At 37.3% G+C, this 57,671-nt stretch carries 58 protein-coding genes (1 of these 58 only partly in view); 22 read left to right on the top strand and 36 right to left on the bottom strand.

Annotation, left to right across the window (positions count from 1 at the left end):
• The 3 genes in view from sigY to ACNSTQ_RS06075 are tightly spaced (each overlapping or abutting the next) and all read left to right on the top strand, a layout consistent with a single transcriptional unit that may run on beyond the window.
• Nucleotides 1-287 carry the 3' portion of an RNA polymerase sigma factor SigY gene (gene sigY / locus ACNSTQ_RS06085; RefSeq protein ID WP_418198958.1) on the top strand. It extends 244 nt beyond the left edge of the window, so only the last 287 of its 531 coding nucleotides appear in the window; its start codon lies beyond the left edge, outside the window; it ends in the stop codon at nt 285-287.
• The gene (locus tag ACNSTQ_RS06080; RefSeq protein ID WP_418198957.1) at nt 274-615 is read left to right on the top strand and encodes a YxlC family protein; all 342 of its coding nucleotides are present in this window, start codon (nt 274-276) and stop codon (nt 613-615) included. The genes sigY and ACNSTQ_RS06080 overlap by 14 nt, the downstream gene beginning before the upstream one ends.
• Complete coding sequence (locus ACNSTQ_RS06075) at nt 612-824, top strand: sigmaY antisigma factor component (RefSeq protein ID WP_418198956.1); 213 nt, start codon at nt 612-614, stop codon at nt 822-824. The genes ACNSTQ_RS06080 and ACNSTQ_RS06075 overlap by 4 nt, the downstream gene beginning before the upstream one ends.
• 22 nt (nt 825-846) lie before the next feature.
• Here ACNSTQ_RS06075 and ACNSTQ_RS06070 read toward each other — a convergent pair whose 3' ends face one another.
• Nucleotides 847-2,133 carry an acetyl-CoA hydrolase/transferase family protein gene (locus ACNSTQ_RS06070; RefSeq protein WP_418198955.1) on the bottom strand — a complete coding sequence of 429 codons (1,287 nt, stop codon included), beginning with the start codon at nt 2,131-2,133 and terminating at the stop codon, nt 847-849.
• A gap of 219 nt (nt 2,134-2,352) precedes the next feature.
• Here ACNSTQ_RS06070 and ACNSTQ_RS06065 point away from each other — a divergent pair, with 219 nt between their 5' ends.
• Nucleotides 2,353-3,351, top strand: a complete 999-nt coding sequence (locus ACNSTQ_RS06065; protein ID WP_418198954.1) for an LCP family protein — start codon at nt 2,353-2,355, stop codon at nt 3,349-3,351.
• 72 nt (nt 3,352-3,423) lie between these two features.
• Here ACNSTQ_RS06065 and fabF read toward each other — a convergent pair whose 3' ends face one another.
• Nucleotides 3,424-4,662: a beta-ketoacyl-ACP synthase II gene (gene fabF, locus ACNSTQ_RS06060; protein ID WP_418198953.1), complete on the bottom strand. Its 1,239-nt coding sequence runs from the start codon at nt 4,660-4,662 to the stop codon at nt 3,424-3,426.
• 58 nt (nt 4,663-4,720) lie between these two features.
• Nucleotides 4,721-5,665: a beta-ketoacyl-ACP synthase III gene (locus tag ACNSTQ_RS06055; protein WP_418198952.1), complete on the bottom strand. Its 945-nt coding sequence runs from the start codon at nt 5,663-5,665 to the stop codon at nt 4,721-4,723.
• A gap of 250 nt (nt 5,666-5,915) precedes the next feature.
• On the opposite strand from ACNSTQ_RS06055, the gene ACNSTQ_RS06050 reads away from it, so the two are divergent.
• On the top strand, nt 5,916-6,209 hold the full coding sequence (locus ACNSTQ_RS06050; RefSeq protein WP_418198951.1) for a hypothetical protein: 294 nt from the start codon (nt 5,916-5,918) through the stop codon (nt 6,207-6,209).
• 471 nt (nt 6,210-6,680) lie between these two features.
• Here the strand turns inward: ACNSTQ_RS06050 and ACNSTQ_RS06045 are convergent, their stop codons facing one another.
• The 16 genes from ACNSTQ_RS06045 to ctaG form a co-directional block, all read right to left on the bottom strand.
• On the bottom strand, nt 6,681-6,974 hold the full coding sequence (locus tag ACNSTQ_RS06045) for a penicillin-binding protein (protein ID WP_418198950.1): 294 nt from the start codon (nt 6,972-6,974) through the stop codon (nt 6,681-6,683).
• Nucleotides 6,975-7,060: 86 nt separating this feature from the next.
• Complete coding sequence (locus ACNSTQ_RS06040; protein WP_418198949.1) at nt 7,061-7,249, bottom strand: ComZ family protein; 189 nt, start codon at nt 7,247-7,249, stop codon at nt 7,061-7,063.
• Nucleotides 7,250-7,266: 17 nt separating this feature from the next.
• Entirely contained in the window at nt 7,267-8,223 is a 957-nt protein-coding gene (locus ACNSTQ_RS06035) for a BMP family ABC transporter substrate-binding protein (protein ID WP_418198948.1), read from the bottom strand.
• Nucleotides 8,224-8,297: 74 nt separating this feature from the next.
• Nucleotides 8,298-8,465 carry a hypothetical protein gene (locus ACNSTQ_RS06030; protein ID WP_418198947.1) on the bottom strand — a complete coding sequence of 56 codons (168 nt, stop codon included), beginning with the start codon at nt 8,463-8,465 and terminating at the stop codon, nt 8,298-8,300.
• A 95-nt stretch (nt 8,466-8,560) separates the two neighbouring features.
• Nucleotides 8,561-9,475 carry an NAD-dependent epimerase/dehydratase family protein gene (locus ACNSTQ_RS06025; protein WP_418198946.1) on the bottom strand — a complete coding sequence of 305 codons (915 nt, stop codon included), beginning with the start codon at nt 9,473-9,475 and terminating at the stop codon, nt 8,561-8,563.
• 207 nt (nt 9,476-9,682) lie between these two features.
• Nucleotides 9,683-10,438: an alpha/beta hydrolase gene (locus ACNSTQ_RS06020; protein ID WP_418198945.1), complete on the bottom strand. Its 756-nt coding sequence runs from the start codon at nt 10,436-10,438 to the stop codon at nt 9,683-9,685.
• Between the two features lie 382 nt (nt 10,439-10,820).
• A complete protein-coding gene (locus ACNSTQ_RS06015) occupies nt 10,821-11,000 on the bottom strand; it encodes a YjzC family protein (protein ID WP_418198944.1) in 180 nt (59 codons plus the stop codon).
• A 182-nt stretch (nt 11,001-11,182) separates the two neighbouring features.
• On the bottom strand, nt 11,183-12,142 hold the full coding sequence (gene argF, locus ACNSTQ_RS06010) for an ornithine carbamoyltransferase (protein ID WP_418198943.1): 960 nt from the start codon (nt 12,140-12,142) through the stop codon (nt 11,183-11,185).
• Nucleotides 12,143-12,154: 12 nt separating this feature from the next.
• Entirely contained in the window at nt 12,155-15,331 is a 3,177-nt protein-coding gene (locus ACNSTQ_RS06005) for a carbamoyl phosphate synthase large subunit (RefSeq protein ID WP_418198942.1), read from the bottom strand.
• Nucleotides 15,324-16,403, bottom strand: a complete 1,080-nt coding sequence (locus ACNSTQ_RS06000) for a carbamoyl phosphate synthase small subunit (protein WP_418198941.1) — start codon at nt 16,401-16,403, stop codon at nt 15,324-15,326. The genes ACNSTQ_RS06005 and ACNSTQ_RS06000 overlap by 8 nt, the downstream gene beginning before the upstream one ends.
• 107 nt (nt 16,404-16,510) lie before the next feature.
• Entirely contained in the window at nt 16,511-17,641 is a 1,131-nt protein-coding gene (locus ACNSTQ_RS05995; RefSeq protein WP_418198940.1) for an acetylornithine transaminase, read from the bottom strand.
• Entirely contained in the window at nt 17,638-18,417 is a 780-nt protein-coding gene (gene argB, locus ACNSTQ_RS05990) for an acetylglutamate kinase (RefSeq protein WP_418198939.1), read from the bottom strand. The genes ACNSTQ_RS05995 and argB overlap by 4 nt, the downstream gene beginning before the upstream one ends.
• Nucleotides 18,418-18,440: 23 nt before the next feature.
• On the bottom strand, nt 18,441-19,676 hold the full coding sequence (argJ, locus tag ACNSTQ_RS05985; RefSeq protein WP_418198938.1) for a bifunctional ornithine acetyltransferase/N-acetylglutamate synthase: 1,236 nt from the start codon (nt 19,674-19,676) through the stop codon (nt 18,441-18,443).
• Nucleotides 19,677-19,708: 32 nt separating this feature from the next.
• Nucleotides 19,709-20,746, bottom strand: a complete 1,038-nt coding sequence (gene argC, locus ACNSTQ_RS05980) for an N-acetyl-gamma-glutamyl-phosphate reductase (RefSeq protein ID WP_418198937.1) — start codon at nt 20,744-20,746, stop codon at nt 19,709-19,711.
• A gap of 295 nt (nt 20,747-21,041) precedes the next feature.
• Entirely contained in the window at nt 21,042-21,674 is a 633-nt protein-coding gene (locus ACNSTQ_RS05975; RefSeq protein WP_418198936.1) for an SCO family protein, read from the bottom strand.
• A 73-nt stretch (nt 21,675-21,747) separates the two neighbouring features.
• Complete coding sequence (gene ctaG, locus ACNSTQ_RS05970; RefSeq protein WP_418198935.1) at nt 21,748-22,677, bottom strand: cytochrome c oxidase assembly factor CtaG; 930 nt, start codon at nt 22,675-22,677, stop codon at nt 21,748-21,750.
• 182 nt (nt 22,678-22,859) lie between these two features.
• Here ctaG and ACNSTQ_RS05965 point away from each other — a divergent pair, with 182 nt between their 5' ends.
• From ACNSTQ_RS05965 to ACNSTQ_RS05945, 5 genes are all read left to right on the top strand, one after another.
• Nucleotides 22,860-23,678, top strand: coding sequence for a Cof-type HAD-IIB family hydrolase (locus ACNSTQ_RS05965; RefSeq protein ID WP_418198934.1), 819 nt, complete (start codon nt 22,860-22,862; stop codon nt 23,676-23,678).
• A 79-nt stretch (nt 23,679-23,757) separates the two neighbouring features.
• On the top strand, nt 23,758-23,901 hold the full coding sequence (locus ACNSTQ_RS05960; RefSeq protein ID WP_418198933.1) for a hypothetical protein: 144 nt from the start codon (nt 23,758-23,760) through the stop codon (nt 23,899-23,901).
• Nucleotides 23,894-24,115, top strand: a complete 222-nt coding sequence (locus ACNSTQ_RS05955) for a DUF3813 family protein (RefSeq protein ID WP_418198932.1) — start codon at nt 23,894-23,896, stop codon at nt 24,113-24,115. The genes ACNSTQ_RS05960 and ACNSTQ_RS05955 overlap by 8 nt, the downstream gene beginning before the upstream one ends.
• 390 nt (nt 24,116-24,505) lie before the next feature.
• Nucleotides 24,506-24,958 (top strand): GNAT family N-acetyltransferase, encoded by a 453-nt coding sequence (locus ACNSTQ_RS05950; RefSeq protein ID WP_418198931.1) that lies wholly within the window; start codon nt 24,506-24,508, stop codon nt 24,956-24,958.
• 119 nt (nt 24,959-25,077) lie between these two features.
• Entirely contained in the window at nt 25,078-25,683 is a 606-nt protein-coding gene (locus ACNSTQ_RS05945) for a hypothetical protein (protein ID WP_418198930.1), read from the top strand.
• Between the two features lie 257 nt (nt 25,684-25,940).
• Here the strand turns inward: ACNSTQ_RS05945 and ACNSTQ_RS05940 are convergent, their stop codons facing one another.
• Both ACNSTQ_RS05940 and ACNSTQ_RS05935 read right to left on the bottom strand, forming a co-directional pair.
• Nucleotides 25,941-29,012, bottom strand: a complete 3,072-nt coding sequence (locus tag ACNSTQ_RS05940; protein ID WP_418198929.1) for an efflux RND transporter permease subunit — start codon at nt 29,010-29,012, stop codon at nt 25,941-25,943.
• Between the two features lie 114 nt (nt 29,013-29,126).
• Nucleotides 29,127-29,687 carry a helix-turn-helix domain-containing protein gene (locus ACNSTQ_RS05935; protein WP_418198928.1) on the bottom strand — a complete coding sequence of 187 codons (561 nt, stop codon included), beginning with the start codon at nt 29,685-29,687 and terminating at the stop codon, nt 29,127-29,129.
• 151 nt (nt 29,688-29,838) lie between these two features.
• On the opposite strand from ACNSTQ_RS05935, the gene ACNSTQ_RS05930 reads away from it, so the two are divergent.
• Together ACNSTQ_RS05930 and ACNSTQ_RS05925 are read left to right on the top strand one after the other, a co-directional pair.
• A complete protein-coding gene (locus ACNSTQ_RS05930) occupies nt 29,839-30,564 on the top strand; it encodes an AzlC family ABC transporter permease (protein ID WP_418198927.1) in 726 nt (241 codons plus the stop codon).
• Nucleotides 30,554-30,859 (top strand): AzlD domain-containing protein, encoded by a 306-nt coding sequence (locus ACNSTQ_RS05925; RefSeq protein ID WP_418198926.1) that lies wholly within the window; start codon nt 30,554-30,556, stop codon nt 30,857-30,859. The genes ACNSTQ_RS05930 and ACNSTQ_RS05925 overlap by 11 nt, the downstream gene beginning before the upstream one ends.
• A 39-nt stretch (nt 30,860-30,898) precedes the next feature.
• Here ACNSTQ_RS05925 and ACNSTQ_RS05920 read toward each other — a convergent pair whose 3' ends face one another.
• Nucleotides 30,899-31,987: an NAD(P)H-dependent flavin oxidoreductase gene (locus ACNSTQ_RS05920; RefSeq protein WP_418198925.1), complete on the bottom strand. Its 1,089-nt coding sequence runs from the start codon at nt 31,985-31,987 to the stop codon at nt 30,899-30,901.
• 35 nt (nt 31,988-32,022) lie between these two features.
• Nucleotides 32,023-32,325, bottom strand: coding sequence for a hypothetical protein (locus ACNSTQ_RS05915; RefSeq protein ID WP_418198924.1), 303 nt, complete (start codon nt 32,323-32,325; stop codon nt 32,023-32,025).
• 164 nt (nt 32,326-32,489) lie between these two features.
• Between ACNSTQ_RS05915 and ACNSTQ_RS05910 the strand changes: the two genes are divergently transcribed.
• The 3 genes from ACNSTQ_RS05910 to ACNSTQ_RS05900 are packed head-to-tail and all read left to right on the top strand — an operon-like array spanning nt 32,490 to nt 36,902.
• Nucleotides 32,490-33,761, top strand: a complete 1,272-nt coding sequence (locus ACNSTQ_RS05910; protein WP_418198923.1) for a hypothetical protein — start codon at nt 32,490-32,492, stop codon at nt 33,759-33,761.
• The gene (locus ACNSTQ_RS05905) at nt 33,754-36,732 is read left to right on the top strand and encodes a DEAD/DEAH box helicase (protein WP_418198922.1); all 2,979 of its coding nucleotides are present in this window, start codon (nt 33,754-33,756) and stop codon (nt 36,730-36,732) included. Before ACNSTQ_RS05910 ends, ACNSTQ_RS05905 begins: the two co-directional genes overlap by 8 nt.
• A complete protein-coding gene (locus ACNSTQ_RS05900; protein ID WP_418198921.1) occupies nt 36,729-36,902 on the top strand; it encodes a hypothetical protein in 174 nt (57 codons plus the stop codon). The genes ACNSTQ_RS05905 and ACNSTQ_RS05900 overlap by 4 nt, the downstream gene beginning before the upstream one ends.
• 200 nt (nt 36,903-37,102) lie before the next feature.
• Here the strand turns inward: ACNSTQ_RS05900 and ACNSTQ_RS05895 are convergent, their stop codons facing one another.
• The 5 genes from ACNSTQ_RS05895 to ACNSTQ_RS05875 all read right to left on the bottom strand — a co-directional run bounded on the left by ACNSTQ_RS05895 (nt 37,103) and on the right by ACNSTQ_RS05875 (nt 41,657).
• Nucleotides 37,103-38,461 (bottom strand): hypothetical protein, encoded by a 1,359-nt coding sequence (locus ACNSTQ_RS05895; RefSeq protein WP_418198920.1) that lies wholly within the window; start codon nt 38,459-38,461, stop codon nt 37,103-37,105.
• 610 nt (nt 38,462-39,071) lie between these two features.
• Entirely contained in the window at nt 39,072-39,566 is a 495-nt protein-coding gene (locus tag ACNSTQ_RS05890; RefSeq protein ID WP_418198919.1) for a BsuPI-related putative proteinase inhibitor, read from the bottom strand.
• 14 nt (nt 39,567-39,580) lie between these two features.
• Entirely contained in the window at nt 39,581-40,402 is an 822-nt protein-coding gene (locus tag ACNSTQ_RS05885) for a YitT family protein (protein WP_418198918.1), read from the bottom strand.
• 86 nt (nt 40,403-40,488) lie between these two features.
• A complete protein-coding gene (locus ACNSTQ_RS05880; protein ID WP_418198917.1) occupies nt 40,489-41,280 on the bottom strand; it encodes a serine aminopeptidase domain-containing protein in 792 nt (263 codons plus the stop codon).
• A gap of 101 nt (nt 41,281-41,381) precedes the next feature.
• The gene (locus ACNSTQ_RS05875; RefSeq protein WP_418198916.1) at nt 41,382-41,657 is read right to left on the bottom strand and encodes a hypothetical protein; all 276 of its coding nucleotides are present in this window, start codon (nt 41,655-41,657) and stop codon (nt 41,382-41,384) included.
• 123 nt (nt 41,658-41,780) lie between these two features.
• On the opposite strand from ACNSTQ_RS05875, the gene ACNSTQ_RS05870 reads away from it, so the two are divergent.
• A complete protein-coding gene (locus ACNSTQ_RS05870; protein WP_418198915.1) occupies nt 41,781-41,912 on the top strand; it encodes a DUF3941 domain-containing protein in 132 nt (43 codons plus the stop codon).
• Between the two features lie 97 nt (nt 41,913-42,009).
• On the opposite strand, the gene ACNSTQ_RS05865 is transcribed toward ACNSTQ_RS05870, so the two are convergent.
• Nucleotides 42,010-42,378, bottom strand: coding sequence for a rhodanese-like domain-containing protein (locus ACNSTQ_RS05865; RefSeq protein ID WP_418198914.1), 369 nt, complete (start codon nt 42,376-42,378; stop codon nt 42,010-42,012).
• A gap of 49 nt (nt 42,379-42,427) precedes the next feature.
• Nucleotides 42,428-43,513 carry an AI-2E family transporter gene (locus ACNSTQ_RS05860; protein WP_418198913.1) on the bottom strand — a complete coding sequence of 362 codons (1,086 nt, stop codon included), beginning with the start codon at nt 43,511-43,513 and terminating at the stop codon, nt 42,428-42,430.
• Nucleotides 43,514-43,711: 198 nt separating this feature from the next.
• Here ACNSTQ_RS05860 and ACNSTQ_RS05855 point away from each other — a divergent pair, with 198 nt between their 5' ends.
• From ACNSTQ_RS05855 to ACNSTQ_RS05840, 4 genes are all read left to right on the top strand, one after another.
• On the top strand, nt 43,712-43,870 hold the full coding sequence (locus ACNSTQ_RS05855; RefSeq protein ID WP_418198912.1) for a hypothetical protein: 159 nt from the start codon (nt 43,712-43,714) through the stop codon (nt 43,868-43,870).
• Between the two features lie 217 nt (nt 43,871-44,087).
• The gene (locus tag ACNSTQ_RS05850) at nt 44,088-44,747 is read left to right on the top strand and encodes a GerMN domain-containing protein (protein WP_418198911.1); all 660 of its coding nucleotides are present in this window, start codon (nt 44,088-44,090) and stop codon (nt 44,745-44,747) included.
• Nucleotides 44,748-44,983: 236 nt separating this feature from the next.
• The gene (locus ACNSTQ_RS05845) at nt 44,984-46,009 is read left to right on the top strand and encodes a TAXI family TRAP transporter solute-binding subunit (RefSeq protein WP_418198910.1); all 1,026 of its coding nucleotides are present in this window, start codon (nt 44,984-44,986) and stop codon (nt 46,007-46,009) included.
• Between the two features lie 219 nt (nt 46,010-46,228).
• Complete coding sequence (locus ACNSTQ_RS05840; RefSeq protein ID WP_418198909.1) at nt 46,229-48,178, top strand: TRAP transporter permease; 1,950 nt, start codon at nt 46,229-46,231, stop codon at nt 48,176-48,178.
• Nucleotides 48,179-48,553: 375 nt separating this feature from the next.
• Here the strand turns inward: ACNSTQ_RS05840 and ACNSTQ_RS05835 are convergent, their stop codons facing one another.
• Nucleotides 48,554-49,411, bottom strand: coding sequence for a MurR/RpiR family transcriptional regulator (locus ACNSTQ_RS05835; RefSeq protein ID WP_418198908.1), 858 nt, complete (start codon nt 49,409-49,411; stop codon nt 48,554-48,556).
• A gap of 6 nt (nt 49,412-49,417) precedes the next feature.
• Nucleotides 49,418-50,827 (bottom strand): aspartate aminotransferase family protein, encoded by a 1,410-nt coding sequence (locus ACNSTQ_RS05830; RefSeq protein ID WP_418198907.1) that lies wholly within the window; start codon nt 50,825-50,827, stop codon nt 49,418-49,420.
• A gap of 405 nt (nt 50,828-51,232) precedes the next feature.
• On the opposite strand from ACNSTQ_RS05830, the gene ACNSTQ_RS05825 reads away from it, so the two are divergent.
• Nucleotides 51,233-52,414 (top strand): KamA family radical SAM protein, encoded by a 1,182-nt coding sequence (locus tag ACNSTQ_RS05825; protein WP_418198906.1) that lies wholly within the window; start codon nt 51,233-51,235, stop codon nt 52,412-52,414.
• A gap of 115 nt (nt 52,415-52,529) precedes the next feature.
• Nucleotides 52,530-53,297: a hypothetical protein gene (locus tag ACNSTQ_RS05820; RefSeq protein ID WP_418198905.1), complete on the top strand. Its 768-nt coding sequence runs from the start codon at nt 52,530-52,532 to the stop codon at nt 53,295-53,297.
• Between the two features lie 92 nt (nt 53,298-53,389).
• On the opposite strand, the gene ACNSTQ_RS05815 is transcribed toward ACNSTQ_RS05820, so the two are convergent.
• The 4 genes from ACNSTQ_RS05815 to ACNSTQ_RS05800 form a co-directional block, all read right to left on the bottom strand.
• On the bottom strand, nt 53,390-54,295 hold the full coding sequence (locus ACNSTQ_RS05815) for a fumarylacetoacetate hydrolase family protein (RefSeq protein ID WP_418198904.1): 906 nt from the start codon (nt 54,293-54,295) through the stop codon (nt 53,390-53,392).
• A gap of 131 nt (nt 54,296-54,426) precedes the next feature.
• Nucleotides 54,427-55,221, bottom strand: a complete 795-nt coding sequence (locus ACNSTQ_RS05810) for an ABC transporter ATP-binding protein (protein WP_418198903.1) — start codon at nt 55,219-55,221, stop codon at nt 54,427-54,429.
• Nucleotides 55,208-56,203 carry an ABC transporter permease gene (locus ACNSTQ_RS05805; RefSeq protein ID WP_418198902.1) on the bottom strand — a complete coding sequence of 332 codons (996 nt, stop codon included), beginning with the start codon at nt 56,201-56,203 and terminating at the stop codon, nt 55,208-55,210. The genes ACNSTQ_RS05810 and ACNSTQ_RS05805 overlap by 14 nt, the downstream gene beginning before the upstream one ends.
• A gap of 333 nt (nt 56,204-56,536) precedes the next feature.
• A complete protein-coding gene (locus tag ACNSTQ_RS05800; RefSeq protein ID WP_418198901.1) occupies nt 56,537-57,559 on the bottom strand; it encodes an ABC transporter substrate-binding protein in 1,023 nt (340 codons plus the stop codon).
• Between the last annotated feature and the right edge of the window lie 112 nt (nt 57,560-57,671).

Below are 57,671 nucleotides of genomic sequence, written 5' to 3'. Positions count from 1 at the left end.
CGCTGCGAAAAAAAAAGACAGAAGCCAAATGGTTGAAAGAACAACAATATGGTGAACTCATGAAGAAATCATCTAACGATCAGGATAGGAAATGGCTTGAAACAATGGAACAACTGTATCAATTATCCGAGGAGTACCGCCTTCCGCTCATTTTGAAACATTATTATGGCTATTCTTACGAAGAAGTCGGCCGTCTTCTTACTATCCCTGAAGGTACGGTAAAATCAAGAGTTCATAGCGCTATTCAACAGCTTAGGAAGGAGTTGAGTAAAGATGAAACACCCTAATCATGAAAAAGAATTAGAGCAATTTGAAAAAGATGTGCGTGATTCGTTACTAAAGCTTGAACAAAATGTCGAAGTTACTCCACCTTCTATTCTTGAACTTGAACAGCTAGTTGAAACGGTACAAACTGATCAAAAGAAGAGGCACTATCAGGAGTTACTCCTTTTCTGGGGAATTGCTCTTTTCATCGTGTCATTTGTTCTATGGGGTTATGCCAACTTCTTTTTTATTACATTTCTCGGACAAATAGCGATGATTGTTTGTTTAACCGGCTACTTTTTCTATCGTTTGAAGAAAGCCTCTCTTCTAAAGAAAGGGATCCTTAAATGAATGTACAAGACTTAACGATTTATCATTGGTTCATTATTGCTGCTTTACTAATTATTCAAAGTACCTGGTTATTTATCGATGCTAGAAAACGAGGACATAATCGCTGGTTTTGGGGGATTTGGGGGCTTATCCATACACCTCTTCCTTTAATCGTATATTTATTATGGTCGAGAATTATCGTTAAAAAACTTCATATGAAAAGAGGCTGATAAGTATCAGCCTCTGATTTTCTTAAAGTAAAAACCCCATCTTTTTTGCCACAAACGTTAATTCTTCTCTAAATTTAGGATGAGCGATATTAATTAAATTTTGCGTTCGTTCACGAATTGTTTTTCCTCTTAATTTAGCAACCCCATATTCTGTAACTACATAATCGACATCATTTTTTGAAGTGGTCACAACTGCACCACTTGGTAAGGTTGGAACAATTTTTGAAATCTCACCATTTTTAGCAGTAGAATGTAAACAAATAACGCCACGTCCTTCTTTCGCCATTCGAGCGCCAATTCCAAAATCGCCTTGCCCGCCTGTCGATGAATAATAGCGACCGCCAATCGTTTCTGAGTTACATTGACCGAGGAAATCTACTTCAACGGTTGCATTGATTGTAACCATTCGGTCGATACTGGAAATATGACGTACATCATTCGTTTCATCAACTGGTAACATAAACACATCTTTATTTTCATGCATGAAATCATAAAGTCGTTTTGTACCATACGCAAAAGTTGCCGTCATTTTTCCAGGCGCAAGTGGATTTGAGCGATTGGTCACTGCCCCACTTTCAAAAAGTTCTACAACCTGATCCGGGATCATTTCTGTAAATATTGTTAAATCTTGATACGCTTTTAGGTCGTTCATAATTGCGTTTGGTATGGCACCAAACCCAATTTGTAATGTATCTCCATTTTTTATTAATTCTGCAATCGATTTACCAATAATTTTATCTTCTTCACGAAGTGGAATTGTAGGTGTTTCAGGTAACGGTTGATGATTTTCATAAATGGCATCAACCTGGCTAATATGAATTTGATTTTTACCAAATGTTCTTGGCATCTGTTCGTTAACTTCTACAATTATAGTCACATTTTCATTGATTAAATAAGGGATGTAATCACAATTCGTTCCAAGTGAAAAATAGCCATTTGCATCCATTGGTGAAGTTGTAACCATTAACACACGGTTAGTTGTAATTTCATCTAATAAAAAGGGTAAATCCGAAAAATGGTTTGGTAACAGGTCAATGTCATGTTCATAAAATGCTCTTCGCTCATCTTTATTTAAAAACATAGATACAATTTTAACTTTATCTTTATTTACATTTAATACCGGTCTTAAGGAAAGCATTTGAAATAAACGATTTCCTTCTAAATGGTCTGCTTTTGGAAGTGCATCTAATAAACCCGGTGGTTCTCCAACAGCTAAAGGGACGATAATATCAGCTTTTGGTTCAATGATAGTGATTGCTTCATCACTAGATACTTTCCGTTTCTGTTTATACATATTAGTAATATTCATAAATCCTCCAACAACTCACATAAAAAAATTTTTAATACGTATTCAAAATCAACAAATACTAAAATTACTTCAGAGTTATTACTTTACTGAACGAAGAACTTCTCGTCAATTTAATTGAAATTAGTTTTATTATTTCGTTTTTACTCAATTGTTATTATTGTTTAACTTTTTATTCTTCAACTATGAAGATCCCATATGAAAGGAGGTCGCATGCAGCATATGAGCTCACGCTTAGATGAACGAAATCGAAAAAAACGTTATAAATGGAAAAAAAGATTTGCGATTATTACTTTTCTTTCATTCCTTCTATTAATTGGCTTTTTGGCTTATGGAAAGATAGGTTATGAAACAGCAAGAAAACATTCCATACAAACATTAGAAGAGACGTCAACAGTCGATCCACAAACAGAAAAAGAACCTATTATTTTCCAAGCAGAACAACAAAAGAAAAATGAGCCGATCCATATCCTTTTAATTGGAGTAGATAAGCCTATAGGGGATCGTTCAAGAACGGATACGATCATGATTGCTCAATATCATCCAAATTACGGAACCGCAAAATTGGCATCTATTATGCGGGACAGTTATGTTAAGATACCAGAACATCAAGATAATAAAATTAACGCCTCTTTCTTTATTGGAGGTCCAGAGCTACTACGAAGAACAATTAAGGAAAATTTTGATATAGACCTTCATTATTATGCGATGGTTAATTTCGAAGGGTTTGAACGTGTCGTTGATACAATTGCTCCACAAGGTGTGGAGATTAACGTAGAAAAACGAATGGTTAAGTCATCGATGAAAATGGATTTTCAACCCGGAACGCATACTATCCATGGAAAAGATGTCTTAAAATATGTACGATTTCGTGATGACAGTGAAAATGACTTTGGACGAGTTCGCAGGCAACAAGAGGTGTTGTCTATTTTGAAAGATGAGATCTCAACAATACGGGGTGTTACAAAAATCCCACAATTATTTGGTTCAATCGAACCTTATATTGATACGAATATCAATACAAGAAAAGTGTTAAGTCTTGGAAAAGATTATTTTCTTAATCCAGTTGGTGACATCGAAACATTAACGATACCTGTAGAAAACAGTTTCACTGATAAACGATATTCGCATGCCGGCCTCGTCTTAGAATTAGATATAAAAAAAAATAAAGAAGCCCTACATGAATTCTTTGACTTCACCCAGAATGAAAACACACAATGAAAAATAAAAATTGGAATATAAATATAAAAAATGGTGCCAGGTACCTTAAAAGGTACCTGGCACCGGTTGATTTTATTCAGCGTATTTTTTTAGGACGATACACGCATTATGTCCACCGAAGCCTAATGAGTTGCTAATAGCCGCTCTAACTTCTGTTTTTCTTGCCTCATTTGGTACGTAATCTAAATCACATTCTGGGTCTGGTGTTTCATAATTGATCGTTGGAGGAATAGTTGATTCAGCAATTGCTTTTGCTGTAAGAATAGCTTCTACAGCTCCAGCTGCACCTAATAAATGACCTGTCATTGATTTTGTTGAACTAATAGCAAGGTTTTGAGCATGGTCTCCAAACACAGTCTTTATTGCCATCGTTTCAAACTTATCATTATACGGTGTACTTGTACCATGTGCATTCATATAATCAAAATCGCTTGGTTGAAGACCGGCGTCCTCAATCGCTTGACGCATAGCTCTTACACCGCCTTCACCTTCTGGAGCTGGAGCTGTAACATGGTAAGCATCACCTGTTGCCCCGTAACCAACGATTTCAGCATATATTTTAGCCCCACGTTGTTGTGCCGATTCTAGGGATTCTAAAATTAAAATACCAGCTCCTTCACCCATGACAAATCCGTCACGATTTAAATCAAATGGTCTTGAAGCAGTCTTTGGATCTTCACTTGTTGAAATCGCTTTTGCCGCACTAAACCCTGCTACAGCCATGTCTGTAATTGGCGCTTCTGCCCCACCTGTTATCATAAAATCAGCATCTCCACGCTGAATGACTTTAAATGCATCTCCAATTGAGTTCGTACCAGAAGCACAAGCCGTTACGGTACAAGAATTAATGCCTTTTGCACCTGTGACAATCGAAACTTGCCCTGATGCCATGTCTGGTATCATCATTGGAACGAAAAATGGACTAACACGGCGGTAGCCTTTTTCTTCAAATGTGCGGAATTGTTGTTCATACGTTTCCATTCCACCGATACCTGAACCAATCCATACGCCTACTCGTGGTGCAATTTCATCCGTAATTTTCAAATCAGCATCTTCAAGAGCCATTAATGAAGCTGCAACTGCAAATTGCGTAAAACGGTCCATTTTACGAGCATCTTTTTTATCCATGAATTGAGTAGGGTCAAAGTCAGAGACTTCCGCTGCTACTTTCATAGGGAATTTTGATGCATCTACACGTGTTAGTGGTCCAACCCCTGAAACTCCTGAAATCGCATTATCCCACATTGTCGCAACATCACAACCAATGGGTGAAACTGTTCCTAAACCTGTAATTACTACTCGTCTTTTCATATTCTTCTCTCTCTCCTTTAATATCGTCATTTCGTACGTATAGTCAAAACCTGAAAGATTATCGACCCCAACGGATGGCTACTGCTCCCCATACAAGACCAGCACCAAATCCAACTAGGACTACTACATTACCATCTTTAATTTTACCAGCTTTCAATTCTTCAACTAGTGCGATTGGAATAGAAGAAGAAGATGTATTTCCATATTTATTGACTGTTACGGACATTTTTTCGATCGGAAGTTCTAATCTTTCTCGAGAAGCTTCCATAATACGTATATTGGCTTGATGAGGAACTAAGAAATCAACATCTTCTTTCGTTAACCCTGCTTTTTCTAAAACTCTCAATGAAGATTCACCCATTTGACGAACAGCAAATTTAAATACTTCCCGTCCATTCATATGAATGTATTCTTTTTGATGAATATGCATGGCTCCACTACCATCAGCACCTAGTTCAAATGATAAAATACCTTTACCTTCTGACACAGGGCCTAATACTGCAGCTCCTGCCCCATCACCGAAAAGCACAGCCGTATTTCGATCTGACATGTCAGTAACCTTCGATAATTTTTCTACCCCTACCACAAGTATATGCTTGTACGCTTCTGTTTTGATAAATTGTTGAGCCGTTACGATCCCATAAATAAATCCGGCACAAGCTGCACTAATATCCATTGCGGCTGCGTTTTTTGTACCTAATTGATCTTGAATCATTGCCGAAACAGAAGGAAATGGCATATCAGGAGTAACCGTTGCTACTAAAATTAAATCAATTTCTTCTGGACTCACACCAGAATTTTTAATCGCTTCTTTGGCAGCTTCAAATGCCATATGAGAAGTATTCAATTCTTCAGAAGCAATACGTCTTTCTTCAATTCCAGTTCTTGTTTTGATCCATTCATCCGTTGTATCCAATATTTTTTCAAATTCTGCATTTGTCACGACGCGATCGCCAACAAAACTTCCCAAACCTAAAATTCCAGCATTTATTTCTTTTCCCATTTTCCTTCCCCCTTAACAAATGACAAACCTATATCCATACCTTTATTTTATATCAATTATTATGACCTAGTACTAATTTTATCTTAAAAATATTGTAATGTCTATAATCCTTATACACTACATCTAAGGAAAAGGGCGTTTGAACTAATCACTAATCATTATGTACTAGCATATTTATTACTATAAGGGGATGTTCAATAAAATTAGGAATTGTTTATATACATTTTTTTAGGCAAGGAGGAATTGTAAGATGGAACAAGAAAAAAAGTCACCTGATACACAAGGCGATTTCTTTGATCAGCTTATGTTTGGGCCACCTCGTGGGCCAATGACAGAGAATGAACAACAAGCAGCTCCGGAAAACGACGAGTCACCTAATACAGACTCATCTGAACCAACCAATGTGAATACTGAACAAATGTCCAATCAAGAAACCAGTCAATTAGAGCATATCATGCAAATTGCTCAAGTAGTCGGACCATATCTCTCAAAACTTTCACCCATGCTTTCTAATCTTCAATCCTTTTTCTCAAACAAGAAATAAGAAAGCGGAAAGCGCCTGCTTATCGGCGACATGCGCTGGAGGGCCAACAATAAGTGTCTTGCTCTTCAGACATGTTTGGTGGACCGAAGCGACCTCGAGCCGATGGCGCCTGGAGCTAGACAAGAAAAGCGGAAAGCGCCTGCTTATCGGCGACATGCGCTGGAGGGCCAACAATAAGTGTCTTGCTCTTCAGACACGTTTGGTGGACCGAAGCGACCTCGAGCCGATGGCGCCTGGAGCTAGACAAGAAAAGCGGAAGCGCCTGCTTATCGGCGACAAGCGCTGGAGGGCCAACATAAGTGTCTTGCTCTTTAGACACGTTTGGTGGACCGAAGCGACCTCGAGCCGATGGCGCCTGGAGCTAGACATCTAAGAAAAGAGGCTGACTCTAAAGTGTCAATGCCCTCAGCATGCTAGCTTCTGAGGGGCATGACACTTTAATTGAGTCAGCCTTTTCGAATTATTTATTTATTACCAGAATCCCCCGCCGAATTGTGAGCCAGGGCCGTATTGTGGACCGAAACTAGGACCGTACTGTGGACCATAACTTGGGCCAAATTGTGGACCGTATTGTGGACCAAAACCAGGGCCGTACTGTGGACCATAATGAGGACCGCCGTACGCACCACCACCACCACCGAATCCACCAAATAAGAAAGGACTTACTGCTAATCCAGCTAAAAACGGTAGCACAGGGAAATGACGATGATGACCATGACCATGGCCATACCCTGAACCATCTCTATACATCGGATAGTAGTTCATTAGGCAAAACTCCTTCTTGTGTGTTTTCACTACTTATCCTATGTACTCGCCCTCTCTAATGAGCATGTCCAAATTGTGCAAATTTTTTATTTGCTAGTTTCTTGTTTACCTAGTTCATATGCTTCATTCATTACTTTTACAAGCATGTTTACCATCGGTTGAAGATCATCCATATTCAACTCGATACCTTTTTCGTCAAGCATTGCTTTTCCTTCCGGCATATACTTCATCGCAATTTGCATAAATTTCATTTGTAACTCTGGATTTACATTCATGTTATTCACCTCATCAATTAGTCTTCTATAGGTAATTTACCTGTATTTACATAGCTCTCAATCACTGAATGAATTTCAGCTTGAAACTCTTCAGGGATAATCGAACTAAATTCACCTAACGTAATTACTCCATCTTCAAAATCATAATAAAGATTACCAGTTTCTAATTCACCACGATTAAAACGTTCTGCTACGACTTGATAAAGATTATCTACATGTTGAACTGTACTCGTTAAAACGGTTGAGTCCCCTAGATCAGATTGATCACTTACAAAGCCGATAGCGAATTGTCCATTTTTCTTAATCTCCTCAATGAGAGGAATATGAAAACCGTCACCAGCTGGATAATACACATCGATACCGTCTTCATGCATTTTTGCTAGAAGATGCAATGCTTTATCGACATCTGCCCAGTCTTTAACATAATCCACACTTACATCGATTGTGTTATTTTGATATTTCGCACCTTTTACAAATCCTTCAATTTCAGGTTGCCAAGAAAAAGCAGCAATCACACCGATTTTGTTTGATTGCGTCATCTCGGCTGCGACCATCCCTGCAAAAAAACCCATCGCATGACTGTTGAAGTGTAAACTAGTTAGGTTGTCCCCAGATACTGTTCCGTTGAAACTAACAAAATGAATATCAGGATATTTACTATTAATCTCGCTAAAATAATCACTGAATACACGACCATGTCCAAAGATTAAATTTACACCTTGTTCTTGATACTCGTTTACCGCTTCCATTACTTTAGGAAGTGAATCGATTTCTTCTTTAAAATAAACGTCAACATCAAGTTCAGAATGAATTTTTAACAACCCTTGATATCCTTTGAAATTCCAACCTTTGTCATCAATTGTATCTTCAAGTAATAATCCAACTTTTTCTAATTTAGAAGGTGCCGTGTTGCTTGTACAACCACTTATTAATATAGTAATAATTAATAATAAAATGAACTGCATTTTCTTCATAAAGTAGTCACCTTAAGTCAATAACTTAATAAATTCAATAGACTAGTATGTTAATTGACTTGCTATAATCCTTTCTAGATCGTTTTTTTACGATACAAATATTCAATTAGGAACCCCACTGCTAAAGCAATAATAACTACAATTCCATCGTTTATATCGGTCATATAATCTATGAGGAGAAAACTAGTAATTGTAGTTATTGAAAAAAGTAAAAAACCTATAATAACTGTTTTTGTGTTCAATTGTTTCCCCCATTATTTTATACTACTTCAATTTTACCTAAAATTTTAAAAGAAGGAAAGCTAACGATTGTACCAAAATTGTCCTTTTGTAAAATTTATTCTTTCCGATCTAATCGTTTCTTTAAATATTCTTCTTGTTTCTTTATGCCTTCTTCAACAGTTGTACATGGGTTAAAACCTAGTTTCTCAAAACTTTTTTGGTTGGAAATGTACACTTCTTCCCTTGCATTTTTCCACCCATTATCTTTTAGTCCCGTAATCAATTCTTTTCCTTTAAACCACTGCCTCTTTTTTCCTGACGATAGATTATAAACTTCATTCACAAACTTTGTTTTCCCTGCTAATATTAAACCTTCAACAACATCTTCAATATATAATATATCATAAGTTGAACGATCGACAATTTCAGGAACGGGTTTGTTCAGAATTTTTGCCTCTAATAACTGATGAAAAGCCATATCTTCACGTTGCAGGGGACCATATACAGTTGGTAATCTAACGATAACAACATCTAAATCACTTTTTCTACTCTCCTGAATTAATAGCGATTCTCCAGCCATCTTTGTAAGGCCATATGGGTTAATAGGATTCGATGGTGTTCGTTCAGTAATCATTCCCGTACGTTCGCCGTACACTTGAACCGTTGAACTATAGACAATTCTTCCTTTACCAGTAACAGCTTTAATTAAATGCTGTGTGGCTTCGACATTGTGATGAATCGTTTCGCGTAATCGATTCCATTGATTATCCGTTTGAGTAGATGCTGCTAGATGAAATACGACTGTATCTTCTTCTAATATAGATGCATAATCAACAGCTTCAATCGGTTGTTGAATATAGTGGAATAAAGAATTTCTTCCAATTTGAAGCAACCTTTCCTCCCCTTGTCTTTGTTGCGTATCATTAATTAAAGAATCTATTCCAAATACTTCGATCCCTTGTTCCATTAATCTGGAACATAAGTGAACACCAATAAACCCGAGGGCCCCTGTTACGACTGCTTTTTTCATATAATTCCTCCATTCTTTAGGAAAAGCGCAATTGCCGCTTTTTACGGTGACTTACCCGTAAGGATGTGTAGGTCTACTAGACACGAGAACTGAAGCTAGACATCCTCGAAAAGCGCAAGGCGCCTGCTTATCGGCGACAAGCGCTGGAGGGCCAGCAATAAGTGTCTTGCTCTTTAGACACGTTTGATGGACCGAAGATAAACTCCATCAGAGAGGACTAGCTAATTTTTTTTCATATTGATGTAAAAATGAAAATATAGGCTTACTAAAATATGAAATTGATTTACCAGGTAGATATAATGTTAAAGTGATAGGACTGTTGTCTTGTAATCGGTACTTTTCATACCGTTTACTGTGTTCCTCAAACCTATACTTTCGAAAACTTGTTTCATGAAATATATACAAGGGGATATTATTGTGAAGCTTCCATACATTATTTTTCTTTAAGACTTTTTCCTCGACTTTTTCTTTATCGATATTATGGGCAACAGATAGTTCTGTGAGTAACCGCTTATAAAACAAACGATTGTTTCGTTCATTTTTATAATAGCGATAAAGATGTAAACACGGATTGATCATAATAGTCGATCGAATATTATTCTTCATTTTTTCAAAGAGTTTCAGTGCTAAAAGTGCGCCCATTCCTTCAGCAATAATATGAATATGCCGGTTTAATATTTCACGTTTTAATATATAATAGTAAAGGTTTTCTGCTAACTCACACGCTTTTTTACTTCCCCAATGTCTTCCATAGAAATTAGATGTAAAAACCGTATATCCTTCACTTCGTAACGTATCTATAAACTTTAACCGTTCCGGGTGTTGCAGCCATAATGACGTTTTTTCATTTACATAGTGATCTGTATCCCCTATTAAAAGAATTGCAAATCCATTCGGTTTTTCTGGTAAATGGACAACACTCCACTGTTCATGGATACAAAAAAACCGTTCGCTTACGCTCATTTTTTCCTCATCCTCATGATCATATTTCTCGATGCATCTCTATTTAATTTATGCAAATAGTCGAGAAATGCAATAACAGAACGTCAAGTTTAGTTATGAGGCTACTCTTCTTCACTTATTAATTCTTGTAAAAGTATCTCTAAACGATTTTTCCCCACTTCAGTTAAATTACTTTCTCGTTGTTCTAATAACGCATCTAATTCAGCTTTTAATTCTTCCATAAGAACCTCCAAGATATGTCCTTACTTCTTATTATTCATATGTATAATGCTTAATAAAATGCCCCTAATGTAAATTTTATGTTTTATTATTGTATTCATTAAAATGGTGACTCAAAGATCTTAACTATTCCAACTAATCCAACTTTGAGTCACCTCTTAGCTTAAGGTTTCCGCTTTGGCATCCATTTTCTGTTTTGGTTTGATGCTTGTGGGAACGTATCTCCAGCATTTAATTTAATGGATTTTGGATTTTGTACCATGCTTCCTGTTTCACCAATTTCAACGTAAATACCGTTATTGGGAACTTTTTGCCCTGGTACAAATTGGTGGTTTTGTCCCATCATTTTCACCCCTTTTCAATGTACACTTTTAATATAACCACTTGCCGCTTATTTTACGTACAGAGTTATAAATTTGCCTTATAATACTAAACAATAATTTGGGAATAATAAAAAGCGTAACAGGCTCCTATTAACCCGTTACGCCTTTTCCATTTGCTTTATTTTTACATGAGCGCTACCATTTATTTTATTAACGCAGCAAGAACTGCCTTCTGAACATGTAAGCGATTTTCAGCCTCATCGAAAATGACAGAATGTTGACCATCGATAATTTCTGCTGTTACTTCTTCTCCTCGATGGGCAGGAAGACAGTGTAAGAATATATAATCGTTCTTTGCATGGCTTACTAGTTCGCTATTTACTTGAAATGGTCCAAATGCTAATTCACGGTCTTTTAGCTCGGATTCATACCCCATACTTGCCCAAACATCCGTATAGATAATATCAGCATTTGTTACAGCTTCGACCGGGTTATTTGTGATTACAATCGTTGAACCTGTTGACTTAGCCACTTCATAAGCTTTCTCGACGATGTCTTCGTTCATTTCGTACCCTGCCGGTGATGCTACCGCAACATCCATCCCAACTTTGGCAGCCGCAATAACGAGGGAATGGGCAACGTTATTCCCATCTCCAACGTATACGAGCTTATTTCCTTTAAATGTACCCTTTTGTTCATAAATCGTTAATAAATCTGCTAATGCTTGGCATGGATGGTAGTAATCAGTTAGCGCATTTATAACAGGAACTGTTGAATATTTAGCTAGTTCTTCTACTTTTTCATGACTGTTCGTTCGTACCATAATCGCATCAACATATCGTGATAAAACTTGTGCTGTATCCGAAATAGGCTCGCCACGCCCAATCTGGAGATCGCGGGGACTTAAAAATAATGCATGTCCTCCTAGCTGGGTCATACCGACTTCAAAAGAAACACGAGTTCTTGTCGAAGCATTTTCAAAGATCATCCCTAAAGATTTTCCTTGTAATAGATTTGACACTTTCCCTTCTTTTTGCTCTCTCTTCATTTGACCTGCCAATTCTAATAAGTAAAAAATTTCATCCGAACTAAAATCAAGTAATGTCAAAAAATCTTTTCCTTTTAGTTGGGTAGCATTGATTTTCGTTTCATATTGAAGCATACGATCACATCCTTATACACTTGATTTTGTACGGTTCATCCATTCTTGAATGGAAATTACCTCGTCAGCTTTGCCATTTATACTATTTAACATCATGGCTAGTGTTGTCGTTTCTGTAATGACCGAGACCCTATGCTTTAATGCTTGTTGCCTATGTTCTTTCCACGTTTTATACCCTTTTTTCGGAATGCTAATATACGCTACTGCATCATCCTGCTCCACCCATTCTTGGAAAGGAAGTTGTATACTACTAGGGATAAGTTGTTTTTCTTCAACCATTGTAAAGCCTAGTTCGATAATCTTTTGAGCAAGGGGTTGGAAATCTGCCAATTCTTCCTCAGCAACGTCAACAAAAATTGTTCCTTTTTGACGATATACCGGTGGAATATGTCCCTCACTCCAAGCAAATGCCTTCTTCATTGCCTCTTCAACGGTATTTCCAATACTGATTAATTCTCCAGTCGATTTCATTTCAGCTTCTAATATCGGATCTAACCCCGACAGTTTACTGTAAGAGAAGATCGGAGCTTTCACAGTATAATAATTTGTTTCAGGCAGATACCCTGTCGGTAAACCGAGAGTTCGTAACGATTGACCTAGTAAAAGTTTTACAGTTACATCCACCATATTTAAACCTGTTACTTTACTTAAGATTGGAACCGTTCGTGATGCGCGCGGATTAATTTCAATTACATAGAGTTGATTTTCATAAAGAACAAACTGGATGTTAAAAATTCCTTTAAAGTCCATACCTTTAGCAATCTTTTTTGTATAGTCATAAACTAGCTGCTTTATTTGTTCAGTTAATGAAAAAGGTGGTGTCACTGCCATACTATCTCCGGAATGAACACCTGCTTTTTCAATATGTTCAAATATGCCCGGAATTAAAATGTCTTCCCCGTCTGTCAAAGCATCCACTTCGATTTCAATGCCAGGATAGTAAGCATCGATCAAGATTGGAAAAACAATGGCTTGATTTTCTGTATTAATATAATCAATCATTTCTTCACGACTTGTCACAATTACCATTCCTTGACCACCAATAACATAAGATGGACGTAGTAAAACAGGATAGCCAATTTTCCCTGAATGTTCTAGCAATCCAACTTCATCGTAAACTGTAACACCTGGGATATGTGGAACATTTACACGTTTCATAAAATCATAAAATCGTTTTCGGTCTTCAAGTTGATCAATTGTATCCACCGTCGTTCCATAGAGTTGAACGCCAGCTTCTTCTAGCCCTTGCACAAGTGAAATTGCCGTTTGCCCGCCTAACTGTACGATGACACCTTCTACATCTTCTAGTTCCACCACATTTAGGACATCCTCAACAGTTAGCGGTTCAAAATATAATCGGTCTGCCATTTCATAATCCGTACTAACAGTTTCAGGGTTATTATTCATAATAATCGCTTCATATCCGAGATTTTTTAGACTAATCGCCCCATGAACTGAGCAATAATCAAATTCAATCCCTTGCCCTATTCGGATCGGTCCCGAACCTACAATTAAAATTTTCTTCTTAGTACTTGAAACATCAACATCATGTTCACCATGCCAGCTAGAGTAATAATAAGCCGTATTTGCTGTAAACTCAGCTGCACACGTATCAACCATTTTATAAGAAGGGAAGATACCGAGTGCTTTTCTCTTTATTCGAACGTCGTGTAAAGTTACATTCCAAACTTTACTTATCCATTCATCAGAAAAACCATAGCGTTTATATTTTATAAACTCATCCTCTTGAACATCATTTAAGGATGTACTCATAATTTCTTCTTCAATCTCTATAAGTTGCTTAAAACTATTTAAAAAGTATAAATTAATTTTGGTTTTTTCATGTATAGTATCAATCGTAATTCCACGGCGTAACAATTCTAGTATCGCAAAGAAACGGCGGTCATCTGCCTTTTCAACAACTTCCCATAGCTCAGCATCCGGCCAATTTTTTAGAGCCGGCAAAAGCAATCCATCTGCTTTTATCTCTAAGGAACGAACCGCCTTTTGGATCCCACTTTCTAAATTTCTTTCAATCGCCATTACTTCACCCGTTGCCTTCATTTGGGTTCCTAAGCGGCGGTCAGCATTGACAAATTTATCAAATGGCCATCGTGGAAATTTTACGACGACATAGTCAAGGGCAGGTTCAAAGCTTGCGTATGTGTGTCCAGTTACTGGATTAAGAAGTTCGTGAAGATGATAACCTATACTTAACTTCGCCGCCATACGAGCAATCGGATACCCGGTCGCTTTTGATGCAAGTGCTGATGACCTGCTGACACGCGGATTTACTTCGATTAAATAATATTGTTTACTTTCAGGATCCAACGCGAATTGAATATTACAACCACCGACAATACCTAATTCTCTAATGATTTTTACTGAAGCGGTTCTAAGCATCTGGTATTCGACATCTGTTAATGTTTGTGAAGGAGCTACAACGATCGAGTCGCCTGTGTGAATTCCGACTGGATCAATATTTTCCATATTACAAACGGTAATGCATGTATCGTTATCATCACGCATAACTTCATATTCAATTTCTTTAAACCCTGCAATACTTCGTTCGATTAAGCATTGTGTTATCGGGCTAGCGGCAAGGCCACCTTTTACGATATAACGAAGCTCACTTTCATCAACTGCTATACCGCCTCCTGCACCACCTAATGTATAGGCCGGACGAATAATAATCGGGTAACCAACTGAAGTGGCAAATGACACAGCATCCTCTTCCGTTGAAACGATTTGACTTTCAGGAACGGGCTCGTTTAACTCATTCATTAAGCTGCGAAACTCTTCCCTGTCTTCTCCTTTCATAATAGAAGCAATTGGTGTACCTAATAATTGAACATTATACTTTTCTAAGATAGCTGCTTTATGAAGAGCTAGTGCTAAATTCAGTCCAGTTTGACCACCTAATGTAGCTAAAAGACCATCTGGCTGTTCTTTTTGTATAATCTTCTCAATACTCTCAACTGTAAGCGGTTCGAAATAAACTACGTCTGCACACGCTTCGTCAGTCATAACAGTTGCTGGATTGTTATTTACGAGAATAACGCGAATTCCTTCTTCTTTTAGTGCGAGACATGCTTGTGTACCTGCATAATCAAACTCTGCGGCTTGCCCGATGACAATTGGACCTGAGCCGATCACAAGCACTGACGATATCGACGTAATTTTAGGCATAAGCTTTTTCTCTCCTCTTGCTGCTCATTTCTTTTATGAAAACCGATAATATCTCTTCACTATCTGAAGGTCCAGGGTGTGCTTCAGGATGAAATTGTACAGTGGCTACGGGTAACTCTGTATGAATAAGCCCTTCAACCGAACCATCGTTAATGTTTTTATAACGTGCAATTAACCCCGTTCCTTGTAATGAAGAATCTTTCACTACGTAGCTGTGATTTTGTGACGTCATGTACACACGTTTCGAAAGTAAATCTTGAACAGGTTGATTGGCACCGCGATGACCGAAGCGAAGCTTCTCTGTGTCAGCCCCAAATGCTAATGCTAAAAGTTGATGCCCTAAGCAAATTCCAAAAGTTGGATATGTTGAAGCTAATTTTTTTATATCGTGGAGTTGAGCTGTCATCTGTTTCGGATTACCGGGACCATTTGATAATAAAATGCCATCTGGTTTCAGACCTTTGATGGTTTCATACGGTGTATCATAAGGTACAACTGTCACTTTGCAGTCATATTTCAGCAAAGTATCAACGATGGATTTTTTAAATCCGAAATCAATAAGAACAACATGTGAATCCCCTTCACCATAAGTAACAATTTCTTGAGTTGAAACTTCTTGAACAAGGTTTACGTTTTCAATTGGCTCATACTGTTCAAAATCCACTCGATTTAAATCAGTCGTCAAAATAGCCGCCATATCACCAAGTTCTCGTATTCTTTTAACAACTGCTCGTGTATCAATACCAGTTAGCATTGGAATACTCGATCGTTGACATTTGTCCTGAAATGAAGATTTTGATTTATAGTGGAAACCACTTGAATTACACTCACTCATAATAACGCCTGAAACTTGAGGTTGATCACTCTCATTATCTATATCATTCACTCCATAATTTCCGATCAGTGGATACGTAAATACAACAATTTGACCTTTAAATGAAGGGTCTGTAATCACTTCTTGGTATCCAGTCATTCCCGTAAAGAAAACGACTTCCCCATACACTTCCGTTTCTGTGCCGATCCATTCCCCTTCGAATGTTTCCCCTGTGGAGAGCACTAAATAGCCTTTCATTCTTTTTCCTCCTCAGCACACTCAATGTCTGTATAATTATTTTAGTTAAGGTATTTTTATTCAATCACCTGTAAAAAAAATTCTCATTTCGGCTAATTCTAGTACTCTTATAAAACTTCCGCTAGAATTGTTGCCGCTTGTTCCAGTTGTTCATTAGTTACCGTTAACGGCGGTAATAATCGGATAACCTTAGGACCAGCACTTAATGCAAGAAAACCCTTCTCTCGCATCTCTGTTAACAACGTTCCAACCTCACCTTCACATTCGATACCAATCATTAAACCTTTACCTTTAATTTCTTTAACAAAATTAGAAGTTAATTTTCCCTTTAATAATTCTCTAAAATAGTTACCTTTTGCTTCTACTTCCTGAAGAAATTCAGGTTGAAAGACTTGTGACATAACCGCACAAGCAGCTGCAGTTGCTAATGGATTCCCACCGTAGGTTGAACCGTGGCTTCCAGGTCCAAAAGCTTCCTTAAATTTTTCTTTTCCAATAACTGCACCGATTGGAAATCCATTTCCTAGTCCTTTAGCCGAAACGATAATATCCGGTGAGATATTATAGTGCTCATAAGCGAACGCTTTCCCTGTTCTTCCTATTCCTGACTGGACTTCATCAACAATCAATAATAGATCATGATCAATGCATATTTGCTGAAGTTCTTCCATAAATTGTGGATCTGCAGGGTGAACTCCACCTTCTCCTTGAATGACTTCAATCATAACGGCAGCCACTTGATCATCTAGTAAACTTTTAACTGATGCAATGTCATTGAATACGGCATATTCAAACTGTGGAAGTAGTGGTCCATAACCTTCATGAATTTTTTCTTGACCTGTTGCAGACATGGAGCCGAATGTACGACCGTGAAAAGACTGTTTAAAAGAAATGATTTTCGACTTCCCCGTATATTTCCTGGCAAGTTTGATCGCTCCTTCATTTCCTTCAGCCCCGCTATTACAGAAAAAAACATAATCGCCACAAGAGTGTTCCGTTAGCATTTGTGCTGCTTGCTCTTGAGTAGGTATATGAAATAAATTAGAAACGTGCCACACTTGATCTAATTGTTCTTTTACTTTTTGATGAACGACTGGATGGTTATGACCTAAATTACATACACCTATTCCAGATGTAAAATCTAAATACGCTTTTTCGTTCGTATCAATTAATGTAGCGCCTTCTGCTTTTTGGACAGTTACATCCCATCTAGCGTACGTTGGAAAAATAGAACTCATGTTAAAGCCACCTTTTCTTTAATAACTTTCGTCCCAACGATTGAGCCGTGCTTCGTTAATGATGTTCCTTTTCCATTGACAATCATCACCGCTTCAATCTTTCCTTGCAGGCTTTTTATTGCTGCTTTCACTTTTGGAATCATACCACCGTAAATCGTCCCAGTCTCAATTAATTGTTCGACTTCTTCTGTTGTCACTTGTTCAAGTAACGTTCCATTTTTTAATATGCCTGGTACATCTGTTACAAATAACAGCTGTTTGGCATTTAGTGCATCTGCAATCACACCAGCAGCAGTATCAGCATTAATGTTGTATCGTTCTCCGTCTTCTCCTATTCCTATCGGTGCGATTACTGGAACTAAGTCGCTTTCTATTAGTTGTTGAAGCATTTGCTCATTTATTGAAACAGGTTCCCCAACAAACCCAAGCTTTTCTTTATCAATCGGAGCAGCTGTCATTAGCTTCCCGTCACACCCGGATAAACCAATACTGTTTAATCCAGCAGCTTGTAATTTAATCACTAAATTCTTGTTTACTTTTCCGCAAAGAACCATCTCTGCCGTATCTAATACATCTTTTGTTGTTTTACGTAATCCATTAATGAATTCACTTTCTATTTTCATTACCGTTAATAGTTTATTAATCTCTGGACCGCCTCCATGGACGATCACTGGTGCTTTACCTGCATCTTTTAATGATTTAATACTAAGAAAAAACTCATCTGAAAGTTCCCCGATTGTACTACCTCCACATTTAACAACGACAATCTCTTTCATAGTTCTCCCCTCATCGTTATCGCTTACGTACGATAACCTGCATTTATTCTGACGTAATCATACGTTAAATCACAACCCCATGCTTTACCAAAACCATCACCAACATGTAAATCTACCTTTATTACAATATTTTCATTGTTTAAGTACGTTTTTGCTTCTTCTTCTGAGAACGAAACAGGTTGACTCATCTTCAATGTTTCAATCGGACCTAAAGCAATATCAATGGTTTCTGGATCAATATCAGCACCACTATAACCAATTGCACAAATAATACGTCCCCAGTTTGCATCTGTTCCGTAGATAGCTGACTTGACTAAGTCGGATCCTACGATTTGTTTTGCAACTTTTCCTGCTTCTTCATTATTTACAGCACCCTTCACTTGAACTTCAATGAGTTTCGTTGCTCCTTCACCATCTCGAGCAATCTTTTTCGATAATCCTTCACACGTCATCTCTAGTGCTGTGAGAAAATCTGACCAATTTGGGTGCTCTTCAGTCAACGGATCGTTATTCGCTAAACCACTAGCCATCACAACAACCATATCATTTGTTGACGTATCTCCATCAACAGTAATTCGATTAAACGTTTTGTCTGTTACATACGATAATGCTTTTTGTAAATCTTCAGGTTCAATGTTGGCATCAGTTGTCACAAAACCAAGCATGGTTGCCATATTCGGGTGGATCATTCCGGACCCTTTTGCCACTCCGCCAATTGTAATTTCTTTCCCATCAACGACCGTCTTATAACACGCATGTTTCTTTACGGTATCAGTTGTTAAAATTGCTTCATTAAAACGATTAGCACCCTCGAATGAAGCTTCAGGCTCTAGTTCAGTAATTCCTTTTCTAATCTTATCCATCTGTAAAAATTCTCCGATCACTCCAGTTGAAGTGACGGCTACTTGATGAACAGGCAATGTGAACTTTTCTGCTCCTAGTTGACGCATTTCGTATGCGTCTTCCAACCCTTTTTTTCCTGTGCATGCATTCGCATTTCCACTATTTACGATAATAGCTCTTAGCTTTCCTTCAGTGGCAATACTTTCTTTTGTTACTTTTAATGGTGCTGCTTGAACTTTATTTAATGTATATACGCCCGCACTGCTTGCGGGTACTTCACAAATAATTGCCCCTAAATCAAGTCGTCTCTTTTTAACAGCTGTGTATACCCCTGATGCGGAAAATCCTTTTGGGGTAATAATTGTTCCACCTTCAACTGAAGTAACTGTTTCAACTTTATTACTTAACATATTCATTTCTGTAATCCACCTCTCGTCATCCAAATGGCTTAAGGGTAAGTCGGGATATAGTTTAATCCTGAAGTCTCCTCAAATCCGTTCATTATATTTAGGTTTTGAATCGCCTGACCTGCAGCGCCTTTCATTAAATTATCGATGACTGAAACAACCGTTATTCTTCCCGTTCTGTCATCATAAGTCACGCCAATATCACAGTAATTCGTACCGTATACTTCTTTTGTCGAAGGATACTCACCTGATTCCCTGACTCTTACAAACGGTGCATCCTTATAGGTTTCTTCAAAAAGATCACGTAGCTCTTTTTCAGTTAATTGGTTACTACTATTCATATAGATGGTTGACATAATTCCTCTTGTCATAGGAACAAGGTGTGTACTAAACGTCACAAAGGGAACCTCTCCTCCATAAACATTCAATCCTTGCTCAATTTCAGGAATATGCTTATGTTGATTGACTTTATATATTTTAAAATTATCATTCATTTCACTATAGTGAGTAACCGGTGAAGGCGATCTACCTGCACCTGAGACTGCTGATTTAGCATCAATAATAATGCTTTTATTATCAATGAATTCATTTTTCACAAGTGGTAATAAACCGAGTAATGTTGCAGTTGGATAACATCCAGGGTTGGATATTAATTCAGCTTCTTGTATCTTTTCTTTCTCCCATTCAGGTAAACCGTATACCGCTCTTTCTAGTAAGCTAGTTTTTGCAGCATTAATTCCATACCATTTTTCATAGACTTTTTCATCAACTAGCCGTAGGTCACCTGATAAATCAATGACTTTCAACCCTACTTCTAACAGTTGACCGGAAATGTCCCTTGATACGCCTGGTGGTGTCGATAAAAATACAACATCTGCCTGCTGTTTAATTAGTAAAGGGTCAATGTCTTGTAAAACTAAATCTGTAATTCCTTGTAGATGTGGGTAACTTTTACTTATTTTAATTCCTTGTTGTGAGGAAGAGTGAACAGAACGTAACTCAACCTCTGGATGATTATGTAGTAGCCGGATTAGATCTGCTCCGCCGTAACCTGTTGCTCCGATAATTGCTGCTTTCATTAGTTCTCCTCCTCCAAAAAAGGTTTAAAATTTTTCAACCAATTCCATATTCTTCACGTTGTGTATTATTATAAATATGAATAAAAATAAATGCAACTGTATTTTTATTTTTAGCCGAATTTTCTTACACTTCTTATTATTTACCCAGTATTAACAGTAAAATCCATGATTTCCTTGGACATTACTTCCTGCTTTATCCTCATTTACTTAGGTGTCTTTCCATAATTTATACAGAAGCACAAAAAAACGTGTAGATAATTCTACACGTTTTAGTTGCCATGACCCTTTTGATTGATTATTGCTGTAAGTAACGTTTTATATCATTAATAATTGGTTCTGGGTCTGCTTTTAAACCATCATACGATCGAATGACATTTCCTTCTTCGTCCACTAAATAGAAACTTGTCCCATGCATAATGTCCTCACCATCCGGTAATGGCTGGACGATCGTTTGAAAAGATTGAGTGGCGATCTCTGTAATTTCCTCTTCTGAAAAACCAGTTAAAAACATCCAACGTGAAAAATCAGCATCATTATTTTCACCATACTTGTTTAATCGTTCAGGCGTGTCGTATTCGGGATCAACCGTAAAGGATACCATCTTAACATCTAAGCCTTCTTCTTCAAGAGCATATTGCAACACTCTAAAATTAGGTGTCATTAAATTACAAACGGTTGGGCAACGTGTGAAGACCATATTCGCAATCCACGGAGTACCGCGCAAATCTTCATGTGTAACCTTTTCTCCAGTTTGGTTCACAGATGTAAAGGGGATAATAGATAATTCAGCTGGGGTAAGATCCAAAACATTGTCATCCTTCTTGTCCGTGTGATAGATCCAACCACAACCACTTAAGATAAGAGCAAATGCTAATACTGGTAAGAGTATTTTACTACGTTGAAATAAATCATTAAAATGCTGTTTCATAATAACAACTCCTAAAAAATAAAACTTCTATAAGTGGAGAAATTGTCTCTCCACTTATAGACAAACCAAATCATTAATTTTTAATCGTATGAGTAGCTGGAATGTCACTAATTGAAGGTCCTTCCGATTGCTTTTCTTTCTTTATCCATTGCTTAAATACATATCCTAATGTAAAACCGTACGTAATTTCCTGCATGATTTTCATCAAAATACCTGCTAACTGTTGATCAGACCTTGGGTTAATCGGTGAAAATGGATTTGTACCACTCGAAAATAGATTGTATGGAATTTCAGCACCTGCTGGTAAACAAAACGCCATTACAGTTGCCCATGTGTTTGGATCCGTATATACACTATACATAGCTGTCGGCGCGAAGATAATTAGTGCACAAGCTGGTGTAATTAAAATACCATTAGCAAAGATATAGCCCATTCTACGTAAATCTGAAAGCTTCGCCTTGCTCGGAATCGGTGCAATCATGTGCCACCACATCAGCGTTGCAGCAACAAACATGAGCATTTCATAACCACTATGAAGCACGATGTTTTTCATTAAGAAATCAAAGATGTTTGGTAAATGATAGACAGAGAAAAGAAAGTTGAAAAATAGCACGCCAATAAGCGGGGAAAAAAATAACTTTCCTACTCGCTCAAAAATGGTCCCTTTTGCTTTTTGGATAATGGCATGGAAAACCCATTTAGGCATCCCTAAAATAAATAAAGGTACTGCTATAAAGTAAGCAAAAACCATTTGAGCCATATGGAAGCTGATCATTAAGTGGCCAGCAACATATAAAGGGCTTCCCCACCCGAGGTAAAGAGCAAACAAACCAAGAATGAAATACGTTTTTTGACTAGTTGAGACAGGTTCTGCTCCTACAAAGCGGTTTCTCCATTTACCGACAAGTCTAAAATAAAGAAAGCCGACGAAAATTAATATAACGATGAGCTCTGGTGTCCATAATGCACGAAAACCAAAGTTTGTAAATAATTGTTGTAACACTTTGCCTTCCTCCTATCGAGTGCATTTCTAATTAAATTATAGGGAATAAGATAACCATTGGTAGTGTAAAAAGAAGATATATGATACTCTCGTTAATAACTATAGCACACTTTTTTCTTTTTCCTAAGCTGTAAAGTGATGGCTAATTTCTAACAATATTTTGAACGTAAAGGAGCTATATTATGAGCAATACTCATTTAATTGCCCTTGACCTAGATGGGACACTATTAAAAGATGATAAAACAATCTCAGAACGAACGAAACAAACGATTGAGTTGGCGAAAGCTAAAGGACATATTGTCTGTATCTCGACTGGAAGACCTTACAGAGCGAGCGTACAATATTATAATGAATTAGCACTTACAACACCGATCGTAAATTTTAATGGCGCTTTCGTTCATCACCCTCTCGATCACTCGTTTGGTTATTTTCATACTCCCTTAGATGTGAAAACAGCAAAGACAATCATTGAAACCTGTGAAGCATTCAGGGTCAATAATATTATGGTAGAAGTCATTGATGATTATTACCTTCGTTATTACGATGAAGTATTTATTGAAAACTTTACATTAGGACAAAACCCTGTTGATTATGGAAATTTGCTTAAAATACTCCAAGATGATCCAACATCTGTACTTGTCCATCCGAAAGATGAGCATGTAAATGACCTTCGAAGTTTATTAGATGAAGCCCATGCGGAAGTAGTTGATCAACGCTCTTGGGGAGCTCCTTGGAATATTATCGAGATCATTCGAGCAGGAATGAATAAGGCTGTTGGTCTAAAACGAATTGCTGATTATTACCACATACCGAAGGAAAAAATTATCGCATTCGGTGATGAAGATAATGACCTTGAAATGATTGAATTTGCCGGCACCGGTGTTGCGATGAAAAACGGTATTTCACAATTAAAATCTATCGCAAACGACATTACATTAAGTAATGAAGAAGATGGCATCGCAATCTATCTGGAAGAAAAGCTTAACCTTAAAACTACATAAGTCGCGTGCTCCTAGGAGAAACTATGATTGCATGAGAAATAGTTCTCTCTTCAATTTTTATTAAAAGGAGCAAATACACATGAGTAAACGATCCCGATCAAAACGTGAAATTCAACAAGGCAAAGATGCAGTTCAACCGAATAATGAACGGTACAATAACGTAACAACAATGGCAGAGGCTGAAAAACCAAATCATAACACAGGCAGGGACTGTGATGAGTAATCAACTGTTACAAGAGGCTAGAACAGCTGTTGAATTAGCTGAGCAAATGGCTCAGCATGCTGTTACACCAGAAGAAATGCAAGCGGCTCAAATTCAGGTTGAAAAAGCGAGGAATAATTTACTTTCAGCTTTTGCCAATTCAACGACAGCCCAAAAAGAGCAATTAGAAGAAATTCAAGAATCACTTAATCAAATTGATAATGAATATCAATAAAAACTAGTCGCAACCTCACTTCTTCTTTGGACTTATCCGGAATAAGTGAGGTTTTGAATGTGGGTTAACAAAGCAACTTCTTCTCACTTTGTTTCAATCAACATTTCATGAGTTATATGTAAAATAAATCCAATTAAACTAACAAGATTCATTTTAATTACCCTATCCCCTCTATCACTTTTATGTTAATCTATTAAATGGAGAATCGTTATTAAAAGGCTGTTTTCGAAAACTATATGCTTTTGGACCGTTTCGCTTCACCACAGCGCGAAGAGCCAAAAGCAGAGAGCAACAATGTTTGAGTAAAGAGCCTATTAAAAAGACAGGAACTAATAGTAATTAATAGTCTAGTATTGAATATATTAGTCTTGAATAGGGGGACTAGGGTTTATGAAAATTTTTGAAGTTCCAAAAGATGCAGATCAATCTTTACGCATTCGTATAGCTGATCTTTTGATGGGCCAAATGGAAACTTTAGGTAAAGATGACGCTTATGATCTACTTTTAGATGCTATTAATCTTGCCCTTCAAGAAGGTTCTTCTGCAAAAATTTTTGTAGCAGAATTAGAAGGGGCAATTATCGGAGCTGCATTTTTTAATATTGGAATTAGTATTACAAAAGGTGGCCACTATATATGGTTAAATGATTTATATGTTCATAAGGAATACAGAAATCGTGGAATCGCCAAAAAGCTCCTGCTTAAAATCATTTATTGGTCCGAAAATGAAAACATTAAAGGAATTGAGTTAGAAACAGGAATTAACAATGAAGCAACCAAGGCGTTGTATAACTCCTTAGGTTTTTATGACATTATTTCAAAACGATACGGGTTTAGATTTTAGAACTGTTGAATGGATATTCAACAGTTTTATTTTTTTACTTCTTTTTTATTTTCGTTGTTCATAGTATAGTAGCAACCTTTAGAAACCTCAGTCATGACAGCGATAAAGGAGTGTGGCCCGTGTCTTATTATTACTACGAAGCAGAATTTAGCAACCTTCATGTGGAACTGTCCAAGCATGCACTCCATCAGTTTATCAAAAAAATGATGAATGAAAATTTCTCACTCTTCTGGCGGTATGAAGACGATACGATCTTACTCATTATTGACAACCATGAAACACTTTACGAGATACCATTCATCCGTAACAATGATTTTCTTACATTGGATGTCGACTATCTAACTGTAAATGACGAAATCATTGTGGAAGCACTCGAAGTCATCATCTCTCGGTTCAATGGGAATGGCGTAGTAAAAAAGTTCACTGGTACTGGCGGCCCCCACTACATCACAAGTTACAAAACGGGGAGTATTCAGTCTATTATCGAAATTGATGGGAGTGAAAAAATTATTATGAATAGGAATGGTTCAATTGTAGAATACAGGGAGTATGGTCATAACTTAGAGCCTCAAACGGTTTACAACATTACCAAAATGGAGATTGATTACGAACTGATGGAATTACACGAGGCAATTCAAGAAAACGATGAACAAAAAATAAAAACCCATAAAAAACGGCTAAGGAAATTACTTAATCGAAAAGAGGAAGTTTCTCAACTTTTATAAAATTAGTATTCACAACCTTAAATAACCAGCGTTTGTTAGAATTTCACTTCCAAAGGTTTTTCACTCAAAACTTACCTTTACAATATTACATTCCTACTGAAACAACAAAAGAGGCTGACTAAATATGTGTCAGATTCCTCTTAAACGACGATAGCTACTACATAAAATGTAGGGACTATCTTTAATAGGAGGAACACATATTTCAGTCAGCCTCGATTTCCATTAAAGCTTTTCAGCCACTCTTTTTCTTTTTCTAACTAACTACCCTTCTTCGCAAGTTTCTTCATTTTACGCATAGCTATAGCTGTGTATAGTGCAGGCACTAAAAGTAATGTAAAGAATGTCGAAAAGAATATTCCTGAAATGATAGAAATCGCTAATGGTGTAAACAACACATCCCCGCTAAGTGCTATCGGAACTAGTGCCCCAATTGCCGTTAAAGCCGTTAGTAAAATCGGGCGTAATCTTGCTCTCCCCGCCTCAATAACTGCTTCTTTTAATGAAGAGCCCCCTCTTATTCGCTGTTCAATAAATTCAATTAGAACAATTGAGTTACGAACAACAATACCAGCTAACGATACAACCCCCATCATCGCCATAAAACCTAAGCCTGTTTGAGTTATGAACAGACCAATCACAGCACCTGAAATGGCTAGATACACCGTACTCATCACAAGGATTGGCGTAGATAATGAATAAAATTGAAAAGCCATTACAATATAGATAAGAAATACAACAACAATGAAAAGCTTTCCTACTTCAATAAAGAAATCACTTCTAGCTTCTGTTTCCCCGCCGACAGATATCGAATAGTCTTCATTAAATGAATAGCCATCAATAAAGTCATAAATGTTTGATTCTAATGATGATTTCATATCTTCTCTAGGATAGACTCTTAACGTTACTGTTCTCATCCCATTCTCATGTGGGATGCGTTGTATTTCTTCTGAATTTTTCTCAGTTAACAATTCATCTAAACGAATGAATGTAGGCGGTCCTAGGTTAGTTTCAACTGGAACTGAAAGCTCAGATAAGTCGAGTTCACCATTCGTTGCATCTCCTTTTATGATTAGCCTCATGTCATAAAAATTAAAACTATCATCAAATTGACCCACCGGAATGCCTTCTGTTACTAAACGAATTTGTTGACTGATTTCTTTCATTGTAATTCCGTATTCATCTAATTTACTACGATCTGGATCCAATACAATTGTTGGCCAAGGCTCACCGACATCATCAACAACGGTCCGTGTTTCTTCCATTTGAGCAATTGAGCTTCTTAAATCGCCGGTGATTTCAAGAAGTGTATCAATTTCCTTACCTGAAACTTTAATAGCAATTGGCGCACCGACTGGTGGGCCTGCCTCAATTGTCGTTAACTTTGTTTCCACAGATGGGAACTCATCTTGTAATATATCGCTCCACTTACTGATTGTCTCTTCTGCTGACTGCTCTTCCTTATCGACACGAACGAGTAATTGTCCTGTATTCTCACCAGGACCGGTTAACACCGAACCGAACAATGGCGGGAGCCCCGTTCCAGTAAAGCGGGATACTTCCACAATCGATCGATCTTCTCTCATTCGTTCCTCGATTGAAGCTAATAGTTCATCTGTTTGTTCTATTGTCATTTCAACTGGTGCGATTACGTCAACTGTCACTTCTTGACGATCTGCACTTGGAAAAAAGACAACCGGAATAAACGGTACTAAACCGTATACAGCTGTACATATAATAAGCCCCATTATTCCAATCCGCCAAGGCTTTCGCACAATGTTTCCTAAAACCTTATCTGCATACCAGTCGGCAAGCCGGTCAATAGGTTTTCCAAGTAAGCCATTATCAAACTTTCGAACTGTTTTTCGCTTTTTCTGACGCCATACACGATAAATAGGTACTAATGTCAACGAAATAATGGTAGAAGCAATGATGGTAGTAATAAGTACGCTTGGTAGTGCACGAATAAAATCGCCACCACTGCCGGTAATAAAGACCAGTGGTAAAAATGTAAATACAATGGCTAACGTTGATGTGATGATGGAAACTCTGACTTCTCTCGTACCATTTAAAGCCCCATCAAGCGGAGAGTCACCAAGTTTATATCGACGCTCAATGTTATCATTTACAACGATCGCATCATCGACTAATATCCCTAACGCAATAATAAAACCAATAATTGAAATTTGATTTAAATCTACCCCTAAATAAGGTAATGGAATTAAACCTAATAATATAGAAGTTGGAATTGCTAGTGCAACTATAATGGCTGAAGCAAAGTTTAACCCTAATAGCGTTACAATAATGACGACACCAACGGCGATAGCAAATGAAATGGCTAAATCAGTGAAAATTTCTGTAACGATATTATTTTGAGTATAAAAAAGATCTACCGAAACAGTAGCTGGAAGACTTCCACTTAACTCAGTTACTCTTTCATCAATCGTTCGATGAAGAGAGGGTACATCAATACCTTTTTCAGGAATAACTGTAAATGAGATTGCACGTTTTCCTTCATACGTAATAATATCTGTTGGTTTTTCATATTGAAGTTCAACTTGACCCATCTCATTCAACGTAATCGGGTCCCCCTCATTTGAAAACCCGACAACTAATTGACGAAGTTGATCAACATCTTTCACTACAGGTAGCTTCAATTGATTTACACTACCGTTACGTTCTTGTTTACCAAGTGGGACTTGGTCAAATTCTCCTTCTATTGCTGTCAAAATACTTGGAAGGAAAATACTGTATTCACTCATTTTTTCTTGTTCCAGTGTTAAAAGTAACTCCTGACCCGGAATTCCTTTTACGACTGTTCCTTTTATTCCAGGAACAGACTCGATCGCTCTTTGCCAATCTGCAATAAGCGGCTGCAAAGCATACAGTTCTTCGTAATTATCCTCTGTTACAAGATGGTACGAAGATAAGGCACCCAATGCTCTGTCATCACTCATAGAAGGAGGTAAAGCACCTTCAGGAAATGAACCTGAGATATTAGCTATTGCTTGACTGACTTTTGATAACACCTTATCTTGATCTATTCCTTCATCTAGCTCTAATACGATCGTAGAAACACTAGCTGCTGAAATCGAAGTGTGTTTATTTATCCCTTCAATTTTATCTAATTCTTCCTCAATCGGTACAGTTATAGATCGCTCAACTGTCTCTGGATCGGCACCAGAATAAATCGTTGAAATTGAAGCTACAGGTAGTGAAATCTCAGGTATTTCACGTTGTGGCAATTGAAAGAAAGTAATTAAACCGATCAATGTCAAAAAGAATAAAAGCATTAACGTAATTTTTGATTTTTGAATTAACCAATCAAACATAGGCTATCCCCCTAAAATAACAAACATTATACATTTGTTATACACCATGAATAACTCAATTACAACAATTAGTTCTTAACGAATATAAGAACAGGGAGAGAGACAGTAAACTTATTACACAGAATAATATATGATCATCGTAGCAATTGCATCTTCTTCACCTTTATTAATGTAATTATGCTTATAGTGGGCGGAAAAGCGAATTCCCTCACCCTCCCCTACAGTAAACGTTTCTTCCGCAATTTTTATTTCCATAGTTCCGTTCTCAATAAAAATATACTCTTCTACTCCGTAAGCATGAGGGTCAGATTGATGATTACAACCCGGTTGAAGAATAAGAGAAAATACTTCAAATGGTTTTTGGTATTCTTTTGGAAACAGGGGATAAACTTGTACAACTCCTTTTTCCTCTATTAACGGCTCAATTTCTTTTCGATTAACTTTTTGTATAAACGGTTTTTCTTCCTCTATGAACGTTGTGAACGGAACTTTTAAACCATTGGCAATCTTCCATAGTGTACTTACAGTAGGGTTTGACTCCCCGCGTTCAATTTGTCCAAGCATGGGTTTACTAACTTCTGTTAATTGTGCAAGCTTATCTAGACTCAGTCCTCTTTCCGCTCTTATCTGCTTAAGCCTTTTACCTATAATTTGATTTAAATTCACTTTACTCATGGAAAAATCTCCTTGAAATTATGTGTATTATAGTTTACAATTCAGTATATTATAGCATACAAAAAACTAAAACATAATTGCTTAGCTGGTAACTAACTGCATTACCTAAATAAAATCTACAATTATATTATTCTAGAAGTGAGGGAATAGAATGGCAACATTAGCGAGCGCTAACCAGGCAAATAACTCTTTCATGAAGGGAATTATGGCAGGGATTGGGATAGCGATCGGTTATACACCTGCAGCTCTTACATTCGGCTTATTAGCAAAAGGTACTGGTTTAGGTTTTATGGAAACCGTTGCAATGAGTATGTTTGTCTTTGCTGGAGCTGCGCAATATATGGCGCTTAATTTAATTGCAATCGGTACAGGTGCTCTCGAAATCATATTTACTACGTTTATCGTTAACATTCGTCACCTACTGATGAGCGCTGCTGTCAGTGAAAAAGTTGAACACGAACACCCGATCAAGAAGGCGTTATACTCGTTTGGAATTACCGATGAAGTTTTTGCAGTGACCACAACTCAACAAGGTTCTGTTAAAACTGGTTTTATCGTCGGAGTAGCTACTATTGCCTATAGTAGTTGGGTTATTAATACAGCACTAGGGTATCTTGTCGGTTCCATCCTTCCTGAAACATTACAACAGAGTATGGCTATCGCTTTATATGCAATGTTTATAGCTTTATTAATGCCTTCCTTAAAAAAACATCGGAAGGTCGTATCTCTAGCTGTCTTTGCTGCAATCCTTAATCTTATCTTATCTCAATTCATCCCAAGTGGTTGGGCGATTATATTGGCAACATTAACCGCTTGTATTGTAATCGAGCTCATTGTTGGAAAAGCGGAAGGAGTGTCAAACAATAATGGAGACTAGTATTCTTCTTATTATTGCTGGGATGGCTATAGTGACTTACATTCCTAGAATGTTACCGCTTGTGTTCCTTGATGCCAATAAAATTCCACCGAAGCTACAAGCGATATTGCGAAATGTCCCATATGCTGCTTTAGGTGCATTAATATTCCCGGGTATATTAACTGTTCATGATAATATCATGTTTGGTATTATTGGTGGTATTACTGCAGCTATCATTGCGTATTTAGGTGCCAATTTAATTGTTGTTGTCCTTAGTAGTATAGGAATATTAACGATCATTTCTATGTTCTTTTAAATTGCACCTATTCAGCTTTTAAGACTGACGGATATTCCGTCAGTCTTTTTCTATGTTCTTTAATTTCTGTAAAGTATGACTGGCTTGTTCCATTACTCGGTGAATGATTTGTCCGGCTCCTTCGGATTGAGCAAGACGCAACCCTTGTCCGGCCCACATCGACAACCACTCAGCCTTTCCTTGTTTAGCAGCCTCTTTCCGCAACGGTTGAGTTAGTGCATTTTGTATAGGATAATTAGGGACTTGTATGTCGGATACATCACTCAAACGCGCAATGAAAGCATTTTTTAGCCCTCTTGCAGCCTTTCCTGAGAATTTTACCGTAACTGTTGTATCTTCTTCAGTTGCTTTCATAAGTGACTTTTTATATACCGGGTTGGCTCCACTTTCTATGGCTGGCAAAAATACAGTTCCCATTTGCACGCCACTTGCACCAAGCGATAGACTTGCTAGTAAGCCTCTTCCGTCCATAATGCCACCGGCTGCTATAACAGGAACGTTTACGCTGTCAACCATTTGTGGAACAAGTGCTATCGTTCCAATCATTGCATCTTCAGCCTGGCAAGAAAACGTCCCCCGATGACCACCAGCTTCACTGCCCTGGGCAACTATAGCATCTACATATATTTCTTCTAATAACTGAGCTTCTTTTACAGTAGTTGCTGTTCCTATAACCTTAGTACCATTTGCTTTTAATTGTTTCACCCAATGAAGATCTAAAATTCCAAAAGTAAAGGAAAAGACAGGAACCTTCTCTTCAATTATTACTTTCATTTGTTGTTCGAACTGAGCTCCCCATTCAGGTGGTAATGTTGGCTGTTTAATCCCCAGTTCCTCATAAAACGGCTGCAAAGTGTGACTCATTTCGAATACTTTTTGTTCTTCTAGCTCGACAGGTTCCGGAATAAATATATTTACCGCAAACGGTTGGTCCGTCAATCGCCTAATGTTATGTATGGCTGTTCTCATATCTTCTGGAGTCATATAACCTGCACCTAACGTTCCTAGTGCCCCTTGATTTGAAACCGTTGCGACTAACTCTGGTGTAGTCGGTCCACCTGCCATACCGGCTTGAATAATTGGAAGTTTTATATTTAATTTTTTTGTTAAACTCGTTTCATACCACATACATAATTCCCCTATCTCTTCACGCTTCAAGTAGTTCAGTTTAAGATCAACTGTTTATTTTCTTGAAGCTCTTTAATTGCTCGATTCACAGCAGCACGATGTTTCCATAATAGCTTTTTGACATCATCTTCATCGAGTATGGTTTCCGAGAGGTCACAATATTTTTCACCTTTTCCATGAATAGACCAGCAACCTTCACTTTTCATTAATGTAATCATTCCACCACGTACTTTATCATCAAATACAAAATAATGTTTAAGTTGAATAGTGTCATATTCAGACCAATCACAAAAAGACTTAAGCAATCGTTCAATGTGCATCTTATTACGTATACTCATTCCACACTCCCCCATTCTGTAAAATCATCATATGTTTTCATTCTTTACTCTTTAGATAATTCCTTCTTTAATTTTAGCCATCTTACAAGCTTTTTTGTTACTATTGTTATAATGAAGTGATTTTGACCATCCTAATAATTAGTTAAATAAAAGGGTTGATAAAAATGCTAAATTTAAAACAATATAATAATTATGAAATAGATGACCTTGAAAGTGATATCCTTGCGTTATATAAAAAAATAGCCTCATCAAATTACTTAAAGGACGTACAAATTTCTGAACTAGTAGAACAAACTCTTGATAAACTCCAAACGCAAAGTAATCAACCCCTATCTATTATCGATAAAGCTCTAATGATTATGAACGGACTATTGTCATTAGGGATTAAATTTACGACGTACGCTTCATTTGAGCGCAGGTTTGATCATTTTATATCGATACTTGGCGGTCGTGTCAATGTAATATTAGAAGAGCAGCATCATGAACTATCACTTGAGGAAAAGCAAGCGATTACTGAAGCTCTTGTTCTTTTGTATACGAGATATATGGACGTTGCAAGCTCCAGTTGGGGGAGAATTCTTGCCAAATGGTTCATTCAAAATGAACAAGAACAGTGGGTTCATTCCTATTACCCATATTTCAAACAGTTGCATGAAGAATATGATGAGCCTTTTCACTTATCCATGATTACAAGTTTGTTAGCATTAATTTGCCAAGATGGTGTTGGATCTCTCGCTTACTTAAAAATACATAAACAGAGATTAGCCGCTAATGATTTATACCATCATTTCGCATTACTACATAATCGTCAGGAATGGGATACAATGCAAAGGTGGTTTGACCTCTTTTCAACGAGCTGGAAAGGGTCAATCGGAAACTTGGAACCTTTTTATCGTATTTTAGAAAAGAAAAACAGTAAGTCTTTTAATTTTACGAGTCACTTAACCAAATGGATGAACCGCCCTACTCTTGGATCCTACAAGGATTTATCTAGTTCACTAGAAGAACCTGAACGAAATCTATTACTTAAGAAAGTCCAAGAGAGCCTAAATGAGCAACTAGCCTATCCAACAATACAAAACTTATGGATGCAAATTCTCCAATACGAAAAACGTTGGGATGTTGCTATTGACTATTTTTTAAATAATGAACCTCTTCCATTTCAACTAAGTGATGAAAAACAACAGTTACTAGCACAACTTGAAAAACATGTTCCAGATGGGACGATCCCGATCTATCACCAATTTATCGTACGCTTAGTCGAGAAAAAAACACGCTCACACTACACTGAAGCTGTTATATATATGAAAAGGTTAAAGAAATTATATGAATTAATGAATCAACGTGAACGTTTTAAACAATACATCACTCTCTTTAATCAAACATATAAGACGTATCGTGCGTTAATCCAGGAGATGAAAACGATTGATGAGTAATTATAATCCAAATAACGTCCTCATTCATGGTGGATGGTTAGGTGACTTCTTTTTTATTTGGGGTGAACAAAAACAACATAAGAAATATAAAGACTACTTAAATTTCCAATATCCATTTTTATATTCACCATTTGAATTAAAGTTATCTCTTTTTCAAAATGATCCTGATACATTTTATGGGACGTTTGTACAAACGAAAAAAGCATCATTGAAAGCACCCGTTGAAGAGCGAGTGTTTTATAGTGAAATCGGTGAAACTCTCGTTTATCAGGCAAATACAACAGCGACTGAATTCGTATTTCCACTTGAGGGAGTTGTCATTCATAAAAAAGACTTACCCCGCTATGTTGAGCATATGAAAAACTGGGGTAGCTTGCCAAAAATAACCTTGGCTCATGATTTCACCTTTTGGTTAACTGTCTTTTCAACGATACAATCTGAGATTATAAACGGCAATGTAATACTAACACCAACTGGATCTTGGGAATTATCAAAATGGAATTGGGATGATTGGAATGGAACGATGCCTCCTGTCTCTCTTTCTTTAATGGAATCTGGCTTGCACGTTAACCAATCACAGCAAGAAAATTATTCGTTTAAGCAACTAGCAAATGAAATTTGCAAACACTTTATTCAACACTTAATTGCAAGTGATCAAACTGTCCAAAAAGCCTATGAACAGCTTCATGTTTCTAAGCACTACTTATTAAATGAAATGGAACCACCTGCTGACGATAAAACATTTCTTGAAGAACTGGGTGCTATACCAGCTGTACCTTTTCAGACGACTCTAGCCATTGAAGAACCAATACAAAACGAAAATGAAGAAAACTGGACGGTCTTGCTCTTCCTACAAGATCGAAAGGACCCTTCTATTATTGTTTCACTCGAAGATTTACATGGAGGGAATCATCCTTGGAGGACGAATCCGATTACACGGCTTAAAGAGGATATTTCGGAAATCATACAACTCATTCCTGAATTATCTTCCTTATCCATTACGCATCCAACTTCAAAAGTTTCTAAAGATGTTGTGTATAACTTGTTATCTAATCAATATGAACAATTACGTCGTCAAGGTATTGGTGTTGTTGTTCCGAACTGGTTGAAAAAGAGGCCCAATCATTTTCAAACGAATGTTTACGTCAGCGATAAGTCTACTGAATTTTCAAGTTCTAGTGAGTCATTATTCAATTGGCAAAACATCAGTGACTTTAACTTTGAAATTGTCCTTCATGGTGAAAAGTTAACACATGAACAGTTTACGAAACTAGTTGATTTGAAAACCCCTTTTATTAAGTGGAACGGAAAATGGCTCTATTGGGACCCTAAGGAAGCAAAGCATTTAAAGACGTACTTAGATCGAAAAAAAGATAGTGAGACTTCTCTTCTTGAAACGTGGAAATCGTATTTGTTAGACGCTACCGAAGAAAATGAAGCAATATCTGTTTCGATCCAATGGGACGAGAAGCTGTCCAGTGCAATTCATGCAACCTTGAATAAACAAATTCCATCCATACCTACTCCTTCTACTTTAAAAGGAGAACTTAGACCTTATCAAGTCGAAGGAGTGTCATGGTTAGTTCATATGCGAAGTGTCGGATTTGGAGCTTGCTTAGCTGATGATATGGGGCTAGGAAAGTCTATTCAAACGATTGCATATATGTTAGCTGTATTTGAACATCGTGCCACCAGTCGTTCTTCTACACCATTTCTCATCATTTGCCCAACATCACTCATCGGAAACTGGGAAGAGGAATTGAAACGGTTTGCTCCTCACTTATCCGTATTTGTTCACCACGGTGGTGAACGACTTACAGAGAAAGATGTGAAAGAGTGGGAATATGATATTATTATCACTTCCTATGCGCTTGCTTTTCGTGATGATGCGATCTTTACAAGTACAGTATGGAACGGCTTAATTCTTGACGAGGCACAACAAATCAAAAATGTGGAGACGAAACAACGAAAGGCCATTAAACGCATCAAAGCTAAGCATCGAATGGCGCTGACGGGTACACCGATTGAAAACAAACTAAAAGAGCTATGGTCGATCATGGATATGCTAAATGATAAGTATTTAGGAAACTTCCAACAATTTCAGCGAGCTTTTATTAGAGAAATAGAAACCACTTCTCCCAACGAGAAGAAAGTCCAACAGTTACGACTACTGATCTCACCATTTTTATTAAGAAGAAAAAAATCGGACGAAGCTTTAGAACTTCAATTACCCGATAAAACCGAGCAAACGTATATCGTTGGGTTAACTGCTGAACAAGCATCCCTATATCAAGCTGTCGTCAATGAATTACTAACCTTAATAGATGAAAAAAATTCAATCGAACGACGAGCAACGATTTTGAGTAGTATTACGAAACTCAAACAAATTTGTAACCACCCTTCTCAATTTTTAAAAGATTCCGGTCAGCTTCATCATCGGTCGGAGAAATGGGATTTACTGTTCACTCTTGTTGAACAAATTATCGACAACGAAGAAAAAATGTTAATTTTTACACAGTATCGTGAAATGGGTGAATTGTTACAAGATGGATTGTCTGCACAATTTAATCTAAAAGTTCCATTCCTACATGGTGGTTTATCCCGACCTGAACGCGAAAAACTTATTGCAGAATTTAAAACAAAACCAGAAATTCCTATCTTCATCTTATCTTTGCGTGCTGGTGGAGTTGGGTTAAATCTAACAGCAGCAAACCACGTCGTTCACTATGACCGGTGGTGGAATCCAGCAGTCGAAAACCAAGCAACCGATCGGGCCTACCGACTAGGACAAACTGAAAAAGTTACGGTACACAAACTAGTATCAAAAGGAACAATTGAGGAAAAGATCGACAGGCTACTTGCTAAAAAGCAGTCACTTTCTGATGATGTCTTGTCAGTAAATGAAACGAGCCTTTCAGAACTCTCAACGAGTGAACTAAAATCATTGCTTGATTGGAGTGAACCTTCGTGAAAACGACATTACCAGCAACCTTTACTGAATATTGGAGAGGAAAAGGTAATCTTCCAAAAGAAGCCGAACAAAAAGAAATTCGTCCAGAAGAGCTTGGAAGAGAATGGCGCGAGTTAATTGAGGCTATTCAAGTAGCAGCTAAAACAGAATGGCCACTAAATAAAAGCTAGGTGAAATGGTGCGGTCAACTTCTCTTTAATGTGACCGCACTATTTTTAACTAAAATAACGCATTCCTGCGGCACCACCTAGCATCCTAATTCCGATCCCATATCTTTTTCTTATTTATATCTTTTCACTAATAATTTCAGTAATTAAATCCGAAAATAAAAGGATACTGATCGAAATCAGTATCCCTCTATGCATGACAATTAAGAAGCTTTATTTTCTTCAGATTGGGCTTGAGCAGGTGTTTGATTATTTTTACCGATTAATAGGAAGTACAGGACAAGTCCTGCTCCAATTCCCCATGCTGGACCAACAAAAGCAGTAAGCATTCCGATCGCTAGTGCATAACCTCGAGTCGTATTGTCATTAACCATCGACATTGCTACATATGCACACGCAAAACCAGTTAATAGTAAAGTTAAAGATAAGGCAACTGGTAATAACGGTACGATAATTCCAATGATCGGCATTAAAAATCCTAATGGAAGTGCGAACAAGTACCAACTCATTGTCCCTGAAAAAATGGAATCCATCGCTTTTCTTCCCGTTTTGTACCGCTCCATAATGAAGACTTGAATTCCTGTCCACATTGGACCGTGAAGTGGAATAAGTACACCGCCAGTAAACATCTGACCTAGGTTACGAATAGCTAATGCCCAGTGTGTACGAGTGTGATTGACGTCAACTTTTTCATCTGGTCTTACTTTGGAGGCTTCTTTTAAGAGTGTATCTGCAACTAAGAGGTCACCAAATACTAGAACGTAAACCATAATGGAAATCGGGATTGCTGCTAGAATAATGGACCAAGATGGCATTCCCACACCCCATGGTGAAACCGTTGCAAGTAATTCACCAAATTGCGGGATAAAGAAACCCCATTCAATCTTAAACGAAAGCTCTCCTGTCAGTGTTCCGACAATTCCCGCTGCAATGAAGCTGACAAGCATGGCGTTAGACATAACTAAAAGTTTTGCTTTTGTGTTTGGTAGTTTACCAAATGGGATAGAAAACATGAGTACTAATACGACAACCCATGACGTAATTAAGGTAAATGGTAAAGTCTGAACTCGGTCGATTTCCGACATAAAGGCTGCGATCGCTGCCCCAAGAATTATCCCCGCTTTTAATGCGTTAGGTACAAGCTGATTGAACTTTTCCCCCAGACCGGTTATGGCAAAGAAAATGAACAGGAACGAGACGACCAACGTTATCGCAATCATCGCCTGTACGGCTTCAGGTCCCGGTGTAAATCCACCTAAGAATACTAAAACGAGAGGTAAAGCCGGGGTTATCCACCCTGCTGCATACGCATCTCCGAATAAAATTGTCTGTGACCATACCCAGAATAATTGAATCGTTAAAATAGACCAAGCGACTTCAAACGAAATGTCAAAGAAATTCATCATTAAAGGTGCTAAAGCTCCACCTGTTGCTAAAGATAAGAATGCTCCTTGAATAGCTTCCGGCCAAGAGATTGGAGCATGAACTCCTGGTAATCTTAACGTAAAAGGTCCCCACTTAATACCTGGCTGAATACCGCCATATGTACGCTTCTTCCCCATGTTATTCCTCCTAGATTAATAGTATAAGATTGGTTCTACGGTTGGGAAAATTTTTTATTTATTATCCTAATAAGTAAATTTCATTGTACCAATACCAAACTACTTTATAACAGGTATCTATTGACGTAGATCCTTTAATGAAATTTACAATAACCACTACTGGTTTCATAATATTCTGAATTCTAAATTCAAAATAAAATATCTTAGGATAGAAAATAAAAAACTCATTTCCATTACTCCAGTTTTCTATAGCCCTCCCTTCATACGTAAACGCTTTCAAGTAACGGAAACACTTACTGACCAGTTAGTATGTCCTTTTCTAATTAAACTTTAAATTAAATAGCGTATTGTGTCAATGCCTTGTATGAAATTTCTGATAATTCGACAAAAGAATACAAAATCCTTTTGTCTTTTAATTCTTGCCCGACTGCTGAAATCACATTCATAGACGGTCATTGATGTCCCTCTCTTTAGAGACATTTTACCATAAATGAAAAAAAGAAGGGCCGGAACCCCCTCTTTACGTGTTTATTACGTTGTTAATTTGAAGTAATTTCACAACATTGTTTTTTCAGTAAAGTGTTCAGCTTATAGTACTTCTTTTTCCTGCTCATTCTATTATCACATCTTCTTCGACGAGGAATTGTTCTCTAAAGGCCTCACTGCCATTGACCGTCATAATCGGTAGTTCACCGAGTACACGATAACGACCAGGAGGGACTCTCTCTCCATTCACCATTAAATCCCATTCATCCGTAAATGTCATTGTTTCATTTGGTCCCAAGTTTTTTTGTACAATGGCTTGAGTAAACATCATTCCTTCTGAATATTTATAAACCACTTCACTTTTTTCATTGACAACGATAAAATCAAACAGCTGCCCTGTCGGAAACTCTAATGTCACTGTTTCATTACCTTTATTTGTGAGTGATAATGTAAAGGCTAATTTATCTTCTTCTTTATCGACTTTTAATGAAGTTGCTAGTGTACTCACTTCTTTTCCCCCTTGTTCTCCTTCACTAATCGTTTCCGTTACTTCATCAGACGTACCACAGCCGACTAAGCCTACCATCATGATTAACCATATGCAAAGGATTTTTTTCATATTCAACACCCTTTCTAACCTTCTTTTCTAAATAAACCGAATATGCCTGCAGTTTCAACAATGTTTGTAAATGCACTTGGATCTACTTGTTGTATTACTTTCTTTAACTCATATAGTTCATATCTCGTAATGACAATCATTAACATCTCTTTTTCTTCTTGTGAATACCCACCTTTAGCAGGCAATCGTGTAATACCTCTTGTGATTTGGTTATGTATAGCTTCTTTTAGTTTATCAGCATTTTTTGTAATAATAAATGCAGTCAGCTTTACATGACGTGTATATATCGCATCTATGACACGTGAACTTACGTATAAGGTAACTAGGGTATACAGTGCTCTTTCCCAGTCAAATAATAACCCTGACGTTACGACAATAAGAGCATTTAATACGAAAAAGTAAATACCTACGGGACGATCACTCTTACGGGATAAAATAAGAGCAATGATATCCAAACCACCTGAAGAAGCTCCAACTTTTAAGGTAACGCCTGCACCAAGAGCGAGTATCACCCCTCCAAAAACTGCATTTAAGAGGAGGTCTGAAGAAATTTCAATAATAGGAATGATTTCTAGAAAAAACGTCGTAAGAACTACATTAATAAAACTATAGAGTGTAAAAGCTTTTCCAATCTTGATCCACCCTAAGACCGCTACTGGTATGTTTAAGAGTAATAATAGGATCCCCGTTGATAATGGGACGACAGTTGCGATAAGCTGGGCTACCCCTGTGAAACCGCTAGCGAATACATTGGCGGGAATTAAAAAGACGTTTAACGCTATTGCGATTAGAACTGCACCAACGACATTTACTATTAATTGTTTTGCAATTTCCATTCATTCACCTACTTCTAAGTGCTACTTGTAGTTTTAACTTATACTGTATAGATTAAACACTAAACAAAGACAAAGCCCACCGAAAATCAGCGAGCTTTGTCCTTTGTACGTAACATTTGCAAGTCAAGCCACTCAACTAATGATAATATTCCTTCTCTAGAAACTTTATGATCAGCTAATGAATCGCTCATAAATGTTACGTTCCTTTCCTTTTCTGGTAATGTCTGTTGTGCTTTCACAATAAATTGTTTTGTCATTGAATATGGGACAACATCATCCTTCTCCCCGTGCCAAATGAACAATGGTTTATGCTGGATTTTATGTAATTGCTTACTCAGATCAAAATGGGTTAATACCTTCATTTTCTCTTCAATTTGACTTAATAATCGATCACTTACTTTATTTTGTTTTTCTAGCAAGCTCATATGCGTCTTTGCAAGTTCTTCATAGTTAGGACAGCCCATCAAAGAAACTCCAGCCCCGATCCAATCATATTGCGTTAACGCACCGAATGTTACAATTCCTCCCATAGATGTACCTGCTAGAGCGATTTTTCCACTCTTAATGAGATCTCTTTTTTCAAGTTCTTTTTTTATTTCACCAATTTCTTGAATACTTTGTAGAACAATATCCCAAAATTGTAATTCTCTTTGCTCAAACGGAATATTACTTTCACGTTCGCCATGATGCATCGCATCGGGTAGTACAACTCGAAAGCCTTTTTCAGCTAATAGATACGCATAGTGAAGGTTATGTTCTTTTGCACTGGTATAACCATGCTCAAATAAAACAAGTGGTAAGTTGTGGTGAAAGTTTTCAGCTTTAGCTACATGTAATGTTGGAATTGAAGCTATTGTTTCATGAACAATTGAGAACATAATAACCTCCATGAATGGAATTGTGGATTACATATTTGTTATTTATATTTTATCGTATATCCATCATAAGGAGAAACAAAAAGAGCTGAAATCTTTCAGCTCTAGTTATTTTGAGAAAGCTTTTTCTTTTTATAATCATCAACTTCTTCATTGTACCGCTGCACGGCATACAAAGCTCCCTCACTAACCATCGTGTTATCATTTACGTCATAAGGGTCTGGATGTCCGGCATTTTTATCAATCTCAATTGAGTTTGAAGAACGACTTGTACGCAGCTTATTTTTAACCTTGTTGCGTTTACTTTTATCGTTTAAGGCGTAAATGACAGTCCCTAGTGCTCCTGCCGCTACTGCTGTGGTCATAACTTTTCCAATCATTTATTATCCCTCCTAGTGAGTTATTACTTATCTAATACCCACATGAAGAATCGTTAAACATCCGGATGATTTCATATGGCATGGATACAATAAAAAAGAATCAACAATGAGGGAGTGAATCAAATGTCTGTAACAAAAGATGATGATAAAAAGAAAAAAGATAACAATGCCAAACTTCAGCAAAAGAACAGCCTTCGTGAGAAGAATGCTGCGCACGGTAAAAGACAATATTCAAAAAAGACAGATCACCTGTAAACAAATATAAAAAAGAAAGGACGACCCAATGTGTCATCCTTTCTTTTTTGTCATTTTAATTTCTAAGTAAGGAGTAACAAGGTTTTAGTAAAAACCCTTATTTATAAAGCTCCTTTACATCTGCGACAACTCGTTCCATCCCTGTTGCAAGCTCACCTTGCCAAGCAAGCATACCACCTGCATAGTTAGATACCTTCTCAAACCCGCGATCTTTGAAAAACAGCGCTACATTTTGACTTCTATTACCACTACGGCAAACGAAAAGATACTCTTTATCCTTGTCAAACTCTTCTATTAAAGCTGGTAAGTTATGCATTGGAATGAGAGGAATATTTGCAATATGTCCTTCAACATATTCATCGGGTTCACGAACATCAATAACGATTGGTTCTGACTTTCCCTCATTTATAATTTCCTGCAGTTCATTAAATTCAACTTGTTTAATACCATCGACTTCGTATGACATGAAATCACCTCACCGTTAGAATTAGATAATTTTACCACGTTGCATCTCTTTACTCAATCGGATACCTTTTCAGCTTCCATAATCGGTAAGTATGACTGACAATCACTTTTCCGACTGCGTAGGTTGGTACAGCTAATATCAACCCTAATAACCCAGCAAAACGACTAGCTACTAACAAAAGTAATATAATCGTTAATGGATGAACGGACAATTTTCTTCCCATAACTTGTGGTGAGATTAAATTACTTTCTACTTGTTGAACAATAACAATAACGATAATGACAAGCAATACCATTAATGGAGAATGAAAAATGGCTACGATTACACTCGGTATTGTTCCGATCCAAGGACCTACAAACGGAATAACATTGGTGAACATGGCGACTAATGCTAACACAAGCGGATAATCAATACCGATAATGAGAAAACCAATATAACATAACACCCCAACACAAATACTAACAATAATTTGTCCTTGTATATAAGAACTTAAGGCCGTGTCCATATCACTTAAAATGTGTCGCCCTTCCTGTTGTTGCTTCGTAGGTAATAAGCGTAACACTTGCTGTGGTGCCTTCTCTCCTTCTTTTAACATATAGAACAGCACAAACGGTATGATAATCATAATAATAAGGATGTTCGTGATAAATCCGATAAAAGAAGCGACATTTGTCCCAATAGCTGAAACAATGTCATTTAAGTATTCAGCCAACCTTGATGTTAATTCTTCTACCGTATAATTTTCATTTTGCTGAAACCTTGCAACCCATTCATTTTCTTGTAAAAGAATAAGGAGATCTCGAATTTCGTTAACAAATAAAGGCATATTTCGTACTAAACTGTTAAACTGACGCTGTAATTCAGGTCCAATTAATAATACGAGTATTGTGACAATAGAGATTGCACTTAAATATAAAATTAAAATTGAAATTCCCCTTGGTATCCATCTCGACAACAGATTGACAAACGGACGAGACAAATAATATAACACTCCTGCAATAATAATCGGTGCAAATAATGTCTGAACAAGAACCACAATCGGTCTAAAAATAAATTGTACTTTGGACCCCAAAAAGATGATTAAAAAAACTAGAATAACTCCATAACAAAAATAGAAAAATTTGCCACGAGGCATATTCTCACCCCATATGTAAAATAGTGCTAACAACACCCATTATATCACTTAATCGGATGGATTTAGCAACTTACTATTATAATTCACTTTATAAAATTAATTTAAACTACATTTAACAGTGGGCAATAAGTATGTTTCATACCATCTTTTACCGGGTAACAAGTTTAGTAAACCTTTAAAGAATTTGGAGGGATACTGATGAATAAAAATGTAGATGTACAAAAGAAGAACATTGAAAAAAAAGAAAATTCTAGTATGGTTGTAGCAACTTTTATTAAATACTTTGCCTATATTGTTATCTTCTTTGGGTTTCTTTGGTTTCTTGTTCAATTCGTACTTCCTCTTTTTCAAAACTAGTAGAATACAACACTGGTGTAAGCTCCACTCTAGTAGGGCATACAAGAGACTATACACCAAAACTTTTGGATTTGTTCGTTTAAAAGGATTGAATTTTATCCCCTATATTGTAAAATAGAGAAAAATTGGCTTTATTTCATCTACTAATAAAGTCAACGTATCAGAAGTAGTAAACAATCATTGACTCTATCTACTTCTACTATATAGGGGGAACTATATGAAAAAAACATTACAATTATTGCTTGTATCCATCCTTACTGCTCTCGTTTTAACAGCTTGTGGACAAGGAGAAAGTCCGGTTGAGCCTGAAGAAAGTGGCAGTGGAATTGACTCAGATCACAATGAAGAACTAATTGAACAAGAAGAAATAGCTGCTGAAGAAGAAGTTGTTGAACCCGTTACAGAAGATCTGGAAACAAAAGATGAGGAAACTACAGAAGTAGTAACTGAAGATACGATCCATTCTGTTGAATTATATTTTGCTGATACTCAAGTTGAGGAAATGTATAAAGTAGAGACGACAGTTGAAGCTGCAAAAGACGAAGTTTCTGTTAAAACGCTAGAAGCATGGATTGCTGGCCCTTCGAACCAGGAGCTAGTCTCATTAATACCATCTAACGTTAAAGTAGATTATGTGACAGAAATTGACGGGGTCGCTCACGTTTCATTTTCAAAAGAATTTCTTGAGACCAATGTAGGGTCAGGTCCTGAACAAATGTTACTTCAGCAAGTAGCACTTCTTATGAAGCAATTTGGCTATAATGAAACACAAATATTAATCGAAGGTGAAATTAGAGAGATGTTATTTGGACATATTGATACAAATGTCCCAATTCAAGCTATGGATCCGAACCAAATTGAGAAATTAACTGAATAATGACTTTTAAAATACGGTAGGATAATTTCTACCGTATTTTTTATGTATTTAAATTTGGAACACACTAAGTCTATAGTTAATGCCTGTATTATACTGAAACAAGGCATTTTTCACTAATAAACTATAATTTTCTAAAAATTCCTTAAATTTAGTAATTCTAAAGAAATTTGACAGAATACCATTCATATATATATATTATTAATGATTTGCTAAATATTATAAAAGGGGGCTTTTCTATGATGCAAATGAAAAAAATGCTATTTCTATTTGTGACTCTGTTAGCCATGTTAGTTTTTGCAGCATGTGGAACAGCAGACGAAGGTGGAGAAGGAGCTGGAGAAGGTGCAGCTGAAGATGCACCAGAAGTTACAGAAGACTTCAGAACAGATTTACAACTAGGAACAGGTAGTACAGGTGGTACATACTATCCACTTGGTACTGAAATCGCAACCGTACTAAATGCGAATGTTGATGTTGAAGGGTTTAATGCAAGTGCGATTGAAACAGGAGCTAGTGTTGATAACTTAGCTCGTATCGCTCGAGGAGAAATCCAACTTGGAATGACAGTTCACCTTCCAGCACTTGATGCTTTAAATGGTCAAGGTGAATTTGAAGGTATGAACGTTGAAAACTTCGGTTTCATGGGACACATCTATCCTGAAGTAATGCAAATTATTACTGTGGATGGAACTGGTATTGATTCAATCGCAGACTTAGCAGGAAAACGTGTTGCAATTGGACCTCCTGGTAGTGGTACACAAGCAGCAGCTAAAGCCATTCTTGCAGCTTACGGTATTGAAGATGGAGACTATAACTCTTTTGAAGAAGGTTTTGGTGATGCGAGAGATCGTCTACAAAACGGACAAATTGATGCATCATTCGGACTTTTAGGATTACCTGCAGGAAGTGTTACAGAATTAGCATTACAACGTGATGTTAAAATTCTTTCAATTGACGATGAGCAACTAGCTCAAATTGAAGCTGACAGCGGCTACTTAGGATATGAAATCCCTGCTGATGCTTATGAGTTCTTAAATGAGCCTGTACAAACTGTCACAGCTTATGCTGTATTAGTTGGTTCGACTTCGCAAATTAGCGAGGAACTAGGCTATGAAATTACAAAAGCATTATTTGAAAATGCTGGAAACATCACACATGAGCAAGGAAGACACTTAACAAAAGAAAATGCATTAAATGGAGCTGAAGGTTTACCACTTCACCCAGGGACTGAGCGTTATTTTGAAGAAGCTGGGTTAAACTAATAACAAATGCCCTAGAAGAGGATGACACAAATTAATCAGTGTCATCCTCCTTCTTGGCTCTATATCTTTATTAATACTTATAATAATTTAAGGAAACTACTAAGAAAAGTTTCACTTTATCTCTTTACTCGACAATATAATTTATGAAATTCTCGACGAAAAGGCAGGAAGCGTTCCTACCCTTCCGTCGAGAAATTTATTTATAAGGTGGTGACTTCCTTGGCAGAAAATAACAATAAAGAGTTGGAGAAAGAACAAGAACTTTTGGCTAAATATGATAAAGAATCAGCCTATAGGCAAGCTCTTGGCAAATGGGGATGGATTGTTGCAGTTATTGCCATTTCAATGACCTTCTTCCATTTATATACTGCCTTCGTTGGTCCTTATCGTTCGATGATCCAAGGAGCTATTCATGTTGGTGCGGGTCTTGCACTTATCTTTCTTCTTTACCCTGTAAAACGTACATTAATTCAACGACCTGGGGTTGCTTGGTACGATATTGTCCTTGCAGGACTGGCCTTGTACGTAAACTTTTATCTCGTATGGAACTACGAGCGCTTAACAACTCGGGCAATTGTCTTTGGTTTTGAAACAATTGACATTATCGTTGCTACACTAGGGATTGTATTAGTCCTTGAAGCAACTAGGCGTGCAGTTGGGTTACCAATTGTCATTATTGCTTCAGCAGCACTTGCTTACGGTGTATGGGGACAGGGAATTCCTCATTTTGGCCACGCAGGATTTGATTGGTCTGTTTTATCAGTAAGAATGTATTTTAGTTCAAGTGCTATTTTCGGTACTCCGATACAAATTTCATCAACATACATCTTTTTATTCTTGTTTTTCGGAGTCATGCTTGTTCATACAGGGATTGGAAAATTCTTTAATGATTTAGCATTTAGAGCAACAGGGAAGTATACTGGGGGAACAGGTAAAGCTGCGGTAACGGCCAGTGCACTACAAGGGATGGTTACTGGAAGTAGTGTTGCCAATACAGTTGCCTCTGGTTCATTTACAATCCCGATGATGAAGCGTGCCGGTTTTAGACCAGAGTTTGCCGCTGCTTCAGAAGCTAGTGCTTCTACAGGTGGGCAAATCATGCCACCAATTATGGGAGCAGCCGCGTTTATTATGGCTGAATATACAGGTACGCCGTATAGTCAAATTATTATAATTGCAATTATCCCAGCACTTTTATATTTCTCTGGTGTTATGATGGGTGTTCACTTTGAAGCCAAAAAACACAATATTTTAGGATTACCTAAAGACCAACTTCCTTCTGTTAAAGGTTTATTAAAGAAGCTAGATTTGATATTACCGCTAGTCGCCATTATCGGTATTTTATTAGCCGGCTATACGCCAACGTTTGCCGGACTTGCTGGTATTGCTACCGCTTTTGTTGTTAGCTTTTTCCGCAAAGATACTCGACTTGGCTTCTGGAAAATACTATACGTATTAGAACAAGGTGCTCGCGTCGCCCTTCCTGTAATTGCAGCCTGTGCCAGTGCGGGTATCGTCGTTGGTATCGTAACAATGACTGGACTTGGTGGTAAAATAGCTGGAGGTATTTTAGACCTTGCAGGTGGTTCATTTTTCTTACTACTATTCTTTACGATGTTAGCTTGTATTTTACTTGGAATGGGCCTTCCAACCACAGCTAACTACGTAGTAACGGCATCGATGGCTGCGCCTGCTCTAATCATGTTTGGAGTACCAGATATTGCTGCCCATATGTTTGTTTTTTACTTCGGAATCGTTGCTGATATTACACCTCCAGTTTGTCTAGCCGCCTATGCTGGAGCCGGTATTGCCAGGGCGAATCCAATGAAGTCAGGGGTTACCGCCTTAAAGCTAGCTATAGCGGCGTTTATCATACCTTATGCCTTTGTTTATAATCCTGTCCTCGTCTTACAAGATGCTACATTTGCGACATTACTGCCGCCATTAGTGACCGCTTTTGTTGGGATGATGGCCATTAGTGCCGGTATGATGAATTACTATATAACAAATCCAAAGTTAATTGAAAGAATAGCACTATTTGTTGCTGGAATTATGCTTATCTACCCTGGGAACTTAATGGTTTCATTCGGTGGTATAGGACTTCTCGTTGTAATTACTGTTGTCCAAACAATTCGCAAGAAAGCAACAGTTACGAATACTCAATCATAAATAAGAAAAGCGCAAGGTGCCCTGTTTAGCGACGTTCGGACTGGAGCCCACCGTATGAGATATAGGAAACACGGTGATCGCTAGTGAGCCGATGTTGACTTCTCGTAAGGAGGAGGGCGAAGTCTCGCTAGTCGCTGGGCGCTGAAGCTAGACAAAAAAAAGCGCAAGGTGCCTGCTTATCGGCGACAAGCGCTTCGGTCCAGCAATTAGTGTCTCTCCCTTTAGACACGTTTGCTGGACCGAAGCGACCTCGAGCCGATGGCACCTGAAGCTGGACATCTTCGAATTTTATACTTTCTTATCTCTTCATGAAAAAGAGGCTGTTTAAAAAGTACTGTATATTCGTAGCACAGTAACTTTTTAGCAGCCTCTTCATTATTCATCATAAAACACATCGAAGTTATCCCATAGCTCTTCTAGTTGATTTAAACGTTTTTCAACCTTTTCGTGATCTGAACGTGTGACAGCAGTGATTAGTGCACTTATAACACTGAATGGGGCGGAAAATGAGTCTATAAATGAATTGATTTCTGTTGCTGTAATAAGTGTTATATCACCATAAGGTACAAGCGGCGACATCAGGTGGTCTGTAATTACGAGAGTTTTGGCCTCTCGTTGCTTAACATACTTGAGTGCCTCGACCGTTCGTTTTGTATAGCGGGAAAAGCCAAAACCGATGACTAAATCATCTTTTTTTATGTCTAATAAATGTTCACTCATTCCATCAGATTGGCTGATCATTTCTGTATTTTGTAAGATAAGGTCCAAGTAAAATTGTAGAAACATTCCTAAACTCGTTGCACTTCTATAGGCAATAATATAAATTCGATTGGCTTTTTTGATTTCTTGTACAGCTTGCTCAAAATTTTCAGGACTGATCTGATGTAATGTATTCTTAAGATTCTGTATATCGTCGGATAACACTTCTTTTAGAGAATTTTCAGGTGCATCTTTTTCATCCGTCGTTTTCATAAACACTTCAGCTGATGTCCATTTCCTTTTTAATGCATCTTGTAAATGTCGCTGAAAATCTGGGTAACCTTTGTAGTTAATAAAAACAGCAAAGCGAATAACGGTTGCTTCACCCACCCCAACGTTTTTAGCTAATTTAGAAGCTGTTAGAAACGGCGCAGTTTCAGTATTATTAATAATGTAATTTGCGATCTTTTTTTGAGATTTACTCATATTGCCGAGATTATCTACAATTCTTTGGTATACATCACTTTGAAGCATAAAACCTCATCCCTTTGAGTATCGACGCCCTCCGTACAACCTTTTCAGTACTTTTTCATAAGCAGATATTGTCATCTCTACTTCCTTCAGTGTATGAGCAGTTGACATACTATAGCGATTTAATGGTTTCGTATAAATCCCTTCCGCTAATAAATATAAATCGATCTCTTTTCTTGTCGCTAGATCGGTTTTTTGAAGGTCCCGATAATTTAGAATTTTATCTTTCTCAGTCAATATTACACTAAATATTGACCCAGTGCCAACCGCCTTCATTGGAATATTATAGGATTTGAATAACCTTTCTAATCTTATTTTTAATTCATCGGTTAGCGAAATTACACGATCCATTTCTTTTTCTAAGATTTCGATCGTTCTTAGCCCTGCTGCTAAAATGGTTGGATGACCATTATACGTTCCACTATGAAATAGAACCTCTTTAGCTGAAGAGTTTTTACTTTGGCTCGTATCGAAAACATCGGCCGCAATCGTTGGAGCGCTTTCCATCATAATTTCCTTCTTTCCGCCGACAATACCAATTGGATATCCCCCACCGACAACTTTTCCTAACGTAGTTAAATCAGGCTTTACATTAAACAACTGTTGTGCACCACCAAGTGCTAGTCGGTAACCTGTTTTAACCTCATCAAATATTAATACAATCCCTAATTGTTCGGTTAGATTTCTAAGTTGATGTACAAAATCATTTTCTGCCAAAATAAAACCGCCTTGAGCAGGTTCCAAAACGAGTGCACCTATTTCATCCTTATTTTCCCTTAAGATCTTTTCACATGCTTTAAAATCATTAAATGGAAGAATGATTGTATTTGTTTGATGAAAGGTATCCATCCCTTTTGACTCCATAACTGCCTTTGGGTTCATAGCGTCTCCTGCATCCTTTAGATCCGGATTTACACTTAATAAAACTTGGTCATAACCACCGTGATAGTGCCCTTCAAATTTTGCTATTTTTTTCTTTCCTGTATATGCTGCAGCAAGTCGTAAGGCAAGTTGTGTAGCTTCAGTCCCTGAATTGGTATAACGTAATAATTCAATACTTGGATAGTGTTCTTTGATTTTCTTCCCCATCGTTATTTCAAGTCCGTGTGGAGTCCCAAACAGATTGGTTCCATCTTTATCTAATTGTTCAACAACAGCTTCTTTAATTCTTATGTCACCATGTCCGAGCATAAGTGCCCCGTAAGATAGTAAATAGTCAATATATACATTACCGTCTAAATCAGTAACATATGCACCATTTGCCTTTTCCATCACGATTGGATAAGGTGCAAAATACTTAATGTTAGCAGTCACTCCTCCTGGCATTACCTCTTTGGACTGCTCAAAAAACTCATAAGACTTTTTTGTCCTCTTTGACAGCGCTACAATCGGATGGTGATCAACTCTTCTAATAGCCAAGGTATTTTCCCCCAAACTAAATTTTCACTTCATGTCTTAAGAAATATGAAGGGTACAATTCATGATATACTACTTTAAAATCATGAATTATTTTATTCATTTGTATATATTATGAAATAAAAACTTCAAAAATGAATATTCCTACTACATTTGGGCCTGTAATTTAGCCTATTTTAACTTGTTTAATTACAGTTCTTACCTATCCAATCCAACTCAGTGTATGAAATTTTACATTCATCTATCTTTTTTTTGCGATGTCAACCTTCATTAGAAGCATTAACTGTATACTATTTGAATTAAATCCTTCATTTTATTTATATCTCTAATCATTTCTTTCTTTTTTGACGTATTTCTACTACCCTTGCTATAATATTGCTAGAATACTAATATTGGAGGTCGATAGTTGTGGCTCAGCCGAAGTACATTATGAACATTGACAAACTTGAGCAAATTCCAAAAGAGGAAAGAGAAAAACTGAAGCAAATCACTGATAAGTTTGTCTTTAGGGTTAACGAGTACTACTTAAGTTTAATTGATTGGAATAATCCGAACGATCCTATACGGAAGTTGGTCATACCGAACGAGAACGAATTAGATGAGTATGGGCGCTGGGATGCTTCCGATGAAGACACCAACTACGCAGTTCCTGGGTGTCAGCATAAGTATAAAACAACAGCATTACTTATCTGTTCAGAGGTTTGCGGAGCGTATTGCCGATATTGTTTCCGTAAACGTTTATTCCGTAACGATGTTAAAGAAGCGATGTCTGATGTAGATCCTGGTTTAGAATACATTGCCAATACACCAGAGATTAATAATGTTCTACTTACTGGTGGAGATCCATTAATTCTTGCAACTAAAAAACTTCGTTATATTCTAGAAAAACTACGTGCAATCGATCACGTTAAAATTATCCGTATCGGTTCTAAGTTACCTGTATTTAACCCGATGCGTATTTACGAAGATGAAGAATTACTTAATTTAATTCGCGAATTCTCAACACCAGAAAAACGAATTTATATTATGGCACATATTAACCACCCCGTAGAAATTACTGATGAAGCGAGAAAAGGATTCCAAGCTCTTCATGATGCTGGTGCCATTGTGGTCAACCAAACTCCAGTATTAAGAGGAATTAACGATGACCCAGTCGTTTTAGGTGAATTACTAGATAAACTATCTTGGGCTGGTGTAACACCGTACTATTTCTTTGTAAACCGCCCAGTTGCTGGAAACAAAGATTTCGTATTATCACTAGAAGAAGTTTATAATATCGTTGAAGGCGCGAAAGCTCGCACATCTGGTTTAGGTAAACGAGTTCGCTTATCAATGAGTCATACATCTGGTAAAATTGAAATTTTAGCGATTGAAAATGGAAAAGCCTATTTAAAATATCACCAGTCACGTGATAATGAATACGGTAAATTTATGGTGCTAGACTGTCCTAAGGATGCTGCTTGGTTTGATGATCTACCTGGAAACGAGCAGTATTGGACTAAGCCAACAAAGAGAACGGATAAAGTTATTTCTGTTAATGAACTCCCCGATGTTCCAACAGGAAAAAAGAGTAAAGAACTCGTTAAGTAAGCCAAAAAGGCTGACAAAAACTGTCAGCCTTTTTGGCTTTTTCTAAGATTTTTTTACTATTCGACAAAAGAAGAAAATGATAGAATAGAACTATCCTTATTTTGAGAGGTGTGTTATGAAACTTCCGACTTATTCAATTCTATTTATTTTGATATTAACCCTGAGTGGGTGTAACCTGGGTAATCAAACGAATGCTTCTAAATCAACGGCCTCTCCTTCACATTTCGAAAACCAACATCTCTCGGTAACATATGCTGGCCACTCTAGTACCCTTTTAAATGATGAAAATGGGTTCTATCTATCTTTTGAAATTATTCCGATTGGTTCGTATCCAATTGATGAAAGTCATTTTTCATTTGCTCTACAACGAGTCATTGAGGATGATATAGGGAATGAATATGAAAGTGTTAAAACAGAAGTTATATCGACCAACGACGATGGAGAACCTCTTCCTGAAAATAAAGTTTATTTCAAACAATACTTCCAACCCGAATTAGACAAAGATAGTAAGGACTTGTCAGTGATGTTCTATGCTAAACCTCTTTATCATCGCCAGTCTGTCCTATTCGAAAATTTGAACCATGACAGTGACAATAAGATGTTAAACGATTTAAACATAGCTAAAGTTCAAACGGATGGTAAGAAATTAACTCTCTATATAGAAGATGTACATCAAATTCAAGGTCTGGAAACAACTATGATTCATTCAGGTGAAGAAGTCTACCCTGTATTCACTTCTACAGAAATAGGTAAATTCAATTATTCTTTAATAGCAAATTATGAATTTGCTATGGAAATTCCTGACCCATTCACATTAAATATAAAAAGACATCGTCTCGAAGATCAACTTTGGGATTTTCCAATTACGATCACATTAAAATAGGCTAAATCCTTAGTGAGCGCCTTCCTACCTTTGGAGAATGAATTCCAAAAGGTAGGGGTCTGACATCTGGACTTAGCCTTTTTGTTTTACCGTCATTGAATTGTATTTTTTAAGACACCTAATTCATCCACTCGAACTTCAATTTGATCACCAGACTTCAAATACTTAGGTGGCTTAAATCCACTTCCTACCCCTGATGGAGTACCAGTTGCAATAATATCACCAGGCTCCAACGTCATTCCTTGGGAAATAACCGAAAGAATTGTCGGAATAGAGAATATCATCTGTTCTATACTTCCTTTTTGTCTCAATTCTCCATTTACTTTTGTTTCTATTTCTAGCACACTGTCCTTTACTAAACTAGTGTGAGTGATCCATGGACCCATAGGACACGTCGTATCTAAACTTTTTCCCAAAAAGAATTGTTTATGCTTCTTTTGAAGATCTCTTGCAGTAATATCGTTAAGAAGTGTATAACCAAATATGTAATCAAACGCTTCTTCTTCTTTTATAGCAGTACCTTTCTTTCCAATGATGATGGCAATTTCTCCTTCATAATCCAATTGACTCGTTATATGTGCATGATTGAGGACTGTTTCTTCTGTACCAATCACAGTAGTTGGGGCTTTCGTAAACATTAATAAATGTTCTGGGATATCAGCAACACTTCCCATTTCGATCGCATGCGCTGCATAATTTTTACCGACGCAAAATATATTTTTTCTTGGTCTCGGTATTGGGGCTAATAACTTTAGTTCAGGTTCATTTAAGAAGAAAGAGTAGTTCTCGATGTTTCTTGCTTCAAGCCAATCCATACTTACTGTAACTTCATGAATAAAAGTTTCTCCTTGGTCAATCGCTTCTAGTAACGAACTTGGAATGTTGACATTATTTCCTTTTTCATTAAAGACTTTTTCAAGATCAATCACTCTCGTTTGATCCTCATTTAGCATGCCTATCCTTTGTTCCCCTTTATATTCGAATGTAACAAACCTCACCGTACACACCTACCTTATAAATAGTTTATAGCTCTTAATCATTAGGCCTTACACTTACCATATAAAAAGAGAGCCGACCCCAAAGTGTCTGCGCTCCCTAAGAATGAAATCTAAATTAATACATCATGCACTTATCCGAGAACAGCTCTATCGCTTGCCATTTGCTCTCCACGTATACGTTGAAACTCATTTAACAGCTTTTCAATCGTTAAATTTTGTTTATCTTCTCCTTGCACATCAAAGATAATTTGTCCTTTATCCATCATAATGAGTCGATTCCCTAAATCTAAAGCTTGCTGCATATTATGGGTAACCATTAAAGTAGTTAGATTAAAATTACGAACAATCTCCCCTGTCAGACGGGTAATAAGTTCAGCTCTTGAAGGATCAAGTGCAGCGGTGTGTTCATCTAACAAGAGGATTTTCGGTTCAGTAAACGTAGCCATTAAAAGAGACAATGCTTGGCGCTCTCCACCAGACAACAATCCTACCTTTGCTGTAAAGCGATCTTCTAAGCCTAAATTTAACGTTGCTAAATACTCCCGAAACATGTCTTTTCTTTTTTTCGTTACACCAAATCGAAGCGTTCTTTTTTTATTACGTGAATAGGCCATTGCTAAATTTTCTTGTATAGTCATCGTCGGCGCCGTTCCTGCCATAGGGTCTTGGAAGACACGGCCAATTAATGTAGAACGTTTGTATTCAGGTAGATGTGTAACAGCTTTACCGTCAATAACAACGTCACCAACATCTGGGGATAGTGTTCCAGAAATCGTATTCATTAAAGTTGACTTTCCAGCTCCATTACTGCCGATAACCGTAATAAAGTCTCCTGAATTTAATTCTAGATTAATATTTTGTAAAGCTTTTTTTTCATCCAGCGTACCTTCGTTAAAGGTAATGCTAATGTTATTAAGATGCAACATTTCCATTCCCCCCTATCTGTGAAAGTTCGGCTCGCTTCTTTAAGCGTCGCCGTTTTTCTTTTCGAGCAGCGAGTATTTTCGGGGTAACGAGTGCCGCAACTACAATAACGGCCGTAATTAATTTCATATCTCCCGTCTCTAAGAACTCGACTCTTAATGCTAGTGTTAATACGATTCGATAGATGATGGCTCCACCTATGACCGCTAACGTTGTCCGAGCAATCGTCTTCGTTCCGAATAAAGCTTCACCTATAATTACGGATGCAAGTCCTATAATAATCATCCCAATACCCATTCCAACATCGGCAAAGCCGCCATATTGGGCAATTAAAGCTCCAGATAAAGCAACTAGACCATTTGAAATACCTAAACCTAAAATGATTAAATAGTCGGTATTGGCTGAGAAACTGCGAATCATTCGTTTGTTATCACCTGTTGCTCTAAGTGCTAAACCAACTTCTGTCTTTAAGAATAGGTCCAATAATACTTTTACTGTTAATGTAACGATAAGGGCAAAGAATACAACTGCCCATGTACGTGGAAGCTGTGGTACGCCTAAAAACGTTATAATGCCATTAAAAAACTGGTCAAATCCGAGATTTTGCCAAAATGCAGTTAGCTGTTTGACAAGTGTCGTTTCATTTAACAATGGTAAATTCGGTCGCCCCATAATTCTTAAATTAATGGAATAAAGAGCGATCATCATTAAAATACCGGACAGCAACGGATTAATTTTTCCTTTCGTATGAAGAATCCCTGTGACACAACCAGCAATAAACCCTGCTATAACAGCGACTACTGTTGCAATGATTGGAGAATACCCATTGATAATCATCATCGCAGCAACTGCTGCTCCTGTCACAAAGCTCCCGTCTACAGTCAGGTCGGGGAAATCAAGGATGCGAAAGGTGAGGTAGACCCCTAGTGCCATAAGTGCATAAATGATTCCAGATTCAATTGAGCCAAAAATTGAGATAAACATGGTGACCTCTTCCTCTCTAACTATAATATCTTCTCTAGTAACGTGACTGACTCAAGCTAATCTATAGCAGATTTCGTCTTGAGCCAGTCCCGCCCTTATAAGAGGTTGTTCAAAAAGTCTGGGGGAAATATCTGTCGATAGAAGATCTTCGACTAAGAGCCCCACGTCCTGTGGGAACGTCGAAGTCACCACATCCTGTGGCAGCTCGTCAGCTTTCTCTTCCGCTCTTCACGTATTAACACCATACGCTCCAGTGCTTGGAGACCGCGCTTCCTCGAACTTCTCGGATCTTTTTGTCTTCCTTTTTGAACACACACTATTTCTATTTTTTTATTAATTATTAATTACTTCAGCAATTTCATCCCATTGATCGTTCCACTCAACACCTTGTTCTTCTGCAGCTTGTTTATTGATAAGCAGTGTAAGCTCTGGTGGAATTTCTACGTTAATTTCTGAAGGCACTTTTTCCCCATTTAGAATTTGTACAGCCATCTCACCTGCACGGTAACCGATAGAGAAGAAATCAACTCCATACGTTGCAAATCCGCCGCCTTCTAATGATTCTGGGTCCCCAACAATTAACGGAATATCGTAATCATTTGCTACTCCTACTAAAGCACCTAGACCTTGAACGACTGTATTATCTGTCGTCATTAAGAATACATCTACACGATCAGCTAAAGAACGTGCTGCCTCAGCTACTACTGCTGAAGAATCAACACTTCGCTCTACTAAAGTGAGGCTCGTACCTTCCATAGCTGCTTTTACTGATTCTAATTGTGCGATTGAGTTTTGTTCACCAGAATCAATGATGATACCTACTGTTGCCCCTTCAAAATTTTCTTCAATAAATTGTACAGTCTTTTCTGTAAATTCAGGGTGTAAATCGATAACACCTGTAATGTTTTCACCAGGCTCGTCTAGTGCAGTTACTAATCCTGCTGAAACTGGATCTGAAACAGAAGCAAATACGATAGGAATTTCGTTAGTAGCATTTAATGCACCTAATGTACTAACTGTTGAGTTTGTAAAGATTAAATCTACATTATTTGCAACAAAGTTATTTGCAATTGTATGAACGTTATTTTGATCACCTTGTGCACTTTGGAAATCATAGGATACGGAAAGCCCAGCATCTTCTAGCGCTTTTTGGAAGCCTTCATAGGCTGCATCTAGTGATGGATGCTCTACGATTTGAGTAGCACCAATTTTAAATGTTACTTCCTCTTCTGCGGGTGCTTCTTCTCCAGCGTTGTTTTCCTCTGGTTCAGCTGGTGCACTACTTTGCTGACCACATGCAGTTAGCGCCATTAAACCAACAGCCGCAGTCCCGACTAATTTCATCCACTTTTTCATCTTTGTTTCCCCCTATAATTTTTATAATTTTCTAATAGTTATGTATTATCATAGTATATTTATCAATGAATTGTAAACAACTTTTTTTATCGGTTTAAAGCGTTTGTGCGAA

It is taken from the genome of Alkalihalobacterium sp. APHAB7 (genome assembly GCF_048323755.1).
Lineage (GTDB): Bacteria > Bacillota > Bacilli > Bacillales > Bacillaceae_F > Alkalihalobacterium.
This window is presented reverse-complemented; position numbering and strand designations above follow the sequence as displayed.

Excerpts from the sequence above, each read along its gene's own strand:
- ACNSTQ_RS05930 (WP_418198927.1), top strand. The coding sequence starts at position 29,839 with ATGGCAACATTAGCGAGCGCTAACCAGGCAAATAACTCTTTCATGAAG.
- ACNSTQ_RS05835 (WP_418198908.1), bottom strand. The coding sequence starts at position 49,411 with ATGCTTCAAAGTGATGTATACCAAAGAATTGTAGATAATCTCGGCAAT.
- ACNSTQ_RS05915 (WP_418198924.1), bottom strand. The coding sequence starts at position 32,325 with ATGAGTATACGTAATAAGATGCACATTGAACGATTGCTTAAGTCTTTT.
- ACNSTQ_RS05935 (WP_418198928.1), bottom strand. The coding sequence starts at position 29,687 with ATGAGTAAAGTGAATTTAAATCAAATTATAGGTAAAAGGCTTAAGCAG.
- ACNSTQ_RS05845 (WP_418198910.1), top strand. The coding sequence starts at position 44,984 with ATGATGCAAATGAAAAAAATGCTATTTCTATTTGTGACTCTGTTAGCC.
- ACNSTQ_RS06015 (WP_418198944.1), bottom strand. The coding sequence starts at position 11,000 with ATGGGACAAAACCACCAATTTGTACCAGGGCAAAAAGTTCCCAATAAC.
- ACNSTQ_RS05800 (WP_418198901.1), bottom strand. The coding sequence starts at position 57,559 with ATGAAAAAGTGGATGAAATTAGTCGGGACTGCGGCTGTTGGTTTAATG.
- ACNSTQ_RS06070 (WP_418198955.1), bottom strand. The coding sequence starts at position 2,133 with ATGAATATTACTAATATGTATAAACAGAAACGGAAAGTATCTAGTGAT.
- ACNSTQ_RS05995 (WP_418198940.1), bottom strand. The coding sequence starts at position 17,641 with ATGAGTTCTATTTTTCCAACGTACGCTAGATGGGATGTAACTGTCCAA.
- ACNSTQ_RS06080 (WP_418198957.1), top strand. The coding sequence starts at position 274 with ATGAAACACCCTAATCATGAAAAAGAATTAGAGCAATTTGAAAAAGAT.
- ACNSTQ_RS05860 (WP_418198913.1), bottom strand. The coding sequence starts at position 43,513 with ATGCCTCGTGGCAAATTTTTCTATTTTTGTTATGGAGTTATTCTAGTT.
- ACNSTQ_RS05890 (WP_418198919.1), bottom strand. The coding sequence starts at position 39,566 with ATGAAAAAAATCCTTTGCATATGGTTAATCATGATGGTAGGCTTAGTC.
- ACNSTQ_RS05920 (WP_418198925.1), bottom strand. The coding sequence starts at position 31,987 with ATGTGGTATGAAACGAGTTTAACAAAAAAATTAAATATAAAACTTCCA.
- ACNSTQ_RS05975 (WP_418198936.1), bottom strand. The coding sequence starts at position 21,674 with ATGAAACAGCATTTTAATGATTTATTTCAACGTAGTAAAATACTCTTA.
- ACNSTQ_RS05950 (WP_418198931.1), top strand. The coding sequence starts at position 24,506 with ATGAAAATTTTTGAAGTTCCAAAAGATGCAGATCAATCTTTACGCATT.
- ACNSTQ_RS05910 (WP_418198923.1), top strand. The coding sequence starts at position 32,490 with ATGCTAAATTTAAAACAATATAATAATTATGAAATAGATGACCTTGAA.
- ACNSTQ_RS06075 (WP_418198956.1), top strand. The coding sequence starts at position 612 with ATGAATGTACAAGACTTAACGATTTATCATTGGTTCATTATTGCTGCT.
- ACNSTQ_RS06045 (WP_418198950.1), bottom strand. The coding sequence starts at position 6,974 with ATGAACTACTATCCGATGTATAGAGATGGTTCAGGGTATGGCCATGGT.
- argJ (WP_418198938.1), bottom strand. The coding sequence starts at position 19,676 with ATGAATATGTTAAGTAATAAAGTTGAAACAGTTACTTCAGTTGAAGGT.
- ACNSTQ_RS05895 (WP_418198920.1), bottom strand. The coding sequence starts at position 38,461 with ATGGGGAAGAAGCGTACATATGGCGGTATTCAGCCAGGTATTAAGTGG.
- ACNSTQ_RS05925 (WP_418198926.1), top strand. The coding sequence starts at position 30,554 with ATGGAGACTAGTATTCTTCTTATTATTGCTGGGATGGCTATAGTGACT.
- ACNSTQ_RS06040 (WP_418198949.1), bottom strand. The coding sequence starts at position 7,249 with ATGAATGTAAATCCAGAGTTACAAATGAAATTTATGCAAATTGCGATG.
- ACNSTQ_RS05960 (WP_418198933.1), top strand. The coding sequence starts at position 23,758 with ATGAGTAAACGATCCCGATCAAAACGTGAAATTCAACAAGGCAAAGAT.
- ACNSTQ_RS05905 (WP_418198922.1), top strand. The coding sequence starts at position 33,754 with ATGAGTAATTATAATCCAAATAACGTCCTCATTCATGGTGGATGGTTA.
- argB (WP_418198939.1), bottom strand. The coding sequence starts at position 18,417 with ATGAAAGAGATTGTCGTTGTTAAATGTGGAGGTAGTACAATCGGGGAA.
- ACNSTQ_RS05855 (WP_418198912.1), top strand. The coding sequence starts at position 43,712 with ATGAATAAAAATGTAGATGTACAAAAGAAGAACATTGAAAAAAAAGAA.
- ACNSTQ_RS05850 (WP_418198911.1), top strand. The coding sequence starts at position 44,088 with ATGAAAAAAACATTACAATTATTGCTTGTATCCATCCTTACTGCTCTC.
- ACNSTQ_RS05875 (WP_418198916.1), bottom strand. The coding sequence starts at position 41,657 with ATGATTGGAAAAGTTATGACCACAGCAGTAGCGGCAGGAGCACTAGGG.
- argF (WP_418198943.1), bottom strand. The coding sequence starts at position 12,142 with ATGCTTCAATATGAAACGAAAATCAATGCTACCCAACTAAAAGGAAAA.
- ACNSTQ_RS06000 (WP_418198941.1), bottom strand. The coding sequence starts at position 16,403 with ATGAAAGGCTATTTAGTGCTCTCCACAGGGGAAACATTCGAAGGGGAA.
- ACNSTQ_RS05805 (WP_418198902.1), bottom strand. The coding sequence starts at position 56,203 with ATGTTTATCTCAATTTTTGGCTCAATTGAATCTGGAATCATTTATGCA.
- ACNSTQ_RS06065 (WP_418198954.1), top strand. The coding sequence starts at position 2,353 with ATGAGCTCACGCTTAGATGAACGAAATCGAAAAAAACGTTATAAATGG.
- ACNSTQ_RS05965 (WP_418198934.1), top strand. The coding sequence starts at position 22,860 with ATGAGCAATACTCATTTAATTGCCCTTGACCTAGATGGGACACTATTA.
- ACNSTQ_RS06050 (WP_418198951.1), top strand. The coding sequence starts at position 5,916 with ATGGAACAAGAAAAAAAGTCACCTGATACACAAGGCGATTTCTTTGAT.
- ACNSTQ_RS06025 (WP_418198946.1), bottom strand. The coding sequence starts at position 9,475 with ATGAAAAAAGCAGTCGTAACAGGGGCCCTCGGGTTTATTGGTGTTCAC.
- ACNSTQ_RS06020 (WP_418198945.1), bottom strand. The coding sequence starts at position 10,438 with ATGAGCGTAAGCGAACGGTTTTTTTGTATCCATGAACAGTGGAGTGTT.
- argC (WP_418198937.1), bottom strand. The coding sequence starts at position 20,746 with ATGAAAGCAGCAATTATCGGAGCAACAGGTTACGGCGGAGCAGATCTA.
- ACNSTQ_RS06005 (WP_418198942.1), bottom strand. The coding sequence starts at position 15,331 with ATGCCTAAAATTACGTCGATATCGTCAGTGCTTGTGATCGGCTCAGGT.
- ACNSTQ_RS05865 (WP_418198914.1), bottom strand. The coding sequence starts at position 42,378 with ATGTCATACGAAGTCGATGGTATTAAACAAGTTGAATTTAATGAACTG.
- ACNSTQ_RS05940 (WP_418198929.1), bottom strand. The coding sequence starts at position 29,012 with ATGTTTGATTGGTTAATTCAAAAATCAAAAATTACGTTAATGCTTTTA.
- ACNSTQ_RS05955 (WP_418198932.1), top strand. The coding sequence starts at position 23,894 with ATGAGTAATCAACTGTTACAAGAGGCTAGAACAGCTGTTGAATTAGCT.
- ACNSTQ_RS05885 (WP_418198918.1), bottom strand. The coding sequence starts at position 40,402 with ATGGAAATTGCAAAACAATTAATAGTAAATGTCGTTGGTGCAGTTCTA.
- ACNSTQ_RS06055 (WP_418198952.1), bottom strand. The coding sequence starts at position 5,665 with ATGGGAAAAGAAATAAATGCTGGAATTTTAGGTTTGGGAAGTTTTGTT.
- ACNSTQ_RS05870 (WP_418198915.1), top strand. The coding sequence starts at position 41,781 with ATGTCTGTAACAAAAGATGATGATAAAAAGAAAAAAGATAACAATGCC.
- ACNSTQ_RS05880 (WP_418198917.1), bottom strand. The coding sequence starts at position 41,280 with ATGTTCTCAATTGTTCATGAAACAATAGCTTCAATTCCAACATTACAT.
- ACNSTQ_RS06035 (WP_418198948.1), bottom strand. The coding sequence starts at position 8,223 with ATGAAGAAAATGCAGTTCATTTTATTATTAATTATTACTATATTAATA.
- ACNSTQ_RS05820 (WP_418198905.1), top strand. The coding sequence starts at position 52,530 with ATGAAACTTCCGACTTATTCAATTCTATTTATTTTGATATTAACCCTG.
- fabF (WP_418198953.1), bottom strand. The coding sequence starts at position 4,662 with ATGAAAAGACGAGTAGTAATTACAGGTTTAGGAACAGTTTCACCCATT.
- ACNSTQ_RS05810 (WP_418198903.1), bottom strand. The coding sequence starts at position 55,221 with ATGTTGCATCTTAATAACATTAGCATTACCTTTAACGAAGGTACGCTG.